Annotated in this window: 45 protein-coding genes and 1 pseudogene (1 of these 46 running past the window's edge); 13 read left to right on the forward strand and 33 right to left on the reverse strand. The window is 71.5% G+C overall.

What is annotated here, in order from left to right; genetic code table 11:
• Nucleotides 1-366 carry the final stretch of a M20 metallopeptidase family protein gene (locus tag AC5L38_RS11560; RefSeq protein ID WP_495242743.1) on the forward strand. It extends 918 nt beyond the left edge of the window, so only the last 366 of its 1,284 coding nucleotides appear in the window; the start codon falls outside the window, past its left edge; its stop codon occupies nucleotides 364-366.
• The gene (locus tag AC5L38_RS11565; RefSeq protein WP_495242744.1) at nucleotides 353-514 is read left to right on the forward strand and encodes a hypothetical protein; all 162 of its coding nucleotides are present in this window, start codon (nucleotides 353-355) and stop codon (nucleotides 512-514) included. Before AC5L38_RS11560 ends, AC5L38_RS11565 begins: the two co-directional genes overlap by 14 nt.
• 25 nt (nucleotides 515-539) lie before the next feature.
• On the opposite strand, the gene AC5L38_RS11570 is transcribed toward AC5L38_RS11565, so the two are convergent.
• On the reverse strand, nucleotides 540-1,934 hold the full coding sequence (locus AC5L38_RS11570) for an NAD(P)H-quinone dehydrogenase (protein ID WP_495242745.1): 1,395 nt from the start codon (nucleotides 1,932-1,934) through the stop codon (nucleotides 540-542).
• Between the two features lie 153 nt (nucleotides 1,935-2,087).
• Between AC5L38_RS11570 and AC5L38_RS11575 the strand changes: the two genes are divergently transcribed.
• From AC5L38_RS11575 to AC5L38_RS11590, 4 genes are all read left to right on the forward strand, one after another.
• Nucleotides 2,088-2,540: a gamma-glutamylcyclotransferase family protein gene (locus AC5L38_RS11575; RefSeq protein ID WP_344750057.1), complete on the forward strand. Its 453-nt coding sequence runs from the start codon at nucleotides 2,088-2,090 to the stop codon at nucleotides 2,538-2,540.
• A gap of 121 nt (nucleotides 2,541-2,661) precedes the next feature.
• Nucleotides 2,662-3,879 carry a chromate efflux transporter gene (gene chrA, locus AC5L38_RS11580; RefSeq protein WP_495242746.1) on the forward strand — a complete coding sequence of 406 codons (1,218 nt, stop codon included), beginning with the start codon at nucleotides 2,662-2,664 and terminating at the stop codon, nucleotides 3,877-3,879.
• Nucleotides 3,880-3,969: 90 nt separating this feature from the next.
• Nucleotides 3,970-4,773 (forward strand): purine-nucleoside phosphorylase, encoded by an 804-nt coding sequence (locus tag AC5L38_RS11585; protein ID WP_495242747.1) that lies wholly within the window; start codon nucleotides 3,970-3,972, stop codon nucleotides 4,771-4,773.
• A gap of 148 nt (nucleotides 4,774-4,921) precedes the next feature.
• Nucleotides 4,922-6,565 carry a phospho-sugar mutase gene (locus AC5L38_RS11590; RefSeq protein ID WP_495242748.1) on the forward strand — a complete coding sequence of 548 codons (1,644 nt, stop codon included), beginning with the start codon at nucleotides 4,922-4,924 and terminating at the stop codon, nucleotides 6,563-6,565.
• Between the two features lie 148 nt (nucleotides 6,566-6,713).
• On the opposite strand, the gene AC5L38_RS11595 is transcribed toward AC5L38_RS11590, so the two are convergent.
• The 5 genes from AC5L38_RS11595 to AC5L38_RS11615 all read right to left on the reverse strand — a co-directional run bounded on the left by AC5L38_RS11595 (nucleotide 6,714) and on the right by AC5L38_RS11615 (nucleotide 11,550).
• Nucleotides 6,714-7,406 (reverse strand): hypothetical protein, encoded by a 693-nt coding sequence (locus AC5L38_RS11595; protein WP_495242749.1) that lies wholly within the window; start codon nucleotides 7,404-7,406, stop codon nucleotides 6,714-6,716.
• A gap of 33 nt (nucleotides 7,407-7,439) precedes the next feature.
• A complete protein-coding gene (locus AC5L38_RS11600) occupies nucleotides 7,440-8,519 on the reverse strand; it encodes an adenosine deaminase (RefSeq protein ID WP_495242750.1) in 1,080 nt (359 codons plus the stop codon).
• 162 nt (nucleotides 8,520-8,681) lie between these two features.
• Nucleotides 8,682-9,038, reverse strand: a complete 357-nt coding sequence (locus AC5L38_RS11605; RefSeq protein WP_495242751.1) for a cupin domain-containing protein — start codon at nucleotides 9,036-9,038, stop codon at nucleotides 8,682-8,684.
• Between the two features lie 113 nt (nucleotides 9,039-9,151).
• Complete coding sequence (locus tag AC5L38_RS11610; protein ID WP_495242752.1) at nucleotides 9,152-9,799, reverse strand: AMIN-like domain-containing (lipo)protein; 648 nt, start codon at nucleotides 9,797-9,799, stop codon at nucleotides 9,152-9,154.
• A gap of 233 nt (nucleotides 9,800-10,032) precedes the next feature.
• The gene (locus AC5L38_RS11615; RefSeq protein ID WP_495242753.1) at nucleotides 10,033-11,550 is read right to left on the reverse strand and encodes an MFS transporter; all 1,518 of its coding nucleotides are present in this window, start codon (nucleotides 11,548-11,550) and stop codon (nucleotides 10,033-10,035) included.
• A gap of 86 nt (nucleotides 11,551-11,636) precedes the next feature.
• On the opposite strand from AC5L38_RS11615, the gene AC5L38_RS11620 reads away from it, so the two are divergent.
• Complete coding sequence (locus AC5L38_RS11620; RefSeq protein ID WP_495242754.1) at nucleotides 11,637-12,071, forward strand: MarR family winged helix-turn-helix transcriptional regulator; 435 nt, start codon at nucleotides 11,637-11,639, stop codon at nucleotides 12,069-12,071.
• 209 nt (nucleotides 12,072-12,280) lie between these two features.
• Here AC5L38_RS11620 and AC5L38_RS11625 read toward each other — a convergent pair whose 3' ends face one another.
• The 7 genes from AC5L38_RS11625 to AC5L38_RS11655 form a co-directional block, all read right to left on the reverse strand.
• Nucleotides 12,281-13,561 carry a thymidine phosphorylase gene (locus AC5L38_RS11625; protein ID WP_495242755.1) on the reverse strand — a complete coding sequence of 427 codons (1,281 nt, stop codon included), beginning with the start codon at nucleotides 13,559-13,561 and terminating at the stop codon, nucleotides 12,281-12,283.
• A gap of 2 nt (nucleotides 13,562-13,563) precedes the next feature.
• A complete protein-coding gene (locus AC5L38_RS11630; protein WP_495242756.1) occupies nucleotides 13,564-14,007 on the reverse strand; it encodes a cytidine deaminase in 444 nt (147 codons plus the stop codon).
• 88 nt (nucleotides 14,008-14,095) lie between these two features.
• Nucleotides 14,096-15,376: an ABC transporter permease gene (locus tag AC5L38_RS11635; protein WP_495242757.1), complete on the reverse strand. Its 1,281-nt coding sequence runs from the start codon at nucleotides 15,374-15,376 to the stop codon at nucleotides 14,096-14,098.
• Nucleotides 15,373-16,521: an ABC transporter permease gene (locus tag AC5L38_RS11640; protein WP_495242758.1), complete on the reverse strand. Its 1,149-nt coding sequence runs from the start codon at nucleotides 16,519-16,521 to the stop codon at nucleotides 15,373-15,375. Before AC5L38_RS11640 ends, AC5L38_RS11635 begins: the two co-directional genes overlap by 4 nt.
• 121 nt (nucleotides 16,522-16,642) lie before the next feature.
• Complete coding sequence (locus tag AC5L38_RS11645; protein ID WP_495242799.1) at nucleotides 16,643-18,166, reverse strand: ABC transporter ATP-binding protein; 1,524 nt, start codon at nucleotides 18,164-18,166, stop codon at nucleotides 16,643-16,645.
• A gap of 102 nt (nucleotides 18,167-18,268) precedes the next feature.
• Entirely contained in the window at nucleotides 18,269-19,348 is a 1,080-nt protein-coding gene (locus AC5L38_RS11650; RefSeq protein ID WP_495242759.1) for a BMP family lipoprotein, read from the reverse strand.
• A 301-nt stretch (nucleotides 19,349-19,649) separates the two neighbouring features.
• Nucleotides 19,650-20,891, reverse strand: coding sequence for a M20 family metallopeptidase (locus AC5L38_RS11655; RefSeq protein WP_495242760.1), 1,242 nt, complete (start codon nucleotides 20,889-20,891; stop codon nucleotides 19,650-19,652).
• Between the two features lie 535 nt (nucleotides 20,892-21,426).
• Here AC5L38_RS11655 and AC5L38_RS11660 point away from each other — a divergent pair.
• Entirely contained in the window at nucleotides 21,427-22,839 is a 1,413-nt protein-coding gene (locus tag AC5L38_RS11660; protein WP_495242761.1) for a peptide ligase PGM1-related protein, read from the forward strand.
• On the opposite strand, the gene AC5L38_RS11665 is transcribed toward AC5L38_RS11660, so the two are convergent.
• On the reverse strand, nucleotides 22,798-23,016 hold the full coding sequence (locus tag AC5L38_RS11665) for an SCO4848 family membrane protein (RefSeq protein ID WP_495242762.1): 219 nt from the start codon (nucleotides 23,014-23,016) through the stop codon (nucleotides 22,798-22,800). The two genes, AC5L38_RS11660 and AC5L38_RS11665, sit on opposite strands and share 42 nt — an antisense overlap.
• A gap of 87 nt (nucleotides 23,017-23,103) precedes the next feature.
• Between AC5L38_RS11665 and AC5L38_RS11670 the strand changes: the two genes are divergently transcribed.
• A complete protein-coding gene (locus AC5L38_RS11670; RefSeq protein ID WP_495242763.1) occupies nucleotides 23,104-24,363 on the forward strand; it encodes a D-alanyl-D-alanine carboxypeptidase family protein in 1,260 nt (419 codons plus the stop codon).
• 150 nt (nucleotides 24,364-24,513) lie between these two features.
• Here the strand turns inward: AC5L38_RS11670 and AC5L38_RS11675 are convergent, their stop codons facing one another.
• The 5 genes from AC5L38_RS11675 to AC5L38_RS11695 form a co-directional block, all read right to left on the reverse strand.
• Nucleotides 24,514-25,644 carry a hypothetical protein gene (locus AC5L38_RS11675; protein ID WP_495242764.1) on the reverse strand — a complete coding sequence of 377 codons (1,131 nt, stop codon included), beginning with the start codon at nucleotides 25,642-25,644 and terminating at the stop codon, nucleotides 24,514-24,516.
• A gap of 85 nt (nucleotides 25,645-25,729) precedes the next feature.
• Nucleotides 25,730-26,092 (reverse strand): PadR family transcriptional regulator, encoded by a 363-nt coding sequence (locus AC5L38_RS11680; RefSeq protein ID WP_495242765.1) that lies wholly within the window; start codon nucleotides 26,090-26,092, stop codon nucleotides 25,730-25,732.
• Nucleotides 26,093-26,171: 79 nt separating this feature from the next.
• Entirely contained in the window at nucleotides 26,172-27,044 is an 873-nt protein-coding gene (locus AC5L38_RS11685; RefSeq protein ID WP_495242766.1) for a YihY/virulence factor BrkB family protein, read from the reverse strand.
• 326 nt (nucleotides 27,045-27,370) lie between these two features.
• Nucleotides 27,371-28,375, reverse strand: a complete 1,005-nt coding sequence (gene trpS / locus AC5L38_RS11690) for a tryptophan--tRNA ligase (RefSeq protein ID WP_495242767.1) — start codon at nucleotides 28,373-28,375, stop codon at nucleotides 27,371-27,373.
• Between the two features lie 165 nt (nucleotides 28,376-28,540).
• The gene (locus tag AC5L38_RS11695; protein ID WP_495242768.1) at nucleotides 28,541-29,854 is read right to left on the reverse strand and encodes a hemolysin family protein; all 1,314 of its coding nucleotides are present in this window, start codon (nucleotides 29,852-29,854) and stop codon (nucleotides 28,541-28,543) included.
• Nucleotides 29,855-29,976: 122 nt separating this feature from the next.
• Between AC5L38_RS11695 and galE the strand changes: the two genes are divergently transcribed.
• Nucleotides 29,977-30,936: a UDP-glucose 4-epimerase GalE gene (gene galE / locus AC5L38_RS11700; protein WP_495242769.1), complete on the forward strand. Its 960-nt coding sequence runs from the start codon at nucleotides 29,977-29,979 to the stop codon at nucleotides 30,934-30,936.
• 87 nt (nucleotides 30,937-31,023) lie between these two features.
• Here the strand turns inward: galE and AC5L38_RS11705 are convergent, their stop codons facing one another.
• The 3 genes from AC5L38_RS11705 to AC5L38_RS11715 all read right to left on the reverse strand — a co-directional run bounded on the left by AC5L38_RS11705 (nucleotide 31,024) and on the right by AC5L38_RS11715 (nucleotide 35,721).
• Nucleotides 31,024-31,863: a hypothetical protein gene (locus AC5L38_RS11705; protein WP_495242770.1), complete on the reverse strand. Its 840-nt coding sequence runs from the start codon at nucleotides 31,861-31,863 to the stop codon at nucleotides 31,024-31,026.
• A gap of 235 nt (nucleotides 31,864-32,098) precedes the next feature.
• A complete protein-coding gene (locus AC5L38_RS11710; RefSeq protein WP_495242771.1) occupies nucleotides 32,099-33,076 on the reverse strand; it encodes a malate dehydrogenase in 978 nt (325 codons plus the stop codon).
• Nucleotides 33,077-33,243: 167 nt separating this feature from the next.
• On the reverse strand, nucleotides 33,244-35,721 hold the full coding sequence (locus tag AC5L38_RS11715; RefSeq protein WP_495242772.1) for a bifunctional serine/threonine-protein kinase/glutamate ABC transporter substrate-binding protein: 2,478 nt from the start codon (nucleotides 35,719-35,721) through the stop codon (nucleotides 33,244-33,246).
• A 245-nt stretch (nucleotides 35,722-35,966) separates the two neighbouring features.
• Here AC5L38_RS11715 and AC5L38_RS11720 point away from each other — a divergent pair, with 245 nt between their 5' ends.
• Nucleotides 35,967-37,544 carry a TolB-like translocation protein gene (locus AC5L38_RS11720; RefSeq protein WP_495242773.1) on the forward strand — a complete coding sequence of 526 codons (1,578 nt, stop codon included), beginning with the start codon at nucleotides 35,967-35,969 and terminating at the stop codon, nucleotides 37,542-37,544.
• A gap of 251 nt (nucleotides 37,545-37,795) precedes the next feature.
• On the opposite strand, the gene AC5L38_RS11725 is transcribed toward AC5L38_RS11720, so the two are convergent.
• The 3 genes from AC5L38_RS11725 to AC5L38_RS11735 form a co-directional block, all read right to left on the reverse strand.
• The gene (locus AC5L38_RS11725; protein ID WP_495242774.1) at nucleotides 37,796-39,010 is read right to left on the reverse strand and encodes an NADP-dependent isocitrate dehydrogenase; all 1,215 of its coding nucleotides are present in this window, start codon (nucleotides 39,008-39,010) and stop codon (nucleotides 37,796-37,798) included.
• A 115-nt stretch (nucleotides 39,011-39,125) separates the two neighbouring features.
• The gene (locus AC5L38_RS11730; protein WP_495242775.1) at nucleotides 39,126-39,413 is read right to left on the reverse strand and encodes a DUF3017 domain-containing protein; all 288 of its coding nucleotides are present in this window, start codon (nucleotides 39,411-39,413) and stop codon (nucleotides 39,126-39,128) included.
• A gap of 34 nt (nucleotides 39,414-39,447) precedes the next feature.
• A complete protein-coding gene (locus AC5L38_RS11735) occupies nucleotides 39,448-40,569 on the reverse strand; it encodes a citrate/2-methylcitrate synthase (protein ID WP_495242776.1) in 1,122 nt (373 codons plus the stop codon).
• A 181-nt stretch (nucleotides 40,570-40,750) separates the two neighbouring features.
• On the opposite strand from AC5L38_RS11735, the gene AC5L38_RS11740 reads away from it, so the two are divergent.
• A complete protein-coding gene (locus AC5L38_RS11740) occupies nucleotides 40,751-41,407 on the forward strand; it encodes an FHA domain-containing protein (protein WP_344749230.1) in 657 nt (218 codons plus the stop codon).
• 192 nt (nucleotides 41,408-41,599) lie between these two features.
• Here the strand turns inward: AC5L38_RS11740 and AC5L38_RS11745 are convergent, their stop codons facing one another.
• The 4 genes from AC5L38_RS11745 to purN all read right to left on the reverse strand — a co-directional run bounded on the left by AC5L38_RS11745 (nucleotide 41,600) and on the right by purN (nucleotide 45,096).
• The gene (locus AC5L38_RS11745) at nucleotides 41,600-42,460 is read right to left on the reverse strand and encodes a bifunctional methylenetetrahydrofolate dehydrogenase/methenyltetrahydrofolate cyclohydrolase (protein ID WP_495242777.1); all 861 of its coding nucleotides are present in this window, start codon (nucleotides 42,458-42,460) and stop codon (nucleotides 41,600-41,602) included.
• A 79-nt stretch (nucleotides 42,461-42,539) separates the two neighbouring features.
• Nucleotides 42,540-42,722 carry a hypothetical protein gene (locus tag AC5L38_RS11750; protein WP_362678706.1) on the reverse strand — a complete coding sequence of 61 codons (183 nt, stop codon included), beginning with the start codon at nucleotides 42,720-42,722 and terminating at the stop codon, nucleotides 42,540-42,542.
• A gap of 162 nt (nucleotides 42,723-42,884) precedes the next feature.
• Complete coding sequence (purH, locus tag AC5L38_RS11755; RefSeq protein WP_495242778.1) at nucleotides 42,885-44,429, reverse strand: bifunctional phosphoribosylaminoimidazolecarboxamide formyltransferase/IMP cyclohydrolase; 1,545 nt, start codon at nucleotides 44,427-44,429, stop codon at nucleotides 42,885-42,887.
• A 46-nt stretch (nucleotides 44,430-44,475) separates the two neighbouring features.
• A complete protein-coding gene (gene purN / locus AC5L38_RS11760; RefSeq protein WP_495242779.1) occupies nucleotides 44,476-45,096 on the reverse strand; it encodes a phosphoribosylglycinamide formyltransferase in 621 nt (206 codons plus the stop codon).
• Nucleotides 45,097-45,175: 79 nt separating this feature from the next.
• On the opposite strand from purN, the gene AC5L38_RS11765 reads away from it, so the two are divergent.
• Entirely contained in the window at nucleotides 45,176-45,586 is a 411-nt protein-coding gene (locus AC5L38_RS11765; protein WP_495242780.1) for a hypothetical protein, read from the forward strand.
• 251 nt (nucleotides 45,587-45,837) lie between these two features.
• Here AC5L38_RS11765 and AC5L38_RS11770 read toward each other — a convergent pair whose 3' ends face one another.
• The 4 genes and pseudogenes from AC5L38_RS11770 to AC5L38_RS11785 form a co-directional block, all read right to left on the reverse strand.
• Nucleotides 45,838-47,253, reverse strand: coding sequence for a hypothetical protein (locus AC5L38_RS11770; protein WP_495242781.1), 1,416 nt, complete (start codon nucleotides 47,251-47,253; stop codon nucleotides 45,838-45,840).
• Nucleotides 47,240-47,758, reverse strand: coding sequence for a SigE family RNA polymerase sigma factor (locus tag AC5L38_RS11775; RefSeq protein WP_495242782.1), 519 nt, complete (start codon nucleotides 47,756-47,758; stop codon nucleotides 47,240-47,242). Before AC5L38_RS11775 ends, AC5L38_RS11770 begins: the two co-directional genes overlap by 14 nt.
• 433 nt (nucleotides 47,759-48,191) lie before the next feature.
• On the reverse strand, nucleotides 48,192-49,736 hold the full coding sequence (locus tag AC5L38_RS11780) for a cell division protein PerM (RefSeq protein WP_495242783.1): 1,545 nt from the start codon (nucleotides 49,734-49,736) through the stop codon (nucleotides 48,192-48,194).
• 670 nt (nucleotides 49,737-50,406) lie between these two features.
• Nucleotides 50,407-50,505 (reverse strand): annotated as a pseudogene (locus AC5L38_RS11785) (succinate--CoA ligase subunit alpha); the annotation flags it as partial.

Raw genomic sequence — 50,505 nt, forward strand, 5'->3', positions numbered from 1 at the left:
GACTACGTCGAGGGCTACCCGGTGACGGTGAACGACGAGGAGCAGTACGAGTTCGCCCGTACGGTGGTCTCCGAGGTGCTCGGCGCGGAACGGTTCGTCCCGATGGCGTCCCCGGTGAGCGCCGCGGAGGACTTCTCCGAGGTGCTCGGCGAGGTGCCCGGCTGCTATCTCATCCTGGGCGCGAGCGCCGCGGACGATCCGGCCACGGCGCCGAGCAACCACAGCCCGCGAGCGGTGTTCGACGACGGGGTGCTCTCCGACGGCGCGCTGGTTCACGCGGAACTGGCGATCCGGGCACTGCGCCGGCACGCGGTGCGGCGGGCGCCCGCCGCACCGCGTGGATCCGTGCCGGGTGAGGTCGCGTAGCGGCCGGCGCCGCTCCTGCCGCGGCGGCCTCACCGGCGACGGCGCCACCCTGGTCACCGCGGACATCTCCGGCAGCCCGGTGACCCTGCGGTTCCACTTCGAGTACGGCGGCGACGGGCTCGTCCGCGTCCTGCGCATCCGTCCCTGACGCCGAGATCACCCGGACGAGCGGATCAGATGCCGCTGGGGGTCATCGGCTGCATGAGGCGGCGGGCGGCCTCGGTGACGGAGCCGGACAGGGAGGGGTAGACCGCGAAGGTGTGGGCGATCTGGTCGACCGTCAGCCGCTGCTGGACGGCGACCGAGACCGCCAGGATCAGCTCCGACGCGCGGGGGGCGACCACGACGCCGCCCAGGATGATGCCGGTGTTCGGGCGGCAGAACAGCTTCACGAAGCCGTCGTTGAAGCCCTGCATCTTGGCGCGGGCGTTGGTGGCCAGCGGCAGCTTGACGATGTTGGCCTCGATCTCGCCGTTCTCGATCGCCCGCTCGGCGATGCCCACGGCGGCGATCTCGGGGTCGGTGAAGATGGCGGAGGCGACGGTGGCCAGGCGGAGCGGGTGCACGGCCTCGCCGAGGGCGTGCCAGACGGCGATCCGGCCCTGCATCGCGGCGACCGAGGCGAGCATCAGGACCCCGGTGCAGTCCCCGGCCGCGTAGACGCCGGGCGCGGAGGTGCGGGAGACCTTGTCGACCTGGATGAACCCGCCCCTGTCGAGGGTGACCCCGGCCTCCTCCAGGCCGATCCCCGCGGTGTTGGGGACCATGCCGACCGTCATGAGGCAGTGGCTGCCCTCGGCGGTCCGGCCGTCCTCCAGGGTGACGACCACGCCGTCCGCGGTGCGCTTGACGGACTCGGCGCGGGAGCGGCCCATCACGTTCATGCCGCGGCGCCGGTAGACCTCTTCGAGGACCTCGGCGGCGTCGGCGTCCTCGTTGGGCATCATGCGGTCGCGGGAGGAGACCAGCGTGACCTCCGAGCCCAGCGAGCGGTAGGCGCCCGCGAACTCCGCGCCCGTGACGCCGGAGCCGACCACGATGAGGTGCTCGGGCAGCTCCTCCAGGTCGTACAGCTGGCGCCAGGTGAGGATGCGCTCGCCGTCGGGCTCGGCGCCGGTCAGGATGCGCGGGGTCGCGCCGGTCGCCACGATGACGACGTCCGCGCGGATCGTCCGGTCACCGGCCCTGACCACCTGCGGGTCGACCAGCCGCCCCGGGGCCTTGATCACCTCGACGCCCTCCGCCGCCAGCCGGGCGGCGATGTCGGCGGACTGCGCGCGGGCGAGGTCCTTGACGCGCCTGTTCACCAGCGGCATGTCGGCGATGACGCCGCCGACGTCGCCGTCGGGGCCGCCGGTGTAGTGGACCCCCAGCATGCTGGCGTCGAGGAGCGCCTGCTTGCGCACCGAGGTGGCGATCAGCGTCTTGGACGGTACGCAGTCGGTGAGGACGCAGGCCCCGCCGGGGCCGTCCTGTTCGACCACGGTGACCTGCGCTCCCAGTTGGGCGGCGACCAGCGCCGCCTCGTATCCGCCGGGACCGCCACCGATGATCACTATCCTCGTCACATAGCCCATTCTCCCGCATGGTGGGACCGGACATCGCTCGGCATCCCTCCTAAACCACTAAACCCCCACAAAACCAGCGGGATTCCGCGAGACATCGGCGTGGCTTCGAAGCTGAGTGAGCGTCTAGCCGATCTTGGATTAGTGTTTGTCTCCGTGCCTGTCTACGCCGCTTACGGCAGCAACATGGACCCGAAGCAGATGGCCCAGCGGGCCCCTCACTCCCCGATCAGGGGGACGGGCTGGCTCCAGGGCTGGCGCCTGACCTTCGGCGGGAACGACCTCGGCTGGGAGGGCGCCCTCGCCTCCATCGTCGAGGACGCCGCCGACCAGGTTTTCGTCGTCCTCTACGACGTGCCCGAGTGGGACGAGAGCTCCCTCGACCAGTGGGAGGGCGCGGCCCGCGGCCTCTACCACAAGGTCAAGCTCCGGGTGCAGACCATGGAGGGCGAGGTCGTGGCCTGGTTCTACGTGCTCGACGGCTACGAGGGCGGGCTGCCCTCGGCCCGCTACCTCGGCATCCTGGCCGAGGCCGCCGAGCGCGCGGGCGCCCCCGACGACTACGTCAGGGAGCTGCGCGGCCGCCCCTGCACCTCCCTGGGGAGCTGAGGACGGCCTTCCCCGGGGAGCCGGGCACCACTGGTCGCCGACCCCGCGTGAGCATGCGCGGGGCTTGGTGTTAACCCACACGCCATCCCGCCTTCACCTGGAAAAATGTCATGATTCCCGGGTGAGGGACACACCCATTGACGGCGGGGAGACCGGGCGCGGGTCATCCCTGCGCGAAGTGACCTGGCTTTTCCTGCGGCTGGGCGTCACCGCCTTCGGCGGTCCCGCGGCGCACGTCGCGATGATGCACGACGAGGTGGTACGGCGGCGCGGCTGGCTGACCGAGCAGCGCTTCCTCGACCTGGTCGGCGCGACCAACCTCATCCCCGGCCCCTCCTCCACGGAGCTGGCCATCCACCTCGGCCACGAGCGCGCCCGGTGGCGCGGCCTGGTGTCGGCCGGGGTCTGCTTCATCCTGCCCGCCGCGCTCATGGTCGGCGCGCTGGCGGCCCTGTACGTCCGCTACGGCCGCACCCCCGAGGTCACCGGGATCCTGTACGGCATCAGGCCGGTCGTCATCGCGATCATCGCGTGGGCCCTGTTCTCCCTGGTCCGTACCGCGCTGGGGAGCACGTACCTGTGGATCCTGGCCGGGGCCGTCCTGACGGCCTACCTGCTCGGCGTGAACGAGCTGCTCCTGCTCGCCGCCGGGGGCCTGCTGACCGTGGCGGTGCGGACGGCCTCCGCCCGGCGTTCCCGCCCGCGCGGGCCCGGAGGGGAACCGCCCGGGGACACCGGGGACGGCTCGCGGTCCTCACGGGCGCTGCTGGCGGCGCCGCTGGCCCTGGCCGGTGGCCAGGACCCCGACCAGCTGCTGCGCCTCTTCCTCACCATGCTCAAGATCGGAGCCGTCCTGTACGGGAGCGGCTACGTCCTGCTGGCCTTCCTGGAGGGCGACTTCGTCGAGCGGCTCGGCTGGCTCACCCCCGCCCAGCTCGCCGACGCCGTCTCGATCGGCCAGTTCACCCCGGGCCCGGTGTTCACCACGGCCACCTTCGTCGGCTACCTGGTCGCCGGAGTTCCGGGGGCCGTCCTCGCCACGGTAGCGATCTTCCTGCCGAGCTTCCTGCTGGTCGGGCTGCTCACCAGGATCACCGACCGGATCAGGTCGAGGGCGTGGTCGAGCGCGCTGCTCGACGGGGTGAACGCCACCGCGCTGGCGCTGATGGCCGGAGTCGCGCTCCAGCTCGGCCGCATCTCCCTGGTCGATCCGCTCACCTGGGCGCTGACGGCCGGAACGCTGCTGGCGCTGTGGAGGACGAGGCTGAACTCGGCGTGGCTGATCGCGGCGGGAGCGGCGGTCGGCCTGGCCTCGGTGATCGTCACCCGGCTCGGCTGAGGGCTCGGGCGAGGGCTCGGGTGGCCGTACCCTCCGCTGAGCAGGAGACACGGCGCGGTGCGAAGACGGATGACCGGTACGCTCGGTGACGTGACCAATGACCCGTATGCACTCGCCACCGACGCCGCGGACGCGCTGAGAAGCGCCGTCGGCGTGGATTCCTTCGACGTCGCACTGGTGATGGGGTCCGGCTGGGTCCCGGCCGCCGACGCGATCGGCGAGACGGTCGCCGAGATCCCGGTGACCGACCTGCCCGGCTTCGCGCCGCCCGCCGTGCAGGGCCACGCGGGCCGGATCCGCGCCGTGCGGACCGAGTCGGGCAAAGACGTGCTGATCTTCCTCGGCCGCACCCACCTCTACGAGGGCCGCGGCGTGGAGCCGGTCGTGCACGGCGTACGGACCGCGATCAGGGCCGGGGCGGGCACGGTCGTGCTGACCAACGCCGCCGGGGGCCTTCGCCCCGAGACCCAGGAGGTCGGCGAGGCGGTGCTGATCAGTGACCACATCAACCTGACCGGTGCCAGCCCGATCACCGGCGCCACCTTCGTCGACCTCACCGACGTCTACACCCCGCGCCTGCGCGAGCTGGCCCGCGAGGCCGACCCCTCGCTGGCTGAGGGCGTCTACGTGGCCTTCCGCGGCCCGACGTACGAGACCCCGGCCGAGGTCCGCATGTGCCGCGTCCTCGGCGGCGACATGGTGGGCATGTCCACCGTGCTGGAGGCCATCGCGGCCCGCGAGGGCGGCGCCGAGGTGCTGGGCATCTCCCTGGTCACGAACCCGGGCGCCGGGCTGGTGGGCGAGCCGCTCAACCACGAGGAGGTGCTGGAGGTCGGCCGCGCCACCGCCACGCGCATGGGCGGCCTGCTGGCCAAGGTCGTCGGCAAGCTGTAGGACGGCGAGCGGCGGGACCACGAGCCGCGGGACGGCGGGCGGCGTCCGGCTTTCGAGAACCACCCTGACTTCAGGGACCGAAGAGATCAAAGGGATCAACAGGCGGCGGGCCCGGCGAGCGGACGGGCCCCGGCCCCGAGAGGTGACGATGAGCAGCGATCTCGCAGGGCTCGCCCGTTCCTGGCTGGCCCAGGACCCCGACCCCGACACGCGCGCGGAGCTGGCGAAGCTGCTGGAGAGCGACGACGGCGACGCGTTGCGCGAGCGGTTCGGCTCCAGGCTGGAGTTCGGCACCGCCGGGCTCCGGGGCGAGCTGGGAGCGGGTCCCAACCGGATGAACCGGGTGACGGTCATGCGCGCCGCGGCCGGGCTGGCCCGCGTCCTCGGTCCCGGCAAACACGTCGTGATCGGCTACGACGCCCGGCACAAGTCGGACGCCTTCGCCCGCGACACCGCGGCCGTGCTCACCGGGGCCGGGCTGCGCGCCTCGGTCCTCCCCGGGCCGCTGCCCACCCCCGTGCTGGCCTTCGCCGTCCGCCACCTCGGCGCCGACGCGGGCGTGACCGTCACCGCCAGCCACAACCCGCCCCGCGACAACGGCTACAAGGTCTACTGGGGCGACGGCTCCCAGATCGTGCCTCCGGTGGACGCGGAGATCTCCGCCGCCATCGACGCGACGGGGCCGGTCTCCGAACTGCCCCTCGGCTCCCCCGGCGACCCCGCCTGGAACGAGCTGGACGACGGCGTCGTGGCCGCCTACCTGGAGGCGGTGACCGCGCTCCCGATCGGCGACGCGCGCGAGCTGCGGGTGGCGTACACCCCGCTGCACGGCGTGGGCGGCGACACCCTGGCCAGGGCCTTCACCGCCGCCGGGTTCGACGCGCCCGCGACCGTCGAGGCCCAGGCCGAGCCCGACCCCGACTTCCCCACCGTCGCCTTCCCCAACCCGGAGGAGCCCGGCGCGATGGACCTCGCGCTGGAGCTCGCCGGACGGGTCGGCGCCGACCTGATCCTGGCCAACGACCCCGACGCGGACCGCTGCGCGGTGGGCGTGCCGCTGCCCGGCGGCGGTTACCGGATGCTGACCGGCGACGAGGTGGGCGCCCTGCTGGGCGAGCACGTGATCCGGCACACCTCGGGCGAAGGCCGCCTGGTGGCGACCACGATCGTGTCCTCGTCCCTGCTCGGCAAGATCGCCGCCGAGCACGGGGTGCGCTACGCCGAGACCCTGACCGGCTTCAAGTGGATCATGAAGGCCGGCGAGGGCCTGCTGTTCGGGTACGAGGAGGCGCTGGGATACAGCGTCGGCTCCGGCCTCGGGCTGCCCGTGCACGACAAGGACGGCATCGGCGCGGCGCTGACCGTGGCCGGGATCGCCGCGCGGGCCAAGCTGGAGGGTCGCGGCCTGCTCGACCTCCTGGACGACCTGGCACGCCGTCACGGCCTGCACGCCACGTCACAGCTGTCGTTCCGGGTGGCCGACCTGTCGCTGATCACCGGAGCCATGGCCCGCCTGCGGGCCACGCCGCCCGCGCGGCTCGGCGGTCGCGAGGTCGAGGCGTCCGACGACCTGAGCCTCGGCGCGGGCGGGCTGCCGCCCACCGACGGCCTCCGCTACCACCTGGCCGGGGGCGCCCGGGTTGTCGTCCGCCCCTCGGGCACCGAGCCCAAGCTCAAGTGCTACCTGGAGGTCGTGGTCCCGGTGACCGGCGAGGTGTCCGACGCCCGCGCCCTGGCCGTACGGGATCTCGACGCCCTGAAGGCCGACCTCACCGAGGCCCTCGGCCTCTGACCCCACCGAGGCCGGTGCGAGCCGGGCCGATGCGGGCAGCCGGTGCGAGAAGCCGGTGCGGGCCGGGCCGGTGCGAGAAGGCGGTGTGAGAAACCGGTGCGAGAAGGCGCCGTCGGCTCGCCCGGGACCGCCACCGGCGTCGGCGCGGTCAGGCGAGGAAGGCGGCGACCACCAGCAGGACCGCGGCCGCGAAGGCCCCCAGGGCACTCGGTGACCAGGTCACCTTGAACCCGCCGGCCTCGGCCGCGGGGCCGGTCCCCGCCTCCGTCTCGACGGCGGTGGCGTCCTCGGCTTCCACCCCGGCCGCCGCGGTCGCGGTCAGCGCGGCCGCGCGCCTGGCCGCTTCCGCGCGTTCGGTGATCTGCTCGGCCACCCAGTCGGCGTGGGTCCTGCCCGCCAGCGCCTCGGCGGCGGCCTGCTCGCCCTTCGAGCGGACCGGCTCGGTCCTGGAACGGCCACGCGCGGGCACGGACGCGGGCTTGCCCCTGCGCGCGGCCGCCGCCCGCTCGCGGGCCGAGGCCTGCGGGACCCAGCAGCGGACGCTCTCGTCGCCGGAGGTGATCGTGATCGAGTGGGAGACCGTGACCTCGTCCACGTCGAGCCAGGACACGAAGACGTTCCTCAGCGGGTTGCGGACGTGGACGCCCTCCTCGGACAGGATGACCGCCGGACGCAGGCAGGTGACGAAGACCAGGGCGGTCAGCACCCCCAGCACCGCCGCGGCGACCATCGACGTCTGCCCGCTGTAACGGACGATCAGATCGACCGCGTTGAACGCGGCGAAGGCCATCCAGACCCAGCCGACGACCGTCGCGAGGGTGGAGCGGAACACCTGCTTCATCGGAAAAAGCTCACTTCACTCGTACGAGCCCGATCACGCCTGCCACTTGAGGCGGGCGAAACCGGGTTTGATGACACCGTTGATGAGCGACAGGCGCTCGTCGAACGGCAGGAACGCGGACTTCATGGCGTTGACGGTGAACCACAGCATGTCGTCCCAGCCGTAGCCGAACGCCTCCGACAGCTTGGCGAACTCCTCGGAGACGGACGTACCGCTCATCAGCCGGTTGTCGGTGTTGACCGTGACCCGGAAGTTCAGGCGGCGCAGCAGGCCGATCGGGTGCTCGGCGATGGAGGCCGCCGCGCCGGTCTGCAGGTTGGACGTCGGGCACATCTCCAGCGGGATGCGCTTGTCGCGGACGTAGGCCGCCAGGCGCCCCAGCTTGGGCTCCCCGTCGCCCTGGACGGAGATGTCGTCGATGATCCGGACGCCGTGGCCGAGCCGGTCGGCGCCGCACCACTGGATCGCCTGCCAGATCGACGGCAGGCCGAACGCCTCGCCCGCGTGGATGGTGAAGTGGGCGTTCTCCCGCTGGAGGTACTCGAAGGCGTCCAGGTGGCGGGTGGGAGGGTATCCCGCCTCCGCGCCGGCGATGTCGAACCCGGCCACCCCGGCGTCGCGGTAGCGGACCGCGAGCTCGGCGATCTCCATGGACCTGGCCTGGTGGCGCATGGCGGTGAGCAGCGTGCCCACCCGGATGCCCCGCCCCTCGGAACCGGCGGCGAAGCCCTCCTGCACGGCCTCGATGACCTCTTCGAGGCTCAGGCCCGCGGAGGTGTGCTGCTCGGGCGCGTAACGGACCTCGGCGTAGACGACGCCGTCGTCCGCCAGGTCCTCGGCGCACTCGGCGGCGACCCTGACCAGCGCCTCGCGCGTCTGCATGACGCCGACCGTGTGGTCGAAGGTCTCCAGGTAACGTTCCAGCGAGCCGGAGTCGGCGGCCTCCCTGAACCAGGCGCGCAGGCTTTCCGTCCCGGTCGCGGGCAGCCTGTCGTAGCCCGACTCGCGGGCCAGGTCGATGATGGTCTCCGGCCGCAGGCCACCGTCGAGGTGGTCGTGGAGCAACACCTTCGGAGCCAGGCGGATCTGCTCGAAAGTGGGTAGCTGACTCATCTGGCAACCTTACCGTCAGGGGCCTGATCGGCCGCCCGTACGAAGGCGCCGCCATGGCCCGGCCTCGGGATGTTCACGCGGGTGTCCCCTCGCGGGGGACGTCGCGCCGATCCCGGGACGAAGCCGCCGGGATCGGCGCGTGACGAGTCACTCGCCGTCCCGTCACCCGCCGTCGCGGTTGACGGTCTCCGGGGAGAAGGCGGGCAGGCAGACGGCGACGTACTCGGCGCCGTCGGGGCCGGAGCTGTAGCGGATCCGCTCCCCCGGCTCGCACACGAACACCTGCCCCGCGCCGATCTCGGTCGTGCCGCCGTCGTGCTCGACGACGACGGTGCCCTTGAGCACCAGCGTGTACTCGGCGAACTCCGGTGTCTGGGCGGGCTCGTCCCACCCCGCCGGGGCCTTCATGTGCGCGATCGAGATCCCGGCGTCACCGCTGTTGGCCAGACCGACGTATTCGTCGATCGTCTTGCCCCCGGGAACGGGAATCCGCGTCGCGCTGTCGATTTTGCGTACCATCGGACCAGTCTGTCACCGCTTCGAGGTGCGGCGTCCCTCAGCGCCGAGGCGCCTTCCACACGTGGTCCGGCACGTTCTCCCGACACCCGCCCCGGCACCTCGCCGGTACGCGGCTAGTGCGCGACGTCGACGACCAGCCGGTACGGGTTCTTCTGCTCCAGCACCCGGAACGGCGCCTTGCGGTCGAGGACGACGCCCACGCTCACCACGCCCTCGAAGTCGCCCATCTTGACCACGTTCTGGACGTTGCCCAGCTTGGTCTGGAAGATCGGGCCGCCCGTCCAGGTGGGCTTGCCCGCCTCGGTGTGCGCGACGGCCGGGGTGATCGTCAGCTGCAGGTAGGCCCCGCCCTTGACGTCGACCGGATCTCCCGAGCCGTCCTGGACGAGCTTGGGCACCCACCGCGCGGTGTAGCCGGGCAGGTCGCCCCTGAGGTCGATCACCACCCGGTCGAACCCCTTGTGCCTCCCGAACCGGGCTCCGGTGACGGTCGGCTGGGTGTCGATGGAGCGCTCGACCTCGACCGCCTTGGTGCTCGTCGGCGGGAGCAGCCCCGCCGCGACGGTGGAGGGCGTGGGGGGCGGTGTGGTCACCGGATCCACCGGGGCCGGGGCCGTGGTCACCGGGCCCGCCGGGCCCGCCGGGGACGCCGGGGACGCCGGGGACGCCGGGGACGGGGTCGCGGTCTGCGTGGCCGAGCCACAGCCGGCCGCCAGCAGGAGCGGGGGAACGAGCGCGAGGGAAACGAGGGTGCGGTTCATGGTGAGCCTCCTGCCCCGTTAGATGCTCAGGTCTCCGGGGAGGTTCACCCCCCGGCCGTCCACATGCGCCCTGGCCGGATCGTGACACCTTGTCGAGGGGGGAGTCAAGCACCCCCGGGCGGCGCGGTCGCGGGTCGCGAGGGTGCCGCCGCCGAGCCCCGGTCATCCGGCGGCGGCCCCCTCGCGACCCGCGCGACTCCCGTCCCCGCGCGGGACGGAGACGCTGGACCGGCCTAGACGGTCTCCAGCACCTTCTCTCCCTCGCCCTTCCCTTCGGCCGCGACGACCGCGCGACGGGCGCGAAGGCCGGTGAGGGCGATCAGCAGGCCGACCACGGCGAGGATCCCCGAGACCGTGATCGCGGCACGGAAGGTGGCGATGGGGTCGGCGCCCGTACCGGAGGTGAGGACGGCCGTCACGACGGCCAGCACGATCGCCCCGCCGACCTGTCCGGAGGTGTTGAGCAGGCCTGAGGCCAGGCCCTGCTCGTCGTCGGCCACCCCGTTGGTCGCCTGGATGTTCAGCGAGGGGAAGGACAGGGCGAACGCGATGCCCAGCAGGACCATGCCGGGGATGATCAGCGTGGCCAGGCTGGGCTCGCCGTTGATCCGGAGGAAGAACGCGTACCCGGCGGCCAGCGCGGCCGAGCCGATCACGATCAGCCGGGCGGTGCCGAACCGGTCCGCCAGCTTGCCCATCCTGGTGGAGGTCACCGCCACCAGGAGTCCCGCGGGCAGGAAGGCCAGCGCGGTCTCCAGGGCCGACCAGTGCAGGAAGTTCTGGAAGTACTGCATGGCGACGAACTGGAAGCCGACGTAGGAGCCGAACAGGATCACGAGCCCCAGGTTGGCGCGGACGATCGGGCCGGAGCGCAGGATGCCGAGGCGTACCAGCGGGTGCTTGACCCGCTGCTCGGTGAGGACGAAGACGGCCAGCAGCAGGGCGGCGCCCAGCAGCGAGGCGATCGTGCGCGGCGATCCCCAGCCCGCGCCGGGCGCCTCCACCACGGCGTAGACGAGCAGCAGCATGGAGCCGGTGATGGTGACGGCGCCGATGAGGTCGTGGCCGCCCTCGGCGCGCTCCTCCCGCTGCCTGGGGAGGAACTTCAGGGCCGCGACCAGCGCGATGATCGCGACGGGGACGGGCATCAGGAACGTCCAGCGCCAGCCGAGCTCGGTCAGGAATCCGGAGATGACCAGGCCCAGGGAGAACCCACTGGCCCCGGAGGCGGTGAAGACGCTGAGAGCCCTGTTGCGGGCAGGTCCCTCGGCGAAGGTCGTGGTGATGATGGAGAGCGCGGCGGGCGCGGTGAAGGCGGCGCTGACGCCCTTGACGAAGCGGGCCGCGATCAGCAGCGTGCCGTCGTCGACGAGGCCGCCGAGGAGCGAGGCCACGGCGAAGACCGCGAGGGCGACCAGGAAGACCCTGCGACGCCCGAGCAGGTCGGCGGTCCGGCCGCCGAGGAGGAGCAGCCCGCCGTAGCCGAGCACGTAGCCGCTCACGACCCACTGCAGGGAGGACGTGGACAGCCCCAGGTCCGCCTGGATGGACGGCAGGGCGACCCCCACCATCGAGACGTCGAGCGCGTCGAGGAAGACCACGGCGCAGAGCACGGTGAGCGCGGCCCACAGGCCGGCCCCCCATCGCTCATCGGGCGGCGACGCCGGAGCGGCGGTCGAGGCGGATGCGGCAGATGGAACGGGTGCGACCGACGGATCAGGTGGAGCCGTCGAGGCCGGTGAAGGGGTCATGTCGTCCGACAATACATGCAGACGCATCTAATGCAAAAGCATTTAATGAATGTGCATTTATTGTTCACGCCTGGTACGATCCGCGCATGAACGAGGAGGACCCGGTCCGCGCGTGGCGTGAGGTGCTCGCCAAGCACGCCACGACAGCCTGCGCGCTGGAACGCGAACTCTCCGAACGGCACCGGCTCGGCATGAGCGAGTTCGAGGTCCTGGAGCGGATGGTCGAGGGCGGCCAGGGCAAATACCGGGTCCAGGAGATCGCCGACGCGGTCCACCTGAGCCAGAGCGCCTGTTCACGGCTGATCGCCCGCCTGGAGAAGGCGGGCCTGGTGACCCGTCGCATCTGCGAGGACGACCGGCGTGGCATCTTCGTCGGCATCACCGACGACGGCCGCGAGCGCCACGCGACCGCCCTGCCCACCCACCGCGCCGTGATCGGCGAGATCTTCGGCTCACCGTCCCGCGAGGCGGGCCGGAGTGTGGATCGAAGCGCGGACCGGGAAGGCGTCCCGGCCCGCTAGACGAACCCGCCGTCCCGGTCCGTTGGACGAACCCGCCGTCCCGGCCCGCTAGGCGAACCCGCCGTCCCGGTCCGTTGGACGAACCCGCCGGATGAATCGGGAGAACGTCCCGGACCGCCGGACGCGCCGGGAGACGGCCCCGGAGGGCACCCCGGCCCGTGAGGCGGACCGGAAGAGCGCCCCCGGCCCGCCGGACGAACCCGCCGGTGTCAGGCGGTGACGCGGTCGATCACCAGGGGCAGCAGGTCCGGGTCGGCGGTCTCGCCGACGGTGTAGGCCCCTTCCAGGGCGGCGAGCGCCCGCTCGAAGCGCGCGGTCTCGTCGGCGTGCAGCGTCATCAGCGGCTGCCCCGCGCGGACCAGGTCGCCCGGCTTGGCGTGCAGCACGATGCCCGCGCCGAACGACACCGGGTCCTCCTTGCGCGCCCGGCCCGCGCCGAGCCGCCAGGCCGCCAGGCCCACGCCGTAGGCGTCGAGCCTGGACAGCACGCCGGACGAGGGCACGGTGATCTCCATCGTCTCGGCGGCCCTGGGCAGCAGGGCGTCGGGGTCGCCGCCCTGAGCGGTGATCATCCGGCGCCAGGCGTCCATCGCCGAGCCGTCCGCGAGGGCACGCTCGGGGTCCTTGCCCCCGGTCAGGCCCGCCGCCTGGAGCATCTCCCGCGCCAGGCGAACGGTGAGCTCGACCACGTCGGCGGGCCCGCCCCCGGCGAGCACCTCGACCGACTCGGTGACCTCCAGGGCGTTGCCCACGGCCCGGCCCAGTGGCCGGTCCATCGCGGTCAGCAGCGCGACCGTGTTGACCCCGGCGTCGGTGCCGAGCTCGACCATGGTCGTGGCCAGCTCGCGGGCCTGCTCTATGTTCTTCATGAAGGCCCCGGAGCCGACCTTGACGTCCAGGACGAGCGCGCCGGTGCCCTCCGCGATCTTCTTCGACATGATCGAGGAGGCGATCAGCGGGATCGCCTCGACGGTGCCGGTGACGTCGCGGAGCGCGTACAGCTTCTTGTCGGCGGGGGCGAGGCCGTCGCCCGCCGCGCAGATGACCGCCCCGGCCTTGCCGAGCACGTCGAGCATCCCGTCGTTGGACAGGGACGCCCGCCAGCCGGGGATGGACTCCAGCTTGTCCAGGGTACCGCCGGTGTGGCCGAGTCCCCTGCCGGACAGCTGGGGCACGTATCCCCCGCACGCGGCGACCAGCGGTGCCAGCGGCAGCGTGATCTTGTCACCGACGCCGCCGGTGGAGTGCTTGTCGGTGGTGGCCCCCGGCAGCGACGACCAGTCCATCCTGGAGCCGGAGCGGATCATGGCCTGGGTCCACCCGGCGATCTCCCGCCGGTTCATGCCGTTGAGCAGGATCGCCATCGCGAGCGCGGACATCTGCTCGTCGGCGACGACGCCCTTGGTGTAGGCGTCGATCACCCAGTCGATCTGCTCCTCCGACAGTTCCCTGCCGTCCCGCTTGGTGACGATGACGTCGATCGCGTCCATGATCAGGCCCCCCGGCTCAGGTCGTCGGGCCCGAAGGCGTAGGGGAGGATCTCCGCCATCGGCTTCGGGCCGTCGATGGTCTCCAGCAGCAGCTCGGGGCCGCCGAACTCGTACAGGAGCTGGCGGCACCTGCCGCACGGCATGAGGAGCTCCTCGTGCCCGTCGACGCAGGTGAACGCGACGAGACGGCCGCCGCCCGTGGCCCGCAGCGAGGACACCAGCCCGCACTCGGCGCACAGCCCGAGGCCGTAGGAGGCGTTCTCGACGTTGCAGCCGGACACGATCCGCCCGTCGTCCACCAGCGCGGCGGCACCGACGGGGAACTTGGAGTAGGGGGCGTAGGCGTGCCCCATGGCCCGCACGGCCTCGGCCTTCAGCGCCGCCCAGTCGATGACCGTCCCGGCCCTCGCCCCGGCGCCCGTCCCACTGCCCGCTTGTGTGCTCATCCCGACCTCACCGCCCGTCTCACTGCCTGTGTCGGTGCCCGTCTCGCCGCTCATCGAATCAGATCCGCTCGTGAGGTGCGCGTGACCGTCACTTCCCCTGTCCCCTGCGGTACGGCGCGCCGACGGCGGCCGGTGGGCGGAGCCGCTGCGCCGCCAGCGACAGCACCAGCAGCGTGGTGATGTGCGGGGTGACGGAGGTGAACTCCGAGGGGACGGAGTCGGTCAGCGCGAACACCACGAACACCGCGACCGTCGCGACCCCGGTGATCAGCGCGGCCCGCATCCGCTGCTGCCGTACGAGCTGGTAGACGGCGACCGCGGCGAGCAGGATCGTCACCACGAGCAGCAGCGCGTGCACCGACTCGCCGCCCCTGCGCAGCTGGAGCGCGTCGGTGTAGCCGAACAGCACGGCGCCGCCGGCCAGCCCTCCCGGCCGCCAGTTACCGAAGATCATGGCGGCGAGGCCGATGAAGCCGCGCCCGCCGGTCTGCCCCTCGCGGTAGGCGCTCGCGGCCACCTGAGCCAGGAACGCGCCGCCGATGCCCGCCAGGGCTCCGGAGACGAGCACCGCGATGTACTTGTAGGTGTAGACGTTGACGCCCAGCGACTCCGCGGCCGTCGGGCTCTCCCCGCAGGAGCGCAGGCGCAGGCCGAACGCCGTACGCCACAGCAGGTAGTACGAGAGCGGGACGAGCAGGATCGCCAGGATCGTCAGCAGCGAGACGTTCGTGGTAAGGCCGCGCAGGATGCCCGCCACGTCCGACAGCAGGAACCACTGCTTGGCCTCCAGCGTCCTGAGCGGGTCACCGATCCACGGCACGCTCACCACGCCGGGCTTGGGCACCGGGGGCGACTGGGAGTCGCCGCCGCCCGGCATCTCGGCGAAGGTGACCTTGGACAGGAACTGGGTGACGCCCTGGCCCAGGATGGTGATCGCGACACCGGAGATGATGTGGTCGACGCCGAACGTCACGGTGGCGATCGCGTGCAGCAGGCCGCCCAGGGCCCCGCCGATCGCGCCCGCGAGGACACCCGCCCACGGGTTGGCGAACTGGATCGCGCCCCAGGCCCCGCACCAGGTGCCCATGATCATCATGCCTTCGAGGCCGATGTTGACCACTCCGGCCCGCTCGGCCCACAGGCCGCCCAGACCGGCCAGGCCGATGGGGATGGCGAGCGCGACGGCGGCGTTGATCGCGCCCGCGGAGGTGAGGTCGACGGCGCCGGTGACGGTCCGCGTGAACGAGAGCAGCAGGACGAGCGCGCCGAGGGCGAGCAGCAGGACCCGCCAGGTGACCCTGAACCTGCGGGCGGGGGTCTTCGGCTCCAGGAAGGGAGCCTCCGGGGTGGCGAGGGCGCCCTGGCTCATGCCGGCGTTCCTTCCCTGGTCGGGGTGGTGTCCGCCAGCTGGCGGCTCACCCGGCGCTGCTCGGCGGAGATCTGGTAGCGGTGGACCAGCTCGTAGGCGATGATCACCGAGAGCACGATCGTGCCCTGCATGATCGTGACGATGTCGGGGGAGATCTTCTGGATCTGCAGGATGCCCGCGGAGGTGTCGAGGAAGGCCCACAGCAGGGCGCCGAACGCGATGCCGACCGGGTGGTTTCTGCCGAGCAGCGCGATCGCGATGCCGGTGAAGCCCAGGCCGGGGGGGAAGTCCAGGCTGTAGCTGTAGGAGGCGCCGAGCAGCTGCGGCATGCCGACCAAGCCCGCCACCCCGCCGGACAGGACCATCGAGACGAGGATCATCCGCTTGACGTTGACGCCGCTGGCCACCGCCGCCGACTCCGAGCGGCCGGTGGCGCGCAGATTGAAGCCGAAGCGCGTCCGGTTGATCACCACGTGGAAGAGGACGCCCATCACGATCGACAGGATGATCAGGCCGAACACCTTCGTCTGAGTGCCGGAGACGATCGCCAGGCCGGGCACCTGGCCGGAGGGGCCGATCGGCCTGGTGCCGATGTTGTTGCTGCCCGCGACCTCGACGGCGAAGCGCTCTTTGTTGAGCAGCCAGAAACCGACCGAGGTGGCGATGGCGTTCAGCATGATCGTGGAGATGACCTCGCTCACCCCGCGCCGCACCTTGAGCAGCCCGGCGATCATGGCCCATCCGGCGCCGACCAGCACCGCGACGAAGATGATCAGCGCGACGTGCAGCGGGGCGGGCAGGGTCACCGCGCCGCCGACGGCCGCGGCGGTGAGCGCCGCCAGGCGGTACTGGCCGTCGACGCCGATGTTGAAGAGGTTCATCCTGAACCCGATCGCCACCGCGAGCGCGGACAGGTAGAAGTACGTCGCGGCGTTCAGGGTGAGCACGATCGAGCGTGGCCGGATGCCGTACTCGCCCATGCTGACCAGCGTGTCGAGCGGCGGGGCGCCGATGATCGACAGGATGATCATGGTGATCAGCGCGGCGAACACGATGGCCACGAGCGGGGCGGTGAGCGAGAGCAGCCCCGCCGGCGAGACCCGTCCGAGCAGCCGGTCGGTGAAGGTGGATTTTTCCCGGCTCATCCGCGCGTCCTGGTGGGCGTGTGCGCTGTGTGGGTGCTCGTGCCGCGCGTCCCTGAGGACGTGTGCGCTACCTGGATGTTCGTGCCGCGCGTTCCCGGGGGCGTGTGCGCTACGTGGGTGTTCATGCCGCCTCTCCAGCACCCGTCATGGCCGAACCGAGCCGCTCGGGTGTCACATCCTTGGGATCGACCTCGGCGACGATCCGGCCGCGCAGGATCACCTTGAGGGTGTCCGACAGGCCGATGAGCTCGTCGAGGTCGGCCGAGATCAGCAGGACCGCCAGGCCCGCGGCACGCGCCGCGCGCAGGTGGTCCCAGATCGCGGCCTGGGCGCCCACGTCGACGCCGCGCGTCGGGTGGGAGGCGATCAGGAAGACGGGCTCCCCGCTCATCTCCCGGCCGACGATCAGTTTCTGCTGGTTGCCGCCGGACAGGGCCGCGGCGTCCACGTCGATGCCCGGGGTCCGGACGTCGTACGCCTCGACGATGCGCCGGGTGTCCTCGCGCGCTCCCGCGCGGTCGATCCAGGGGCCCCTGACGTTGGGCCGCCGGGTCTGGTGACCGAGGATCCGGTTCTCCCAGAGCGGGGCCTCCAGCAGCAGGCCGTGCCGGTGGCGGTCCTCGGGGATGTAGCCGATGCCGGCCTCGCGGCGGCGCAGCGTCGTCCAGGCGGAGATGTCGTGCTCGCCGAGGTGGATCTCGCCCTCGGCCGGGCGCATGCCCATGATGGCCTCGACCAGCTCGGCCTGGCCGTTGCCCTCGACCCCGGCGATGCCGAGCACCTCGCCCTTGCGGATGTCGAAGGTGACGTCGTCCACGATGCAGCGGTCCTCGGCCGAGTGGACGCTCAGGCCGCGCACCGACAGCGCCACCACGTCGGTGACGGTGGACTCGCGGGTCTCCGGGCTGGGCAGCTCGCTGCCGACCATCAGCTCGGCCAGCTGCCTGGCGGTCACGTCCTTGGGGTCCACGCTGGCCACGGTCGTGCCGCGCCGGATGACGGTGATGGCGTCGGCGACCGAGAGCACCTCGTCCAGCTTGTGGGAGATGAAGATGATCGTCAGCCCCTCGCGGACCAGCTCGCGCAGGTTGGCGAAGAGCTCCTTGACCTCCTGCGGCACGAGCACGGCGGTCGGCTCGTCCAGGATGAGGATCCGGGCGCCCCGGTAGAGGACCTTCAGGATCTCCACCCGCTGGCGGGCCCCGACGCCCAGGTCCTCGACGGTGACGTCGGGGTCGATGCCGAGGCCGTACGAGTCGGAGATCTCCCGGATCCTTCTCCGCGCGGTGCCGAAGTCGAGGGCGACCCCGCCCTTGCGGGGCTCGCTGCCGAGGATCACGTTCTCCAGCACGGTCAGGTTGTCGGCCAGCATGAAGTGCTGGTGGACCATGCCGATGCCCACGGCGATCGCCTCACCGGGTGAGCGGAAGCTCACGTCCTCGCCGTTGACGCGGATCCGCCCCTCGTCCGGGCGCTGCATGCCGTAAAGGATCTTCATGAGGGTGGACTTGCCCGCGCCGTTCTCGCCGACGACGGCGTGCACGTGCCCCTGCCGTACGGAAAGGGAGATGTCACGGTTGGCGACGACGCCGGGGAATCGTTTCGTGATCCCCTCGAGCTCGACGGCCGGTGCCGAGGTGCTTATGACGGCCTCCTCCGTACGGATGGCCCCGATACGGAACGTGATGGTCAGAGTAGGACAAAGGGCCCGGGGGAAATGTCCGCCGGGCCCCTCATTAGTACCAGGTCAGGAGGTCTTGTCCGGAACGGTGATCTCGCTGGAAATGATCCTCTGCTTGTACTCGTCGAGCTTGGCCTTGATGTCGTCGATCTGACCACCGGTGGTGGAGTAGTCGACGCCGTCGGCCTTGAGGTCGTAGACCGTGCTGCCCGCCTTCACCGAGTTGGTGGTGAAGCCCTTCAGGAAGTCGAAGACGGCGACGTCGACCTTCTTGATCATGGAGCTCATGATGACGCTCTGCAGCTCGGGGGCCGCGGTCTTCGCCTGGTCGGAGTCGACGCCGATCGCGAGGCCCTTGGCGGCCTTGGCCGCCTCGAACACGCCGCCACCGGAGCCGCCCGCGGCCTGGTAGACCACGTCGGCGCCCGCGTCGAACATGCCCTCGGCCGCGGTCTTGCCCTTGGCCGGGTCGCTGAAGCCGGTGAAGTCCGGCGGCTGGGTGAGGTACTTGACCTCGATCTTCACGTCGGACTTGACGGCCTTGGCGCCCGCGACGAACCCGGCCTCGAACTTGTTGATCAGCGGCACCTGCACGCCGCCGACGAAGCCCACGTGGTTCTTCTTGCTCTTCAGCGCCGCCGCGGCGCCGACCAGGAAGGAACCCTCATGCTCGGCGAAGAGCAGGTTCGAGATGTTGGGGGCGACGGCCGCCGCGTCGTCGACGATCGCGAACTTGACGTCGGGGAACTCGGTCGCGACCTTCTTGACCGGGTTGGAGTACGCGAAGCCCACTGCGATGATCGGGTTGAAGCCGCCGTCGGCGAGCAGGCGCAGCCGCTCCTCCTTGGCCGCCTCGGTCTCGCCGTTACCGGCCTCCAGCTCGCTGACCTCGGCCAGGCCCAGCTCGGCCTTGGCCTTGTCGAGGCCCGCCGCCGCGGAGTCGTTGAACGACTGGTCGCCACGCCCGCCGATGTCGTACGCCAGACCGACCTTCGGGCCCGTCGCGGCCGACGCCGCGCTGCTGGCGGCCCCGCTCGGTGCGGCCGACGTGGTCGGTTCCTCGCTTCCACCACACGCGGCAGCTCCCATGAGCATGCTGCCGGCCAGTGCGGTCGCGGCCAGCTTGCCGAATCGGTTCTGAAGCAAGATGGACTCCCTTCGCGTTTCAGTGCACGCGCGAAGAGACGCACGGCAACCCTGCACGGAAGATAGTTGCTCCATCAGGGTTGACCAAACCAGCACACAAGTCCGCAACAGGTCCGTTATCCAGCTCACGCCACCTTGTGACCCAGGAAGCGGGGCATGACTACCCGTGGGTAGCTCCGGATGGCCGCCGCAGCCTGGCGTTGACACGCCTGTCCGGCCGGTCGACGACTGTCTCGGGGATCGTCGACCGGCTCCTTAGGATATGTCCGGACTTTTCAGCTGACTAGATGTCAAAGGCTGGTTAGTTGTCGGCGTTCACGGCCAGGAGGGGCTCGCCCGTGATGGGACGCTGCCCCTCCCACAGGGCCGTCAGCGCGGTCGCCGCCAGGAAGCGCACCCCGGCGCCGATGGCGGCCTCGTCCACGTCGAAGGTGCCCTGGTGGATGTCGGCCAGGTGCGTCGAGCCCGGCTCGCGGGTGCCGAGCCTGGCGAACGCGCCGGGGATGGACTCCAGGTACCAGCCGAAGTCCTCACCGCCCAGACTCTGCTCCGTCGGGGCGGGAGCGCCCTCGCCGAGCACGCCCTCCGCGGCCTCGGCCAGCATCTGCACGCTGATCTTGTCGTTGACCACCGGCGGCACGCCGCGCACGTACTCCATCTCGGCCTCGACGCCGTACGCGCCGGCGACCGACTCCAGCAGCGACTTGATCATGTCGGGGGCCGCGTGCCAGGCCGCCTCGTCCAGGCAGCGCACGGTGCCCTCGGCGATGCCGTCGTCGGGGATGGCGTTGGCCACCGAGCCCGACTCGACCCGGCCCCAGACCAGGCTGAGCGAGGAGCGGGGGTCGACCCGGCGCGAGAGCGCGGCGGGCAGCTCGGTGAGGATCTTGGCGAGCGCGAAGACGAGGTCGGCGGTGAGGTGCGGCCGGGCGGTGTGCCCGCCGGGGCCGCTCACCCTGATCGTGACCTTGTCGCAGGCCGAGGTGATGGGACCGGCCTTGAGGCCGACCTTGCCGACGTCCAGCCGGGGGTCGCAGTGCAGGCCGAAGATGCGGTCGACACCGCTGATGCCGCCCGAGGCCATCACCTCCAGCGCGCCGCCGGGAAGCTCCTCGGCGGGCTGGAAGATCAGCCGGACCCGGCCGGGCAGCAGGCCGGCCTCGGCCTGCTGGGCGAGGAAGAGCGAGGTGCCGAGCAGGATCGCGGTGTGCACGTCGTGGCCGCAGGCGTGACACACGCCGGGGACCGTCGAGCTGTAGGGGACGTCCTTCTCGTCCGGCACCGGCAGCGCGTCGATGTCGGCCCGCAGCGCCACGGTCGGGCCGTCGCCGCTGCCGACGTCGCAGAGCAGGCCGGTGCCGCGCGGCAGCACCGAGGGGACCAGCCCCGCGGCGGTCAGCCGCTCGGCGACGCGCTGCGTCGTGCGGTATTCGGCGAACGCGAGCTCGGGATGCATGTGCAGGTCTCGACGGAAGTTGATCAGTTCCTGCTCGCGGCCGGCGAGGAACGTGTCGAGTTCTCCCCGCAAATTACGCCCCCGCATTGCTCACCGTCCCATCCGCGCCGGCGGGCCTGGATCCTCGACGCACCGTGCCACTGCCCAGGATCTCGAAACCCATGAGGCAGTCTCGAAAAAAAGCGATCGCCGCACCGACGGGCCGGAGTGGGTTCTCACGGGCCGCATCAGCACGGACTGGTGGTCACCGACCCGAAAACGGCAGGCCGGAGGACCGGGGAAGCCGTCGCGTTGGCGATGACATCGACTTTATCTCTCCCCCCGAGCAGCTCGCCGACATCTCCGCCAAATGTTTTGTCACCCCATGCCCCACTCGTACACCTTCTGACCCGGGAGGACCAGGAAAGATAGCCCAAATTGACTATGAGAGGATGGTCAGAGCGGAGGACGGCCGATCCGGGAGGCGGGGGCCCCCGGGCCATTTCCAAACCTCGCCGACCTGGCAATTTACGTGACCTCAGGTGCCGGTCATCGAACCCGGCGGAGTGATGTAAACAGGAGAAATGCGTGCTTCACTCCTCACATGATCACAAACATCCCATTCGGGGAGAGGCAGTCGCGTTTGAGCATATTTGAACCGGACGAGGGCACCCTTGTGGTCCTTCCCTCGTTGTCGCTTCCCCAGGATGAGTTGCGCAGGATCACCGGCCCCCTCTGCTACGAGGAGCGGCTGCTGTTCCTTCTCCTCACCTTGAGGAAGCCGAAGGTCCAGGTCGTCTACCTCACCTCGACCCCCGTGGACAGTGCGGTCGTGGACTACTACCTCGGCTTCCTCGACGATCCCGACGAGGCCCGCACGCGCCTGCAAATGATCAGTTTGGATGATCCCGACACGCATCCGCTCACCGAGGCGCTGCTGCGCCGCCCGGACGTGATCGCCCGCGTCCGCGCCGCCCTCGGCCACCGGGAGGGCGACGCCGGCGGCGGGGACGGCGGGAACGGCAGGGCAGCCTGGATGGTGCCGTTCGTGGTGAGCGAGTACGAGGAGCGCCTCGCCGGGATGCTCTCCCTGCCGGTGTACGGCCCCGCCACCTCCCTGGCCCACCTGGGCTCCAAGAGCGGCGGGCGCACGATCGGCGACGAGGCCGGGGTGCCGCTGGTCAGGGGCTTCGGCGACCTGCGCTCGCTGATCGAGGTGGAGCACGCCGCCCGCGCGCTGGGTCCCGCGAGCAAGCTGATGGTCAAGCTCAACAACAGCTACTCGGGGCTCGGCAACGCCATCGTGACCAAGGACGAGCGGCCGCTCGCCTCCTGCCCCACGAGTTTCTCCGCGGCGGACGAGAGCTGGACGACCTTCGCCGAGAAGGTCGCCGAGCGGGGGGCGGTGATCGAGGAGTTCATCGAGGACCGGCCCCTGTACTCCCCCAGCGCGCTGGCGCGGATCACCCCCGGCGGCTCGTACGACGTGGTCGCCACCCACGAGCAGATCCTCGGCGGCCCCAACGGCGACGTCTACCAGGGCTGCACCTTCCCCGCCCGGCAGGAGTACCGGGCCGAGCTGGGCGCGCACGCGGAGCGGATCGCCAGGATCCTCGCGGGCCGCGGCGTGGTGGGACTGTTCGGCATCGACTTCTTCGCCGTCAAGACCGACGGCGGCTACCGCACGCTGATGTGCGAGATCAACCTGCGCATCGGCGGCACCACCCACCCGTTCGGCGCCGCGATCCTGACCACCGGCGCGTCGTACGACCCGGAGAGCGGCACGCTCGTGCACGCGGGCCGGCCGAAGCACTACATGGCGACCGACAACTGCGCCGCGCCCGCACTGCGGGGCCGCACTCCCGGGGAGGTGGTCAAACTGGTCCACGACGAGGGCCTCGGCTTCGACCGCGAGAGGCGCACCGGGAACGTGCTGCACATGCTGGGCGGGATCCCGAAGTACGGCAAGCTCGGGTTCACCAGCATCGGCGACTCCGCGGAGGAGGCCGCCGAGCTACACCGAAGGACGCTGGTCACGCTTCGCCAGACCGCGTAGGCCGATCGCGCCGAGCACGATCCCCAGCACGATGTTGACGGCGATCAGGATTCCGTGGACCACGTAGAAGGCCCTCGGATGACCGTCCGCGAGGTTGAAGCCAAGGGTGATCCATTCGAAGATCATGAAAGCGGCAAGGCCGATCAGAAAAACAGCTGTCTTTCGCGTTATTTGCATGATGTCAGTATTCCGCCGAGTGGCTCGTACCTGGTCAGGGCACCTGTAACTCCATGCGAACCGGTACGAAGCTACCCTGAGATCATCATGGGGATCAAACATGTCGCGCCCGTCGGGGTGCTGCTCGCGGCGACCGCCTTCCTCGGCGCGCCCGTACAGGCCCGGGTCGCGGACGTGCCCGCGACCGGCCCGCTCGACCTGCGCGCGGGCGCCGGCTCGCCGGGCGCGGGTCCGCTGGACGCACGTGCGGGCGCCGGTTCGCCGCACGCGCGCGCGGGGGCCGGTTCCGCGGCGGGCCCGCGTACGCGGCGCGAGAGGGAGCCGGTCGGCGGCTCCAGGCTCGGAGGGCGGGGCCTCGTCATCCCCGCGGGCGTGAAGGCCCCTCCCAAGACGGCCGCGAAGGCGTACGTGATCGCCGACGCCGAGAGCGGTGAGGTGCTGGCCGCCAAGGACGCCCACGGGCGCTACCTTCCCGCGAGCACGCTGAAGGCGCTGACCGCCCTCACCCTGATCCCGAAGCTGGACAAGGACCGGAAGATCAAGCCGAGCAGGCGCGCCGTGAACGAGGAGGGCAGCGCGGTCGGCCTGGTCCCCAAGCCCATATACACCGTCGAGGACCTGTTCAAGGCGCTGATGCTCGTCTCGGGCAACGACTGCGCGATGGCGCTGGCCGAGGCGAACGGCGGCCTGGCCACGACCCTGGCGGACATGAACGCCGAGGCCAAGCGCCTGCAGGCGTTCGACACGGTGGCCAAGACGCCGAGCGGGCTGGACAAGCCGGGCCAGAGCAGTTCGGCCTACGACCTGGCGCTGATCGCCCGCGCCGGCCTGGCCAACGCCGATTTTCGCCGATATATCAGCACAAAGACCGATAAGTTTCCCGCGCCCAAGGGCTACTACGAGATCGGCAACCACAACAAGCTGCTCTGGCGCTACAAGGGCATGATCGGCGTCAAGAACGGCTGGACGTCCAAGGCCATGGGCAGCTTCGTCGGCGCCGCCAAGCGCAACGGTCACACCGTCATCGTGTCGATCATGCGTCACGACGGCTACTTCTGGGAGGAGGTCGCCGACCTGCTCGACTGGGGCTTCGCCAACCGCGGCAAGGTCACCTCGGTCGGAAGGCTGGTCGACCCGCTCCCCGAAGCCGCCCCGCTGCCCACCGGACCCGCCGCCTCGGCGACCCCCGCCGCCACGGCCCCCGTCTCCGCACCGGACCCGGCCGCCGCCGCGCGACCCGCCGACGAGGGCGTCCCGATCGGCTACTACGCCCTCGGCGCCGCCCTGCTCGGCGGCCTGGCCTGGCTGGTGTACGGCCTGCGCAGGCGCTCCCACCGGCCACGGTGATCCGCGCCGTGCCCGGGGTGTCCGCCCCGGGCACGGGTACGGGTGCGGCTCGCCCGCCCCGGGCCTCGTGGACGGCCCCGCGGTGGCCCGGTCACCTCTCGGCGGGTCCCCGCGACTCCCCCCGGGCGGTCGCCGAAGCGGTGTGGCCGATCATCCTTCGGCCGGTCCCTCGCGGCCCCGGGCCGGTGCGGCCGGGAGGGTCCTGACCCCCAGGACGGCACCCCAGGCGACGAAGGCCAGCAGCAGGGCCGCCTGGCCGAACATGGCGAGCGTGATGATCCGGCTCGTCTCGTCGGCGAAGCCGATGCCGACGTCGTAGTTCAGCCCGGCCAGACGGACGCACAGAATCGTCAGCGCCAGGATCGCCAGGGCGAGCGGCCACGACGGGGTGCGCCGGTCGGGCGCGTACGCGTGCACGCAGGCGTACACGGCGCCCGCGCCCAGGAGGAACGCGCTCACCAGGCCGGGAAGGTCCAGCCACGGCCATATCCAGGCGGCGGTCGTGGGAGACGCGACCGCCTCGTACAACGCGACGAGAGCGGCACCGGCGACGAGGGGAGGCAGCAGGAGCCACAGCGGCCTGCGCACGGGCCGCGCGTCCCGGTGGAAACCGGCCCACAGGGCCAGCACCGTGACCAGGGGCGGCAGCAGGCCGACCGGCACGCTCCAGGGGAAGGCCGTCAGGCCCGAGAAGGTGGGAAGACCGGAGAAGACGAGCAGGCCGGGGAGAGCGGTCAGGTCGGAGAAGAGGTTCAGGAACACCTGGATCAGGCCCGGCACCTCCAGCACGAGCGCGAGGAGCGCCAGTGCCCTGGCGGCGCGCGGGCGCCCGGCGAGGAGCGCCGCGAGCGGGGCGAACCAGAGGGCGCCCGCGAGACCTCCCAGGATGGCCGCGAGCCGCTCGGGCGACCCGGAGGGCCCTGCCGCCTGGGCGAACAAGGGCTCGGCCGTGCCGATCACCCCGTACGCGCGCAGGGTGCTCGTGGCGGCGAGGGCTCCGAGGAACGCCTGCAGGCCCAGCCCCAGCAGGGCCACGAGGCGGACCATCTCTCCCCACGCGAGGAACCTCGGCGCCGGGTGGCCCGCTCCCCCGAGACGGACCCGGACCGCCAGCACTGCGACACTGGCGATCTCCGACCAGCGAGGCCGTGGCCCGTCGGCGTCGGACACGTCCGGCGAGCCCTCCAGGAACACGGAGACCATCTCCTCCTCGCGCTCGGCGCGGTAGGAGGCGGGCAGCAGGCGTAACCAGCGGCGATAGCGATCCTCCAGCAGGCTCACCGGCGCGCCCCTCTCCCACTCACCCTCACGCTCGCCCCCGTGCGGGACCTCCCACTCACCATTACGCGGGACCTCACGCTCGCCCTCACGCGGGGCCTCCGGCGGCGGTCGCCCGGCCGTGCCGGGCATGCCGGGCGCGGAGCCGGTCGACGGCGGTCCTGGCGTTCTCCGCGAGCCGGGCGGCCTCGGCCTCCAGCGTCCGCGAGCCGGAGTCGGTGAGCCGGTAGTAGCGGCGCAACCGCCCCTGCTGGACCTCTTCGCGGTCGAGGGCCACCAGCCCGTCGCCCGCCAGCCGGTCGAGCACGCCGTAGAGCGTGCCGACCTTGAGCTGGACCCGCCCGCCGGACAGCCGCTCGACCTCACGCACGATGCCGTAGCCGTGACACGGCTCGTCGACCAGCGCGGTGAGGATGAGGAACGCGGGCTCCGTCATCACCCTTGGAGTCATGCCTTGCAGCATATATCGGAAAGCAGGATATAACGAGAGGTCGATCCCGCGTGGTATCGAGCGTCTCGGAACCAGGCGTTCAGGCGCGGATGGCGGTCGCCGGGACCGGGGTGGGGTCGGGCGGAGGACCCAGGGAGGCGGTCGCGGTCCAGGCGGCGGCGTACATGATCACGCGGGCCGAGAAGTTGATCCAGACCAGCAGGCCGACCACCACGGCGAACACCCCGTAGACGGGGTTGTTCAGGGTGCCCGAGAGGATCAGCGCGGCGAGCTGCTTGAGCAGGGCGAAACCGGCCGCGCCGAGCAGGGCCCCGCGCAGCAGCACCCGCAACGGCTGCCTGGACCGGCCCAGCCCGCGCAGGATGACCAGGAAGACGACGACGTCGGCGAGCACGCTGACCGCCAGCCCGGCGAGCCAGATCGTGGCGGTGGCCACGAACGACCCCGACAGCCCGAGCCACCCGGCCACGACCCCGCTGGCCTGGGTGGCGAAACCGGCGACCAGCACCGACGCCACCATCGTCGTGCCGACGACCACGAGGGCGGCCAGGTCCCTCAGCTTGGCCAGGGCGAAGTTGAGCGGCGCCTCGGTCGTCATGGAGATCTCGCGCAGCGCGCCGCGCAGGGCGTCGATCGCGCCGAGCCCGGCGTACAGGAGCCCGAGCAGGCCGATGATCCCGGCGCTGGTCCTGGAGTCGGCGATCTGCTGGATCGGCAGCCTGTCGGCGAGTCCGGGCAGGTACTGGTTGATCGCCGCCTGCAGGGTCCGGGTGGCGTCGGGCCTGGCGGAGAGGAAGTAACCGAAGACCGCGAAGGCCAGCGCGATGATCGGGAAGAACGACAGGAAGGCGAAGTAGCTGACCGCTCCCGCCAGCCGGTCGCCGGACTGGATCTGGTAGCGCTGGAAGGTCCTGACCAGGTGATCGAGCCAGTGCCATCTGACCCGGGCCACGCCGAGCGTCCTTCCGAATCGCTCGCGGGCCGATCGGAGGCGTTCCAGCAGGCTTGTCACGTGCGCCCCCTACCCAATCACCGCCGTCCCGATCGTGGACGGCGGCGGAAAAGCAGCCGTGCGTACACGGGGGACCACGGAGCGGGCGGGGGCGGCCGGTCGCGTGGACGGTCGCGTGGACGGTCGCGTGGACGGTCGCGTGGACGGTCATGGAGACGGTCGCGTGGACGGTCATGGAGACGGTCATGGAGACGGTCGCGTGGACGGCCGTGGGGAAAAGCGGCGCGGCCCGGGCGGGAACCCCGCCCGGGCCGCGCGAAGGAGGATCAGGAGGTGGGCAGGAACCCCACCCGGTCGCGCACCCTGGCCATGGTCTCGGCGGCGACCGCGCGGGCCCGGGTGGCCCCGACGGCGAGCATCCGGTCGAGCTCGGCCTCGTCGGCGAGCAGCTTCTCGGTGCGCTCGCGGATCGGGGTGAAGGTGTCGACCACGATCTCGGCCACGTCCTTCTTGAACGTGCCGTATCCCTGCCCGGCGTAGCGGGCCTCCAGCTCGGGGATCGGGACGCCGCTCAGCGCGGACTGGATGCGCAGCAGGTTGGTGACGCCGGGCTTGTTCTCGTCGTCGGCGAGGACCTCGGAGCCGGTGTCGGTGACCGCGCGCATGATCTTCTTGCGGAGCGGCCCCGGCTGCTCCAGCAGGTCGAGGATCCCGGTGGGCGAGGAGGACGACTTCGACATCTTCGCCGTGGGCTCCTGGAGGTCGGTGATCTTCTCGACCCCCTTGACGATGTGCGGCTCGGGCAGCGTGAAGGTCTCGCCGAAGCGGTGGTTGAAGCGCTGCGCGAGGTCGCGGGTGAGCTCCAGGTGCTGCTTCTGGTCCGCGCCGACCGGAACCCGGTTGGCCTGGTAGAGCAGGATGTCGGCCGCCTGCAGGATCGGGTAGGTGAACAGCCCGACGCTCGCCGCGCTCTCGCCGCCCTTGGCCGCCTTGTCCTTGAACTGGGTCATCCGCCCGGCCTCGCCCATGCCGGTGAGGCAGATCAGCACCCAGGCCAGCTCGGTGTGCTCGCGGACGTGGCTCTGCACGAAGACCGTGGAGCGCTCGGGGTCGAGACCGGCGGCGAAGAGCTGGGCCGCGGCGACCCTGGAGCGCCTGCGCAGCACGTCCGGCTGGTAGTCCACGGTGATCGCGTGCAGGTCGACGACGCAGTAGAAGGCGTCGTACCCCTCCTGCATGGCGACGTACTGCCTGATGGCACCGAGGTAGTTTCCCAGGTGGAAGGAGTCTGCGGTCGGCTGGATTCCCGACAGGACACGAGGACTGGCCATAACAGCCAATTCTGTCAGCTGCCGGGAGTGCTTGGCGCGCCGCTCGCGGCATCCCGCCCGTGGATCCCGCCCGTGGACCCTGCCCGCCGATCTCGGTCCCGGCCCTCGGATCGTGGCACCGCTCGTGGTACACCCGCGCGGCACCCGCGGGCGAGGCGTCTTCCGTCAGCTGTCGGGGGCGGGCGGCGTCTCCGGGCGCGGCGTGCTCCGTTTGATCCTCACCCGGGAGACCCTGCGCCCGTCCATGTCGGTGACCGTCAGGTCGAACCCCGGGATCTCCACCCGCTCCCCCAGCGCGGGAAGGTGGCCGAGCGCCCACATGACGAACCCGCCGAGGGTCTCGTACGGGCCGTCGGCCAGGCGGATGCCGCTCTCGGTCGCCACCTCGTCGAGGTTGGCCAGCCCGTCGAGCTCGACCTCCCCCGCGGGCAGCGCGACGTGCTCGTCCGCCACGTCGTGCTCGTCGCGGATGTCGCCGATCAGCTCCTCGACGAGGTCCTCCAGGGTGACGATGCCGGCCGTGCCGCCGTACTCGTCGACCACGATCGCCAGGTGGTGCCCCTCCTTGCGCATCTCCGACAGCGTGGCCATCAGCCGCTTGCTGGTGGGGACCAGCTTGACCGGGCGGATCGGCACCAGCTCGCTGATCGGCTCGATGGACCCGGTCAGCACCGGGTCGAGCAGGTCACGGATGTGGACGAAGCCCACGATGTCGTCGTAGGAGTCGCGGTAGACGGGGAAGCGGGAGTGCGGCATGGCCGCGGCCAGGATCGCCGCCTCGGCCAGCCGCGTGTCGGCGGACATGAACTCCACCTCGGTGCGCGGCAGCATCACCTCGCGGAGCTGCCGCTTGCCCGCCGCGAACACCTCCCCGATCAGGTGGCGCTCGTCGGCGGTGAGCTCCTGGTGGCCCACCACCATGTCGCGCAGCTCCTCGGTGGAGATCTCCTCGCGGTCGGCGTCGGGGTTGCCGCCGAGCAGCTTGACGACCCCGTCGGTGGACTTGGACAGCGCCCAGATGATCGGCCGCGACAGCGCGGCCATCCGGTCGAGGAACGGCGCGACCAGCAGGGAGATCCCCTCCGCGCGCTGCCTGGCGATCCGTTTGGGGGCCAGCTCGCCGAGGACCAGCGAGGCGTACGAGATCGCCAGTGTCACCAGCACCAGGGAGAGCGGGGCCGTCACGGCCTCCGGCACCCCCCAGCCGGTCACCACGGGGATGAGGTCCTTGGCGAGGGTGTCGGCGCCGAAGGCGGCCGAGAGCATGGTCGCCACGGTGACACCGATCTGCACCGCGGACAGGAAGCGGTTGGGGTCGCGGGCCAGCTTGGCGGCCCTAGCCCCCCTGCGGCCCTGGGTGTCGAGCCGTCTGACCTGGCTCTCCCTGAGGGAGACCATGGCCATCTCCGCCGCGGCGAAGAATCCCCCGATCAGTACGAAGAGCATGACCAGGGCGATGTTCGCCAGGACGCTGTTCACGAGATCGTCTCCGTCATGGCGGTCGCCCGTTCCGGCGGTGGCCGATATTTGATGTGCCAGCATATGCTGGCGATAGACTTACAAAAGTAAACAAGTACAAACATCATCAAACAGGAGGCTCCGTGAAGCTGCTCGTCACCGGAGGCGCCGGATACATCGGCGGGGTCGTGGCGGCGCAACTCGTCGAGGCGGGCCACGAGGTCACCGTGCTGGACGACCTCTCCACCGGCCACGCCGACGCGGTGCCGCCGGGCGCCCGCTTCGTCGAGGGGTCGATCACCGACGCCGCCGACCTGCTGCCCGGCACCGACGCCGTGCTCCACTTCGCCGCGAAGTCCCTGGTCGGCGAGTCCGTGGAGCGGCCGGGCCTCTACTGGGCGCACAATCTCGGCGGCACCCTGGCCCTGCTCGACGCCATGCGGGGCGCCGGGGTGGGGCGGATCGTCTTCTCCTCCACCGCCGCGACGTACGGCGAGCCGGAGCGCTCCCCGATCGAGGAGACCGCCCCGACCCGGCCGACCAACCCCTACGGCGCGTCCAAGCTCGCCGTCGACACCGCGCTGAGCGCGTTCGCCGGGCTGTACGGCCTGGCCGCGGTGAGCCTGCGCTACTTCAACGTGGGCGGCGCCTACACCGCCGGAGACGGCAGGGTCTACCGCGAACGTCACACCGTGGAGACCCACCTGATCCCTAACATCCTCGCCGTCGCGCTCGGCGGGCGCGAGTCGGTCAGCGTGTTCGGCACGGACTACCCCACTCCCGACGGCACATGCGTGCGCGACTACATCCACGTGGCCGACCTCGCCAGGGCCCACCTGCTGGCGCTGGACGCCTGCTCCCCGGGCGAGCACAAGATCTACAACCTGGGCAACGGGACGGGCTTCTCGGTCCAGGAGGTGCTGTCGGTCTGCCGCGAGGTGACCGGCCACGAGATCCCCGCGATCGTGCGCGAGCGCCGCGCCGGCGACCCGGCCGTGCTGGTGGCCTCGTCGGAGAAGATCCAGCGCGAGCTCGGCTGGAAGCCCGAGCACCCGTCGGTCCGCGACGTCGTCGCCGACGCCTGGGCCGCCCTGCTCGGCTGACACCACCCCGCCCCACCCGCCGCCCCGGCCGCGCCACCGGTCTCGGAAACGTACGACCGGGGCCGGGCGCGGACCGGCCGGCCGCGCCTACCCCAGGCTGAAGCGGGCCGTGTTGTTGGCCGGGCGTCGGTCGCCCAGCCGCAGGGAGTAGACGGTCGCCTCGGCCCGTGGCGCGTGCGCGCGGGCCACGAAGGCGAGCATGAAGCTCACCCTCCGGCCCGCGCCGACCGTACGGAGCCTGCACCCGACGTAGGCGGAGTGGGAGTCGCACCGCGCGCCCCGCGCCGACATCAGGCGCGCCCCGCCGGTGTCGAAGAGGACCCCGGCGTCGTGGACGCGCCGCGGCCCGCGGTTGCGCACCACGGCGGCCACGGTGACCAGGCGGCCCGCACGCGTCGCGCGCGACAGACTGACGGCCAGGTCCGTACCCTCGTCCACCTTGGTCAGCGTCTCGGAAGAGTTGTCCGTCTCGTCGTCGTCCACGATCTCGGAGGAGAGCGTCGCGACCGCCCTCAGCGGGCCCCGCGCGCCGGGCCGCACCACCCCGATGACCGTCACCCCGCCGGTCTGCCCGGCCAGGACGTCCGTCGGCGAGGGACAGACCACCTCCCCCGCCACGGCCCCGGGCAGGCACTCGGCGACGTTGACGCCGACCACCGCCACCTCCTCGGGCAGCCGTACGGTGAGCAGCGGAAGCACCGCGTCGCCGGGACCGTCGTTGCGCACCTCGGCGCGGTAGGCCAGCGGCTGGCCGGGCTGCGCGCGCTTCGGGGAGGCCGTCAGCCGCACCGACAGGTCGGCGCCGCCCCAGCCGTCGTCCTCGGGCGAGGCGAGCGCCCCACGGGGTGCCGCCACGAGCACGAGACAGATCACCCCGGCGACGATCCGCGCCGCGGCGTGCTCCCTGAACAGCGATCTCCCGACCACAAGTGATCATTGAACGCCGGGTCGCGCCGCTCCGCGATGATCGACACGCCGCCTTTTCCTCCGCCTGCTCCCGTCGTCCACGCGAGGGGAAGGCCGGGAGACGCGACCGGGCGGGGGGGCGGGCGGCACGGGAGGAGCGGGATCGCGAAGGGCAGGGACCGCGAAAGGCAGGGGAACGCGAAAGGGGCCCCGGCGCGCCGGGGCCCCTTTCGCGTGACGGATCGGATCGGACCGATCAGATCAGGCCGAGCTCGCGCACCGCGGAACGCTCCTCCTCCAGCTCGCGCACCGTGGCGTCGATGCGCTCGCGGGAGAAGGCGTCGATCTCCAGTCCCTGGATGATCTCCCACCTGCCGTCGCGCGAGGTGACCGGGAAGGACGAGATGAGCCCCTCCGGCACGCCGTACGAACCGTCGGAGGGGATCGCGGCCGAGGTCCAGGCGGTGCCGTTGACCCAGTCGAAGACGTGGTCGATCGCGGCGTTGGCCGCGGAGGCGGCCGAGGACGCGCCCCGGGCCTCGATGATCGCGGCGCCGCGCTTGGCGACGGTGGGGATGAAGGTGTCGCGCAGCCAGGCCTCGTCGACCAGCTCGGCGGCGATCTTGCCACCGACCTCGGCGTGGAAGAGGTCGGGGTACTGGGTGGCGGAGTGGTTGCCCCAGATGGTCATCTTCTTGATCTCGGTGACCGGGACCCCGAGCTTCGCGGCGAGCTGGGACAGCGCGCGGTTGTGGTCGAGGCGGGTCATCGCGGTGAAGCGCTCGGCCGGGACGTCCGGGGCGTGCTGCTGGGCGATGAGCGCGTTGGTGTTGGCCGGGTTGCCGACCGCCAGCACGCGGATGTCGTCGGCCGCGTTGTCGTTGATCGCCTTGCCCTGCGGGCCGAAGATGCCGCCGTTGGCCTGGAGGAGGTCGCCGCGCTCCATGCCCTTGCTACGGGGACGGGCACCTACCAGCAGCGCGACGTTGGCGCCGTTGAACGCCACGTTCGGGTCGTCGGTGATCTCGATGCCGCTCAGCAGCGGGAACGCGCAGTCGTCGAGCTCCATCGCGGTGCCCTCGGCGGCCTTCACGGCCTGCGGGATCTCCAGGAGGCTCAGCTTGACCGGGACGTCGGCGCCCAGCAACTGGCCCGAGGCGATGCGGAAGAGCAGCGCGTAGCCGATCTGACCGGCGGCGCCGGTGACGGTGACCTTTACGGGAGTCTGGGCCATGACCTTCCCCTACTCGAAGGATGAATTGTGACGCTCGGATGCTACCCGTCCACGGTGGACGGCCGTCCGGCGAGTGCCCCGATCCGCGCGCCGGGCGGCGCGACCTGCGCGGCGAACGCGACGGGCACCCCGCCGACGGCGCGGCGCGGCCCCGGCGGGGGGCCCGGTCAGGTGCAGGCGGCCATGGTGGGGGCGTCGTTCTCCCGCCCCGGGAACTCGACCCTGGAGAAGTGCTTGTCGAGCAGCGTGCGGACCGTGCCGTTCCGGTAGAGGTCGGCGATCGCCCCCTTGACGGCCTCGCAGGTGCGCGCGTCGCCCCTCTTGAGCGCCACCGCGTAGCGCTCGTCGGTGAGCTTCAGGCCGAGCAGCTTGTAACTGATGCTCTCCCGGTTGGCGAAACCGGCCAGCAGCAGGTCGTCACCGGGGATCGCGTCGACCTGCCCGGCCTGCAGCATGTTGACGCAGTCGGTGTAGGTCTGGGCGGGCACCAGCGTGAGCCGCTCGACCTCGCCCTGCAGGACGGCCACGGCCGCGCTGGAGGCCGGCTGGCACATCCGCCTGCCCTCCAGGCCCCTCAGGTCCACGATCGGCGAGCCGTCCTTGACGAGGACGTCGACGTGGGCGAGGTAGTACGGCCCGGCGAAGGTGACGTCGTCGGTGTCGTTGATCGAGTACGTCGACAGGACCAGGTCGACGTCGCCGTCCGCCAGCAGTTTCGGCCGTTCGGGGCGGCCGGTGCTCCGGAAGGTGACACCGCTCTGCGGCACTCCCATCGCCTTGGCGATCGCGAGTGCCAGGTCGATCTCGAAGCCGCTCCACTTCCCCTGGTTGTTCAGCGCGATGCCGGGCAGGGAGTCGCGGACGCCGACGACGAGTTCGCCCGTTCCGGCGGCCTTGTCCACCACGGAGGTGAACGCGCTGGGACCGGGTTTCTCCGGCTCGCCCCCCGGGGACGCCCCGGGCCACCAGCGGACGGCGGCGACCCCGCCGGCGACCAGCAGCAGCACGGCCACGGCGGCGGCTATCCAGCGCCCCCGGCGCGGGCGCCGCGGCGTCTCCGGGACCCCGACGAGGGTCGAGGACGCCTGCCAGCTGGGCGGCGGCACCTCGCCCCCCTGCTCCACGTATCCCGTGCCGCCGCCGTGCCCGGAGGACGGGGGGTGGTCCCAGTAGTCCGGGGACGACGGACGGCCGCGATACGCCGGCGAGCGGCGATCCGTCGAGAAGGGTTCCTGAGGGAAGCGGTCCTGGGAGAAGTGGTCCTGGGAGAAGTGGTCGGGAGAGCGCGGGTCCGGTGGGCGCTGTCCCGGGGAGTGACGCTCCGAGGGGCGCGACTCGGGAGAGTGGTGGTCCGGGAAGCGGTGGCCGGGGAAGGACGGGTGCTCCGACGGGTGCTCCACGGGAGCGGGAGCGGGGGTGTACGACGGCCCGCCGTGGGCGGCGGGCGCGCGGCGCTCACCCTGACCCGGCCCGGCCTGGCCACCCGGTCCCTGATGAAAACCCTGACTGACCTGACCGGCCTGGATGCCCTGGCCGCCCTGACCGCCCTGGCTGGCCTGATCGCCGTGCCCGGGGTGGGGGTGCTGGTCGTGGACGGGATGCCGGGCCCGGAATCCCGTCGACGGGAGGGGTTGTTCGCCCGAGACACCGCCCGTCCGGGGCTTCGGGGTGCGCATGGGGCTGGTGGCGTCGCTGTCGAGCTCCTGGTCGCCGTCGTCCGCGTGCCGCCGTTCCTGACCCCGCTCATCGGATCGGGGCTCATCGGAACGGGACGCTTCGGGGACGGCGACCTTGGCGCCCTGGGTGAGGATCGCGGGTGAGGCGTTCACCGTCTCGGGGTGGCCGAGCAGCCGGAGCAGGAGCTGGTCGGCCGAGGGCCGCGTGGCGGGCGACTTGGCCAGCGCCGAGCCGACCACGCCGCGCAACGGCTCCGGCAGCGTGCCGAGGTCGACCTCGTGGTTGAGGATGCGGTTGAGCACCACGGCGATCGAGCTCCCGGCGAAGATCGTCTCGCCGGTCGCGGCGAACGCGATGGTCGCCCCCCAGGCGAAGACGTCGGTGTGCGGGCCGACGTCGGCGCCGGAGATCTGCTCCGGCGCCATGTACGCGGGTGTGCCGATGGCCCGGCTGGTGATCGTGCCGGTGGAGTCGAGGATGCGGGCGATGCCGAAGTCGACGACCCTCGGGCCGTCGGCGGCGATGAGCACGTTGTCCGGCTTGAAGTCGCGGTGCACGATCGAGGCGTGGTGGATCGCGGTGAGCGCGGTGGCCGTGCCGATCGCCAGCCGCTGCAGCGGGGCGCCCTTGAGGGGGCCGTCGGTCTCCACGATCTCGCGCAGCGACCTGCCCTCGATGTACTCGCTCGCGATGTAAGGGGTGTCGCCTTCGAGGTCGGCGTCCATCACGCTCGCCGTGCAGAACGAGGCGACGCGCTGGGCGGCCCTCGCCTCCCTGGCGAACCGGGATCTGGCGATGGCGTCGCCGGAGAACTTCACGTGCAGCAACTTGATCGCCGCCCGCTCCCCGGCGGCGTTGATCCCCAGGTAGACGATGCCCTGGCCGCCCTCGCCGACCCGTCCGACGACACGGAACGGCCCGAGCTGGCGCGGCTCTCCCGCTTCCAGTGGCGCGATCTCCGGCATCATCGTCCCCACGGTCTCGTAATCTTCGACGTGGCAAACTTTACGGCGCCATGACCCGCCCTCTCCCCTCGTTATCCCGACGTGACCTCACATTTCCCACGACAACGACCCGGCTTCCGTCCGTGTCACGATAAAAAGCGACAGGCAGCGTTACCCCCCAATCTTCGACATTCACCCCAACCTGGCGCTCCAGCCGCTTAGATCGCTACCGTTGTACGTCCCTCAGGCAAGCCGGAGCAAAAACTTCCATGCGCCGATACATCGGTTATCGCGAGTTCGTGCAGCGCGATCAGCGTTCCCTCGTCGGCACCGCCCTTCTCCTCACCGGCAGCCACGAGCAGGCCATCCGCCTCACCCTGCGTTCCTTCCACACCGTCGCCCTCTCCTGGCCGCCGCCGCTGTGGGAGAACCCCACCACGCACGCCCAGATCGCGCTCTACCGCCGCTTCCTCCAGCGGCCGAGCGCCGCCGGGCCGACGGCCCTGGTGCGGATCGCGCCCCGCCCGCGGCTCCTCGTGGTCGCCTGCCTGCACGACGGCAGGTCCCGCGCGGAGATGGCCTCCCTTCTCGGGCTCTCTGAGGAGACCGTGAAAGCGGAGATCGCCGAGGCGGTCGACACCCTCACCAAGGGCAGCGAGAGCCGCCTGATCACCAGGATGGCCAACGCCGCGGGCGAGGCCTCCGTCCCCGACCTCACCGTCCGGTCCATGCGCACGCTCAGGCGGCGTCGCGCCAGGGGCGCCCTCCTCGCCGTGGCGGCGGCGCTCGTGCCGGTCGGCCTGATCGCCGCCTTCGTCGTGGTCCAGCAGGACGAGGTGTGGAACTCGGCGCTGGGCGAGCGCGGCCGGCCGCACGCGGCACAGGCGCAGGAGCCCGTACGAGCGGTCTCCAGCCCGGAGCCGGACGGCTCGGGGCCCGGCGGGGAGACCGGCGCCGTCCCGGCACCGTGGCAGGCCCCGCGAACCTCCTCGGTGATCCGCTACGCGGCCCCCGGGCCGTGTCCCGACGCCCCCGTCGGGACACCTCCCGCGCGCACCGGGGACGTCACCTGCGCGGGCTGGACGCTGACGATGGCCTCCGGCGGCCCCGAGAGCCCCGCTCCCGGCCTCGCCGGGTGCGAGGGCCCGGAACCCTGCGAGGCGACGCTGCGCGTCCCCGACGCCGTCCAGCGCCTCGCGCACGGCGACGAGGAGAAGGGCTCGCGGCTCGCCCCCGCCATCAGTCCCGACGGGCGCCGCGTCGCCTACCTGAGCGCGGCGGAGCGACGTTACGTGGCCCACGATCTCGGCAGCGGCGTGAAGCGCTACCTGTCACCGGTCCTGGTCGCCTCCGACACCGAGAACGGCACCCGGGTGAGCGTCTCCCCCAGCGGCCGCCACTTCACCGTCACCCTCGGCGAGCGGCGGCTGCGGACCGACTTCGCGACCGGCGCCCTGACGTCTGTACCCGCAGGACAGACGCCTCCGGCGCAGCGGATCGCCACCTGGCTCCAGGAGAGGTACGGGACCTGGGCCGACTCCCCCGGCGGGAGACACTCCGCCGCGATCGTCGCCGGGAAGGGCGAGGAGCCCCACAGCCTCCACGTCATCGACGCCGCGTCACGACGGGTCTTCAAGCGGCTCCCGCTCCCCGAGACGAGGCGGCCCGCCACGGCCGAGGTCGTGAGCTGGCTGAACAACCGCGAGGTGGTCGTGCGGCTGAACGCCAGGGCCGGGGGCGGCCTCCTCGGCTTCTACCGGGTGGACGCCGTCACCGGCAGTTCGCACCGCGTGCCCGGCCTCCCGGCGAGCGCCCCGCTCGTCCTGGGGGCGGTGACGGCGCCGTGACCGGCCGCCCGGCGCCGTGAGTGCGGGAGGGCGCCGGGGGCCGTAAGGGGGCGGGGCCGTAAGGGGGCGGGAAAGCCGGCCTCCGGCGCGGAGAACGGGCGGCGGAGGCCGGAAACGGGAGAAGGACCGCCGTGGGGCGGCCCTTCTCCGTGTGCGCTGACTCTCCGTGGGCGACGAAGCCGGCCGACCGCCGGGTGGCGGCCGGCCCGTGCCGGGCCCGGTGCCGTCGGACGCCGGTCAGGCTCCGGTCGTCAGCCCACCTTCTTCTTCAGGTTCTCGTCCAGCGCCGCCAGGAAGTCCTGGGTGGTCAGCCACTTGGCGTCGCCGCCGACCAGCAGGGCGAGGTCCTTGGTCATCTGGCCGCCCTCGACGGTCTCGACGCAGACCTGCTCCAGCTTCTCCGCGAAGTCGATCAGCGCGGGGTTGTTGTCGAGCTTGCCGCGGTGCTGCAGGCCCCGGGTCCACGCGAAGATCGAGGCGATCGGGTTCGTGGAGGTGGGGTTGCCCTTCTGGTGCTCACGGTAGTGACGGGTCACCGTGCCGTGGGCGGCCTCGGCCTCGACGGTCTGACCGTCGGGGGTGAGCAGGACCGAGGTCATCAGGCCGAGCGAGCCGAAGCCCTGCGCGACGGTGTCGGACTGGACGTCGCCGTCGTAGTTCTTGGCGGCCCAGACGTATCCGCCCTCCCACTTGAGCGCCGCGGCGACCATGTCGTCGATGAGGCGGTGCTCGTAGGTGATCCCGGCGGCGTCGAACTCGGCCTTGAACTCGGTCTCGAAGACCTCGGCGAAGATGTCCTTGAAGCGGCCGTCGTAGACCTTCATGATCGTGTTCTTCGTGGAGAGGTAGACCGGGTAGCCGCGCGACAGGCCGTACCGCATGGAGGAGCGGGCGAAGTCGCGGATCGACTCGTCCAGGTTGTACATCGCCATCGCGACGCCGGGGCCGGGGAAGTCGTAGACGTCGAGCTCGATCGGCTCCGAGCCGTCCTTGGGGGTGTAGGTGAGGGTCAGGCTGCCCTCGCCGGGGACCTTCAGGTCGGTGGCGCGGTACTGGTCGCCGAACGCGTGACGGCCGATGATGATCGGCTTGGTCCAGCCGGGGACGAGCCTCGGCACGTTGGACATGATGATCGGCTCGCGGAAGATGACGCCGCCGAGGATGTTGCGGATGGTCCCGTTCGGGGACTTCCACATCTTCTTGAGGCCGAACTCCTCGACCCGGGCCTCGTCAGGGGTGATCGTGGCGCACTTGACGCCGACGCCGTACTGCTTGATCGCGTTCGCGGCGTCGATCGTCACCTGGTCGTCGGTGGCGTCACGGTGCTCGATCCCGAGGTCGTAGTACTTCAGGTCGACGTCGAGGTAGGGAAGGATCAGCTGGTCCTTGATGAACTGCCAGATGATCCGGGTCATCTCGTCGCCGTCAAGCTCGACGACGGGGCCCTCTACCTTGATCTTGGGCATGCGTGTGGTTCCCCTTCTGAACTAAATTGGCCAGACAGTCCTTTTTGAGGCTCACTGGCCGTGAGGCTATCGGACGGGGCCGATCGCCTCGCGACGCACCCGTTCGTCCGACCTGTCACATCGGCACGAGGTCCTTGAACTCGAGGATGAACCCGGCCACCGCCAGGGCGAGGCCGAGGCCTCCGAGCGTGACGACGTCCGTGGCCTTGCGGCGGACGGCGAGACGCCCTCCCGAGGCCAGCCGGAAGAGCGCCCCCAGCATCATGACGGCACCCATGGCGATCCCGCCCCAGTAGGGCAGGCCCAGCAGCACGGATAGGGTCAGCGCGGCGAGCGCCCCGCCCATCACCAGGGGGTAGGCCCCCCACCGTTCCCTGCTCGCCTCTGCCGCTCGCGCGTTCACCGACCCACCACCCGCTCTCGCCCCTGACTCCGGCTCATCGATCGGAAATCGGCTTCCACTTCTGGTCCCGCTCGCCGATGTACTCGCTGTCAGGGCGGATCAGCCGGTTGTCGGCGTGCTGCTCGATGACGTGTGCGGTCCATCCTGACATGCGGCTGACGGAGAAGACGGGGGTAAACAGATCCGTCGGGATGCCGAGATAGTGGTAGACGGTCGCCGCGTAGAAGTCGACGTTCGGGTAGAGGCCCTTCGTCTCGAAGACGACCTCCTCCATCTCCTTGGACATCCTGTAGTACGTGTCGTCGCCGGACGCCTCGCCGAGCTCCTGCGACATCTTGCGCAGGTGCGTGGCACGCGGGTCCTCGGTCTTGTAGACGCGGTGCCCGAAGCCCATGATCTTCTCTCCGGCGGCGAGCTTGTCCCGCACGGCCTGGGCCACCGAACCCGCGTCGAGCGACTCCAGGGTGAGCATGACCTGCTCGTTGGCACCGCCGTGCAGCGGGCCCTTGAGGGTGCCGATGGCCGCCACGACCGCCGAGTGCATGTCGGACAGGGTCGCGGCGCAGACGCGGGCGGCGAACGTGGAGGCGTTCATCGTGTGGTCGGCGTGCAGGACCAGGCAGGCGTCGAAGATCTCGACCTCGCGCTCGCCGGGAGGGCGGCCGGTGATCTGGAGGAGGAAGTTCGCCGCGACGCTCAGCTCGGGGTCCGGGTCGGGGACGGTGGTCCCCCTCCTGGCCGCGTGGTAGCGGGCGACGAGGATCGGCTGCTGCGCGGTCAGCCTGGCGGCCTTGCGCAGGTTCGCCTCGGGGTCGTTGGTGTCCTTGTCGGGATCGTCGCCCCCGGCCAGCGAGACCAGCGTGCGCAGCGCCTCCATGGGGGCCTGCTTCTCCGCGATCTCCGGGATGTTGGCCTCGGCGAGCGTGCCGAGCGTGCGCCCCCGGACCAGTTCCTCACCGTACGCCGACAGTTGTTCCCGCGTGGGGAGGGTGCCGTACTGGAGCAGGTGGGCGGTCTCTTCGAAGGTGGTGCGACCGGCCAGATCGTGGATGTCGTAGCCACGATAGAAGAGGCGACCGGCCTGACCGTCGATGTCACTGAGCGCTGTGGACGCGGCTACGACATCGGCGAGACCTTTGGTGGGCTTGTCCGCCATGAGTGTTTCCTCCGCTTATCTGTGCCCGAAGTCTACCTGTGAGCAGCGGAAACCCTCCCGAGAGGTACAGACCAATTTCACGCAGGATTCTCCTTCTGGCAAAGGCGATTCCCCATCACCTCGTTTGGGTAAGCCGAAGCTGTAGGAATAGTTACGGCGGGCTACCTGGGGAGGAACTGCCGTGGAGGGGCCGTTCATACGCATCGAGGACACAGGCGAGGTGGTCCCGTTGCGCCCCGAGATCACGACGATCGGACGTGGCCGGGGAGTGGACATCCGGCTCACCGATCCGAGTGTTTCCCGGCTGCACGCGGAATTCGTCCGGCGCGGACCCTACCTGTACGTCGTTGACCTGGGCCTGTCCCGCAACGGCACTCGGGTCAACGGCCGGCCGATCGCCCGGAGGGTGCTTGACGACGGTGACGTGGTGTCCTTCGGCGCGGCACGAGGCAGGATCGGCGGAGTGCCACGCGAGGACTTCGCCCCGGAGGTCGAGCTCCGCCGCGCCGCGGCACCGGAGCTGACCAGGCGGGAGGTTGATGTCCTGACGTCGCTGTGCCGTCCGGCGCTGTCGGACGAGGCGTTCGTCGCACCGGCCACGGCCAGGGAGATCGCCGACGATCTGGTGGTGACGGAGGCGGCTGTCAAGCAGCACCTCCTGCGCCTCTACCAGAAGTTCCGCATCCCCGAGGGGACCAACCGGCGCACCCGGCTGGCGAACGAGGTCGTCGCCCTGGGGCTGGTCAGGCCCACCCCCGTGGTGCCGCCGCAGCGCGCGGCCGGTTCCCCGGAACCGCAGACGGCGTCGTCCACCACCGCGAACCGCAGGGCCTCGTGAGGAACAGCGGGACGTCGGTCGTGAAGGAGCGCGGGGCCTCGTGAACAACGGGGCCTCGTAGCAAGCCGCCGCGGGCGCGGGTCCGGCCCTTGGTCCGGTCGTCTTTTCGGCTGAATTGGCCAAACCGGCAGAACCGGCCGCCGGGTCTCAGCGGGCGCGGTCTCAGTCGGCGCGGTCTCAGCGGGCGCGGTCTCAGCCACGCTCGCGGGCGAGCCTCTCGGCGGCCTCGACCACGTTGGTGAGCAGCATGGCCCTGGTCATCGGGCCCACGCCGCCGGGGTTGGGGGTGAGGAAGCCCGCGACGTCCTCGACGCCGGGGGCGACATCGCCGGCGATCTTCCCGTCGACCCGGGAGACGCCGACGTCGAGCACGGCGGCGCCCGGCTTCACCATGTCCGCGGTGATCAGGTGCGGCACCCCCGCCGCGGCGACGACGATGTCGGCGCGCCGGGTGTGGGCCGCGAGGTCCTGGGTGCCGGTGTGGCAGAGGGTGACGGTGGCGTTCTCCGAGCGGCGGGTCAGCAGCAGGCCGAGCGAGCGGCCCACGGTGATGCCCCGGCCGACCACGACGACCTCGGCCCCCTTGATCGGCACCCCGTACGCCTGCAGGAGCGTGACGATGCCGTACGGCGTGCAGGGCAGCGGCGCGTCGACCATGTGGACCAGGCGGCCCAGGTTGACCGGGTGGAGGCCGTCGGCGTCCTTCGCCGGGTCCATCCGCTCGATCAGCGCCTGCGTGTCGAGATGACGGGGCAGCGGGAGCTGGACGATGTAGCCGGTGCACTCGGCGGAGGCGTCGAGCTCGTCGACGACCGCCTCGACGTCGGCCTGGGTGGCATCCTCCGGCAGGTCCCTGCGGATGGAGGAGATGCCCACCTCCGCGCAGTCGCGGTGCTTGCCCGCCACGTAGATCTGGCTGCCGGGATCACCGCCCACCAGGACCGTGCCGAGCCCGGGGACGACGCCCCGCTCCCTCAGCGCGGCCACCCGCACCGTGAGGTCTGCCTTGATCTTCGCCGCCGTGGCCTTGCCGTCGAGAATCCGCGCGCTCATGCGGACAACCCTCTCACGGGACCGGCGCGGGACTCGTACGGGCGAGGGGCCTACCGAGGCCCACCGGGGCCGGCCGGGGTCAGCCGCGCTCCGCCTCCCTCGCTTCCCTCCGCTCGATGATCCTGCGGGTGAACGGGATCCACTCCATGGCCCGCCCGCTGAGGTAGGCCGCGCCGAGCGCGATGATGATCATCATCCACGGGCTGATCCAGAAACCGTGCATGATCACGAAGGCGTACAGGGCGTGGTCGAGCAGGGGCATAGGGGAGCTCCACGGCTGGGACGAAAGGGGATGCTTCAGACTAACCGCAGGTCAAACCTTTTTCACCCAGCTGGTCCTGTCTAATCCGCCACTTTCTTATCTCCCGTGTGCGGCCGCCACAGCCGTACGGCGGCCGCACGCAGGGGAACGAGTGAGTGAAGATCAGTGGAAGAAGTGACGGGTGCCGGTGAAGTAGAGGGTCACCCCGGCCGCCTCGGCCGCCGCGACGACCTCCTCGTCCCTGATCGAACCGCCCGGCTCCACGATCGCCCGCACTCCCGCGTCGATGAGGATCTGCGGGCCGTCGGCGAAGGGGAAGAACGCGTCGGAGGCCGCCACGGCCCCCGAGGCGCGCTCGCCCGCCCTGGAGACCGCGAGCCGCGCCGAGTCGACCCGGTTGACCTGTCCCATGCCGACGCCCACGCTCGCGCCGTCGGAGGCGAGCAGGATCGCGTTGGACTTCACCGAGCGGCACGCCTTCCAGGCGAAGGCGAGATCGGCGAGGACCTCGGCGGAGGCGGCGGGCCCGGCCTTCAGCTCCCAGGTGGACGGGTCGTCGCCCGGGGCGTCGACCCGGTCGGCGGTCTGCACCAGCAGGCCGCCGTCGATCCGGCGGAACTCCGCCGGGTTGGACGGCCCGCCCAGGCAGGACAGCAGCCTGATGTTCTTCTTGGCGGTGAGCACCTCCAGCGCCTCCTCCGTGAAGGAGGGGGCCACCACGACCTCGGTGAACACCTCGGCGATCTGCCGGGCCAGCTCCCCGGTCACCTCCGCGTTGACCGCGATCACCCCGCCGTACGCCGAGACGGGGTCGCAGGCGTGCGCCTTGCGGTGCGCCTCGGCGACGTCGGCGCCGACCGCGATGCCGCACGGGTTCTGGTGCTTGATGATCGCCACGGCGGGGCCGTCGAAGTCCCAGGCGGCCCGCCAGGCGGCGTCGGCGTCGAGGTAGTTGTTGTAGGACATCTCCTTGCCGTGCAGCTGCTCGGCGTTGGCCAGGCCGTCCTTCTGCCCCGAGTACAGGGCGGCGCCCTGGTGCGGGTTCTCGCCGTAACGCAGCGGCGACCGCAGCTCCCAGGCCGCGCCCATGTAGCGCGGCCACGCGCCGTCCTCGGCGGCGTAGACGCTCGCGAACCAGGACGCCACCGCGGTGTCGTACGAGGCGGTGTGGGCGTACGCGGCGGCGGCCAGGCGGCGGCGCTCGGCGAGGGTGAACCCGCCCGCGGCGACCGCGGCGAGCACGTCGCCGTAGGAGGCGGGGTCGACCACGACCGCGGCGGTGCCGTGGTTCTTGGCCCCGGCCCGGATCATGGCGGGACCGCCGATGTCGATCTGCTCCACGCACTCGGCGTCGGAGGCACCGGAGGCCACCGTCTCCTGGAACGGGTAGAGGTTGACCACCACCAGCTCGAACGCCTCGATCTCCAGCTCTTCGAGCTGCTTGACGTGGGACGGGTTGCCGCTGTCGGCCAGCAGCCCGGCGTGCACGCGCGGGTGCAACGTCTTGACCCGGCCGTCGAGGCACTCGGGGAAGCCGGTCAGCGACTCGACAGGAGTGACGGGGACGCCGAAGGAGGCGATCCTCGCGGCGGTGCCACCGGTCGAGACGATCTCCACGCCCGCGGCGTCGAGCCCGCGGGCCAGCTCCTCCAGCCCGCTCTTGTCATACACCGCGATCAACGCGCGCCGGATGGCGATGCGGGTCACTTCGTGCTCCTCCTGGTTGGTTCCGGTTTTCTCCGGGGTGCCCGGCTCATCCGCCGGGGCGTCCGAATCGGACAGTCCTGCCGGTGACGGTCCAGCCCTCGCGGGCCATCCGGCCGACGGTGTCGACGAGCAGGTGACGCTCGACGGTCTTGATGCGCTCGTGCAGGGCCGCCTCGTCGTCGCCGTCCAGTACGGGCACGGCCTCCTGGGCGATGATCGGCCCGGTGTCGACGCCCGCGTCAGCAAGCATCACGGTGCAGCCGGTGACGCGCACGCCGTACGAGAGCGCGTCGCGGACGCCGTGCGCGCCGGGGAAGGAGGGCAGCAGGGCGGGGTGGGTGTTGAGGACCGGGAAGGCCTCCAGCGTCGGCGCGCCGAGGATCTTCATGAACCCCGCGCAGACCACGAGATCCGGCCGGTGCTCGGCGATGCGGGCGGCGAGTCTCTCGTCCCACTCCTCGCGGGTGGGGTGGTCGGCCAGCCTCTCCACGAAGGTCGGCACCCCCGCGCGCTCGGCGCGGGCCAGACCCTCGATATCCGCGCGATCGGCACCCACGGCCACGATCCGGGCACCGTAGGTTTCGTCTGCCACGGCGTCCAGCAGGGCCTGTAGGTTGGTTCCAGAACCGGACACGAGAACCACAAGCCGAACGGCCTGGGATGACACCGACGCACTCCATTCGGACGGGGACTCACGCCGCTGCAAGGGTATCGGCCTGTCCGCACGAACAACGCAAGGAGGTCAGGTGACACTACCGGTCGAGGTCCGGCCAGCTGAGAGCGCCGGTCGGAGGGCGCTGTGGCTCGCAGTCGCCGCGGTGGTGATGACGCTGGTGCTCCCCCTCGCGGGAATCGTCATGGCGATCTTCGCCCTCATCACCTCGATCCGTGCGATCAGGACACTCCGGTCCATCCCCAAGCCGGCCGGCACCGCCGTGGTGGGCGTCGTGCTGTCGGCCGGGGCGTTGCTGATCTCGATCGCGGTGACGGCGCTGCAGTTCTACTTCGGTGACGAGCTGGCCGCCTACACCGAGTGCGGCAGGGGCGCGGGCACCATCGCGTCGCAGAACGAGTGCGTGGAGCAGCTCGAACGGGCCATGGAGAAGAAGATGCCCTTCCTCCAGCCGGGCCAGGTGCAGTTCCCCTTCCCGCCCTGAGCGATCTCTGAGCCATCTCTGAGCGATCTCCGAGCGGCCTCTGAGTGGCCCCCGAGCGGCTTGTGCACGGCCTGTGCGCGATTGCCGGCGGACGGGCACGGCCCGCACTCCCGGAGGAGTGCGGGCAGGTCCTGCCTCCTCGATCGGTCCTGATCGGTGCCCGTGAGGTCTACAGCCCGTGAGGCTTGTGGCCTGTGAGACCCACGGCCTCGTAGGGGGTGCGGTCTTGTGAGAACCGCGGCCCGCGGGAGCTACGGCCTGTAGGACGGGGGCGGGACGCGGATCTTCGCGGCGATCCTGTCCAGTTCGCCGGCCAGGGCGGGATCGACCTTGACATGGACGGCGACCTCCGGGGTCTCGAAGAAGATCCCCCGGCGACCGTCCGGATCGGTGGTCCGTATGCCCATGAGCGGCGTTCCCGTGCGTCCGGGCTCCCGCTTCTCCCCGCGCAGGATCTCGTCCACCCACTGGCTGCTGTGCAGGACCGCGCCGCGTACCACGGTGACCTCGACGTCGCGCGAGCCGTCCGACCAGCGTCCGGCCTTCGCGCTCCAGCCCTTGCCGAGCCGCGTCGTCTCCCCGGCGACCCGTCGCAGGCCGGGGGGCAGGTAGGCGACGGCGACGTGGTCGACCGCGTTGGCCGGGCTGGAAGCCTTGCCGGAGGCGGGCGGCGGCTCGGCGGGGACGAGGCCCTTCACAATCCTGTCCAGTGTGGTCGCGAGGCCCTCGTTCACCTCCACGACGTATCCGAGACCGGGCTTCTCCAGCCACAGGCGTAGCCGTGAGTACGAGGCGCCTCTGCCGCCCCCGTCCGCCCGGTACCCGGGTTTGCCCCGGACCTTCTCCGGGGTGGCGGTGTACAGGTTCTGACGGACCCGGGCCCAGGTGAGCAACGTCTCCGGGTCCGCGGCGCTCAGCCCGCGCACCGCCAGGATCCGGACCGAGGCGCCGTCGTCCCCGCTCAACCGGATCTCGGCCCACCCGGTCGGGTCGACCACGGAGGAGAGGTCCGCCAAGTGCAGGCCGGGGGGAATGTAGGTGACGCGCAGTCCCTGGAAGACTCCGCCGGTCGGATCCCTGGGGACGAGACCACCGGCGATCCTCCGCAGGGCGTCCCGGCGCAGGGCGCCCACCGTGACGCGCAGCACCAGGCCAGGCCGCTCCTCCCAGACCAGGTCGTCCCCCTCGGCCCGGGTGAACGCCCCGCGTCCGCGCACCTTCGCGACGAGAACTCCCGACAGTGTCTCGGGCGCGCCCCTGATCCCGCCGAGCACGCGCTCGGCTCCCCCGAAGGCCGGGTCCCTGTAGACCGTGACGCGGACGAGGTCGTCCCCCGAACCCCAGGTCGCGCCGGTGCCGCGCAGACCTCCGGCGTCGGCTCTCTCCAGTACGGGGGCACCGAGACCCGGGGGCAGGTAACCGACCCTGACGCCGTCCACGTCCACCGCCTGGGTGGTGGAGGCCACGCCGCCGCGGTCCGTCACGGCCAGGTAACCGGGTACGGCCGCCGCCAGCACGGCCGCGGTCACCAGGGCCACGGCCGTCGTACGAGCCCTCCTCTCCCGTTTCGCGCCCTGTACGACCCTGTGGGCGAGGCCGGGCGGGACGCCGAGCGCGGAGGTCTCCTCGACCATGGCCAGACGGAGTTCGTCTTCAACGTTCGGCATGGGGAAACGCCTCCTCGTTCAGGTCGGCGCCTATCAGGGCGCGCAGACGGGCCAGTCCCTTCGACGCCTGGCTCTTGACCGCTCCGATCGAACAGCGGAGCACCTCGGCGGTCTGGGCTTCGGTCAGGTCCTCGAAGAAGCGCAGGACCAGTACGGCGCGCTGGTGGGGCGGCAGGATCCGCAGACCGGCGATCAGGATCTGGCGCAGCTCGACACCGCTCAGGGAGTCGGGCGCCGGGGTCTCCGGGGGCGAGTCGGTCAGGAGGATCCGCAGGATCGCGCGACGGCGGGCGCGGCTGATGGCGGTGTTGACGATGATGCGGCGCACGTAGGGCTCGGGGTCACTGCCCGCGTGCAGGCGCCCCCAGCTGCGGTAGGCCTTCTCCAGCGCGCCCTGCAGGACGTCCTCGGCCTCGTCCCGGGATCCGCAGGTGAGGTGGGCGATCCTGAACAGGCTCGCTCCCCGCGCCGCGACGAACTCGGTGAACCCCTCGTGACCGCTCACGCGGCCCTCTTAGGTCTCATAACCGTCCATACGCCCGACCCCACGCAAAGGGTTTCCAGCCATGACCGGATTTCCGGCAACTGGATTCTCGGCCATGAACCCGGGCGGCCACAGGTCAAGACAGCCGTGAACCCGGGCGGCCATGAATCCAGGCGGCCGTGGGACCGAGCCGTTGCGGCCCCGGGCGACCATTGGTCCAGGTAGCTGTGGGATCAGGCCGTCGCGGCCCCGGGCGCCCGCGGGCTCAGGCGGCCGTGGGACCGGGCGGTCGCGGCCCCGGGCGCCCGTGGGCTCAGGCGGCCATGAGTCGAGGCGGTCGCGGCCTCAGGCGGTCGCGGCCCCGCGAGGGAGACCGGCACGGGTGACGGGTTCCCCCTCGGGGTCGCGGGGCGGAAGACGTTCCCGGCGGGGAGGCGACGTGAGTGCCGGGCCCTCAGTCGCGGTCCCAGGCGTAGGGGTCGACGTAGATGACATGGCCGCCCTTGTCGTCGGTCTCGTCGACGATGTCGCGCCGGGGCGGGCGCGGCGGGTCGGGGTGGCGGGCCTTCTGCGCGCTCTCCGCCGCGGCCGAGGCGTGCTCGTCCTCCCAGTCGTCCCTGATGACCGGGATCGGCTGGGTGTCGCACTCCGTGGCGTCCAGCCAGTAGCCGGGGAGCTTCTGCAGCTCCTCCGACTCGGCAAAGCCGACCTTCCCCGCCGCCGAGGCCGCCGCCTTGGCGATCTTGACGCCCGCCTTGCGCACCGGCGCGGTGGCCGTGCCGACCTTGGCCGCCGCCTTGGTGACGGCCGTGTTGTGTCCGCGGAAGATCAGCCACCAGTTGGCGAGCCCGGCGGCGATCCCCGCCGCGACGCCCACCTCCAGGGTCACCGAGAGCATCACCTCCCACCCCGCCGGGCCCAGCGCGGACAGCCGCGCGCCGCCGATCGAGCCGCCGGAGAGCGCGGCGAGCAGGCCCGCCACCGCCCCGGTCGCCAGCCCGCAGACGAACCCCCACAGCGGCGCCCCCTCGTACGAGGGGGAGGGCGAGATCCGGACGACCAGGACGCCCGCCACGGCCCCGGCCACGAACGGCACCGCGATCACGACCATCACCCAGGCCGGGGTCGGGCCCGCCTCGGGCAGCGCGCCCAGGATCGGCAGGCTCGGCACCGCGCCCAGCTGCACGCCCGTCGGCGCGACCAGCGTGCCGGTGCCGACCGCGAAACCGGGGCCCGCGATGTAGGCCAGGCCCCAGATGACGGCGTTGAGCAGGTAGAGACCCTGGACCAGCAGGAGCAGCATCCCGCCGACGAACCCCGGCGCCAGGATGCCCGACAGCTCCTGGACCTGCCCGAAGTTGACCACGACGGCCCCGAGCACCATGACGGCACCCGCCGCGAGCATGATCGCCAGCGCGGCGGACGTCCCGGCCACGACCGAGCGCAGCCGCTCGGGCAGCAGGCGCAGCATCGACCGCCAGGGCCCGATCGTCCTGGCCACGGCCACGGAGCCCGCGATGAAGGCCAGCACCAGATGGCTGACCAGCACGTCGCCGAGGAAGGGCTGGGTGATCTCATTCCTGGTGACCAGCGCGATCAGCCCGGCCAGCAGCGCGTACGGCGCCGCCAGGGAGATGCCCGCCTGCGCGATCAGGACCAGCTGCGCCCTGCGGCGGGCGTTGGACACCTCCTTCGGGGTGTTCTTGGGCAGCCGGGCGGGCAGCCGGAGCCGCAGGTCCGCGTCGCGGGCCATCCACATCCCGGCGCGGTACAGCAGGAAGGCGGGCAGGATCGTCAACCCCAGCGGGAGCAGGCCGACCGAGCCGCCGGGTATCGCGAAGCCCGCGTGGTGCGCGGCCAGCCAGAGCTGCGACGCGGTGCGGAACACCGCGGGCAGGCCCGCGCCGAGCGCGCCGCGGGGAGCGGCGATCCAGCCGATCAGGGTGAGCGTGGTGAGCACCGCCAGCCCCACGCCGAGGGTCCACGCGGCTGCGAGCATCCCGGAGACGGGAAGCGGCCGGCGGACGTCGTCGTCGTCACCCGTGAGGCCGGGCAGGGGGATACGGCTGAGGACGTTACGGGGAGCCGTCCGTAGCTGATCGAAAAGGGCCGTCACAGTAGTCGATGGTCTCAGGATCTTCGGCGCGGAAGGGACTCCCGCGCCCGCGTGTCGCGCACCGCGTGACACGAGCCCCCTGTGGTATTCGGGCGACGCCCGCCTGTCCCCTCTCGTGGAGCTCTCCTGAAGAGGGACGTACGGTGATCGACGAGCCCGTGCGGTGGTGTGCGGGGCCCCTCGGAGCCGCGTACCGGCGCGCGTACCGAGACCGCGCGGCGGGACCGCTTGGCGGGGGTGTACCGCAGATCGCCCAGCGCGACCGCGTCGCGGAGTCGCACGGCGAGGCCGCGCGGGAAATCGCGTGGCGGGATCGAACGGCGAGGGGCGCCCGGCGAAGTGCCGGGCGCCCCTGGTGGTCCTCAGCGCGGTGGTTCTCGACGCGGTGGTCCTCAGCGCGGTGGTTCTCGACGCGGTGGGGCGGCGCGAGATCCGGTGTCGAGCCCGCCACCGGATCGCGGCGCCACCACGCGTTCGGCTCACCCCGGAGCCGGGCTCCGGGGTGACGCGCCGCCGCGTTCGCCCATCGGGGCCGTGGCCCCGGGAGCGTGCGCTAGAGCGACTGGACGACCTCGCGCATCAGGCGGGCGGTCTCGCTCGGGGTCCGGCCGACGCGGACGCCGACCTTCTCCAGGGCGTCCTTCTTGGCCTG

The organism is Streptosporangium nanhuense (assembly GCF_059358815.1).

Bases quoted from the DNA above. Each gene is read 5' to 3' on its own strand.
- AC5L38_RS11590 (WP_495242748.1), top strand. From the start codon at position 4,922: ATGAGCAGCGATCTCGCAGGGCTCGCCCGTTCCTGGCTGGCCCAGGAC.
- AC5L38_RS11595 (WP_495242749.1), bottom strand. From the start codon at position 7,406: ATGAAGCAGGTGTTCCGCTCCACCCTCGCGACGGTCGTCGGCTGGGTC.
- AC5L38_RS11600 (WP_495242750.1), bottom strand. From the start codon at position 8,519: ATGAGTCAGCTACCCACTTTCGAGCAGATCCGCCTGGCTCCGAAGGTG.
- AC5L38_RS11605 (WP_495242751.1), bottom strand. From the start codon at position 9,038: ATGGTACGCAAAATCGACAGCGCGACGCGGATTCCCGTTCCCGGGGGC.
- AC5L38_RS11610 (WP_495242752.1), bottom strand. From the start codon at position 9,799: ATGAACCGCACCCTCGTTTCCCTCGCGCTCGTTCCCCCGCTCCTGCTG.
- AC5L38_RS11615 (WP_495242753.1), bottom strand. From the start codon at position 11,550: ATGACCCCTTCACCGGCCTCGACGGCTCCACCTGATCCGTCGGTCGCA.
- AC5L38_RS11620 (WP_495242754.1), top strand. From the start codon at position 11,637: ATGAACGAGGAGGACCCGGTCCGCGCGTGGCGTGAGGTGCTCGCCAAG.
- AC5L38_RS11625 (WP_495242755.1), bottom strand. From the start codon at position 13,561: ATGGACGCGATCGACGTCATCGTCACCAAGCGGGACGGCAGGGAACTG.
- AC5L38_RS11630 (WP_495242756.1), bottom strand. From the start codon at position 14,007: ATGAGCACACAAGCGGGCAGTGGGACGGGCGCCGGGGCGAGGGCCGGG.
- AC5L38_RS11635 (WP_495242757.1), bottom strand. From the start codon at position 15,376: ATGAGCCAGGGCGCCCTCGCCACCCCGGAGGCTCCCTTCCTGGAGCCG.
- AC5L38_RS11640 (WP_495242758.1), bottom strand. From the start codon at position 16,521: ATGAGCCGGGAAAAATCCACCTTCACCGACCGGCTGCTCGGACGGGTC.
- AC5L38_RS11655 (WP_495242760.1), bottom strand. From the start codon at position 20,891: ATGCGGGGGCGTAATTTGCGGGGAGAACTCGACACGTTCCTCGCCGGC.
- AC5L38_RS11665 (WP_495242762.1), bottom strand. From the start codon at position 23,016: ATGCAAATAACGCGAAAGACAGCTGTTTTTCTGATCGGCCTTGCCGCT.
- AC5L38_RS11670 (WP_495242763.1), top strand. From the start codon at position 23,104: ATGGGGATCAAACATGTCGCGCCCGTCGGGGTGCTGCTCGCGGCGACC.
- AC5L38_RS11680 (WP_495242765.1), bottom strand. From the start codon at position 26,092: ATGACTCCAAGGGTGATGACGGAGCCCGCGTTCCTCATCCTCACCGCG.
- trpS (WP_495242767.1), bottom strand. From the start codon at position 28,375: ATGGCCAGTCCTCGTGTCCTGTCGGGAATCCAGCCGACCGCAGACTCC.
- AC5L38_RS11710 (WP_495242771.1), bottom strand. From the start codon at position 33,076: ATGGCCCAGACTCCCGTAAAGGTCACCGTCACCGGCGCCGCCGGTCAG.
- AC5L38_RS11715 (WP_495242772.1), bottom strand. From the start codon at position 35,721: ATGATGCCGGAGATCGCGCCACTGGAAGCGGGAGAGCCGCGCCAGCTC.
- AC5L38_RS11720 (WP_495242773.1), top strand. From the start codon at position 35,967: ATGCGCCGATACATCGGTTATCGCGAGTTCGTGCAGCGCGATCAGCGT.
- AC5L38_RS11725 (WP_495242774.1), bottom strand. From the start codon at position 39,010: ATGCCCAAGATCAAGGTAGAGGGCCCCGTCGTCGAGCTTGACGGCGAC.
- AC5L38_RS11735 (WP_495242776.1), bottom strand. From the start codon at position 40,569: ATGGCGGACAAGCCCACCAAAGGTCTCGCCGATGTCGTAGCCGCGTCC.
- AC5L38_RS11745 (WP_495242777.1), bottom strand. From the start codon at position 42,460: ATGAGCGCGCGGATTCTCGACGGCAAGGCCACGGCGGCGAAGATCAAG.
- AC5L38_RS11750 (WP_362678706.1), bottom strand. From the start codon at position 42,722: ATGCCCCTGCTCGACCACGCCCTGTACGCCTTCGTGATCATGCACGGT.
- AC5L38_RS11770 (WP_495242781.1), bottom strand. From the start codon at position 47,253: ATGCCGAACGTTGAAGACGAACTCCGTCTGGCCATGGTCGAGGAGACC.
- AC5L38_RS11780 (WP_495242783.1), bottom strand. From the start codon at position 49,736: ATGCTCGCAGCCGCGTGGACCCTCGGCGTGGGGCTGGCGGTGCTCACC.